Annotated in this window: 48 protein-coding genes (1 of these 48 cut by a window edge); 20 read left to right on the forward strand and 28 right to left on the reverse strand. The window is 43.9% G+C overall.

The window, feature by feature from the left end; translation table 11 throughout:
• Positions 1-777: the 3' portion of a slipin family protein gene (locus LU351_RS02840; RefSeq protein WP_232592486.1), read on the forward strand. Its footprint begins 381 nt before the window's first position; 777 of the gene's 1,158 nt are visible here — the last part of the coding sequence; its start codon lies off the left edge, out of view; the stop codon is at positions 775-777.
• Between the two features lie 217 nt (positions 778-994).
• Here the strand turns inward: LU351_RS02840 and LU351_RS02845 are convergent, their stop codons facing one another.
• A complete protein-coding gene (locus tag LU351_RS02845; protein WP_232592487.1) occupies positions 995-1,516 on the reverse strand; it encodes a GNAT family N-acetyltransferase in 522 nt (173 codons plus the stop codon).
• A 406-nt stretch (positions 1,517-1,922) separates the two neighbouring features.
• Between LU351_RS02845 and LU351_RS02850 the strand changes: the two genes are divergently transcribed.
• Positions 1,923-2,420: a GNAT family N-acetyltransferase gene (locus LU351_RS02850; protein ID WP_232592488.1), complete on the forward strand. Its 498-nt coding sequence runs from the start codon at positions 1,923-1,925 to the stop codon at positions 2,418-2,420.
• A gap of 122 nt (positions 2,421-2,542) precedes the next feature.
• Here the strand turns inward: LU351_RS02850 and LU351_RS02855 are convergent, their stop codons facing one another.
• Together LU351_RS02855 and LU351_RS02860 are read right to left on the reverse strand one after the other, a co-directional pair.
• Positions 2,543-3,208, reverse strand: a complete 666-nt coding sequence (locus tag LU351_RS02855; protein ID WP_232592489.1) for a glutathione S-transferase family protein — start codon at positions 3,206-3,208, stop codon at positions 2,543-2,545.
• Between the two features lie 100 nt (positions 3,209-3,308).
• Positions 3,309-3,923, reverse strand: coding sequence for a glutathione S-transferase family protein (locus LU351_RS02860; protein ID WP_232592490.1), 615 nt, complete (start codon positions 3,921-3,923; stop codon positions 3,309-3,311).
• A gap of 892 nt (positions 3,924-4,815) precedes the next feature.
• Between LU351_RS02860 and LU351_RS02865 the strand changes: the two genes are divergently transcribed.
• Complete coding sequence (locus LU351_RS02865; protein ID WP_232592491.1) at positions 4,816-5,271, forward strand: MarR family winged helix-turn-helix transcriptional regulator; 456 nt, start codon at positions 4,816-4,818, stop codon at positions 5,269-5,271.
• Between the two features lie 403 nt (positions 5,272-5,674).
• Positions 5,675-6,421, forward strand: coding sequence for a competence/damage-inducible protein A (locus tag LU351_RS02870; RefSeq protein WP_232592492.1), 747 nt, complete (start codon positions 5,675-5,677; stop codon positions 6,419-6,421).
• A gap of 92 nt (positions 6,422-6,513) precedes the next feature.
• On the opposite strand, the gene LU351_RS02875 is transcribed toward LU351_RS02870, so the two are convergent.
• The 5 genes from LU351_RS02875 to mobA form a co-directional block, all read right to left on the reverse strand.
• Positions 6,514-7,761: an alginate export family protein gene (locus LU351_RS02875; RefSeq protein ID WP_232592493.1), complete on the reverse strand. Its 1,248-nt coding sequence runs from the start codon at positions 7,759-7,761 to the stop codon at positions 6,514-6,516.
• Between the two features lie 134 nt (positions 7,762-7,895).
• Positions 7,896-8,759 (reverse strand): ABC transporter ATP-binding protein, encoded by an 864-nt coding sequence (locus LU351_RS02880; RefSeq protein WP_232592494.1) that lies wholly within the window; start codon positions 8,757-8,759, stop codon positions 7,896-7,898.
• A 216-nt stretch (positions 8,760-8,975) separates the two neighbouring features.
• Positions 8,976-9,992 carry an ABC transporter permease gene (locus LU351_RS02885; RefSeq protein WP_232592614.1) on the reverse strand — a complete coding sequence of 339 codons (1,017 nt, stop codon included), beginning with the start codon at positions 9,990-9,992 and terminating at the stop codon, positions 8,976-8,978.
• 261 nt (positions 9,993-10,253) lie between these two features.
• Positions 10,254-11,567, reverse strand: coding sequence for a CmpA/NrtA family ABC transporter substrate-binding protein (locus LU351_RS02890; RefSeq protein WP_232592615.1), 1,314 nt, complete (start codon positions 11,565-11,567; stop codon positions 10,254-10,256).
• 500 nt (positions 11,568-12,067) lie between these two features.
• Entirely contained in the window at positions 12,068-12,889 is an 822-nt protein-coding gene (mobA, locus tag LU351_RS02895; RefSeq protein ID WP_232592495.1) for a molybdenum cofactor guanylyltransferase, read from the reverse strand.
• 160 nt (positions 12,890-13,049) lie between these two features.
• Between mobA and pdxH the strand changes: the two genes are divergently transcribed.
• Complete coding sequence (gene pdxH, locus LU351_RS02900; RefSeq protein WP_232592496.1) at positions 13,050-13,691, forward strand: pyridoxamine 5'-phosphate oxidase; 642 nt, start codon at positions 13,050-13,052, stop codon at positions 13,689-13,691.
• A gap of 36 nt (positions 13,692-13,727) precedes the next feature.
• Here the strand turns inward: pdxH and LU351_RS02905 are convergent, their stop codons facing one another.
• The 5 genes from LU351_RS02905 to LU351_RS02925 form a co-directional block, all read right to left on the reverse strand.
• A complete protein-coding gene (locus LU351_RS02905) occupies positions 13,728-13,925 on the reverse strand; it encodes a hypothetical protein (protein ID WP_232592497.1) in 198 nt (65 codons plus the stop codon).
• A gap of 319 nt (positions 13,926-14,244) precedes the next feature.
• Positions 14,245-17,100: a valine--tRNA ligase gene (locus LU351_RS02910; RefSeq protein WP_232592498.1), complete on the reverse strand. Its 2,856-nt coding sequence runs from the start codon at positions 17,098-17,100 to the stop codon at positions 14,245-14,247.
• A gap of 230 nt (positions 17,101-17,330) precedes the next feature.
• Complete coding sequence (locus LU351_RS02915) at positions 17,331-18,047, reverse strand: hypothetical protein (protein WP_232592499.1); 717 nt, start codon at positions 18,045-18,047, stop codon at positions 17,331-17,333.
• Between the two features lie 589 nt (positions 18,048-18,636).
• Complete coding sequence (locus tag LU351_RS02920; protein ID WP_232592500.1) at positions 18,637-19,089, reverse strand: DNA polymerase III subunit chi; 453 nt, start codon at positions 19,087-19,089, stop codon at positions 18,637-18,639.
• 9 nt (positions 19,090-19,098) lie between these two features.
• Positions 19,099-20,586, reverse strand: coding sequence for a leucyl aminopeptidase (locus tag LU351_RS02925; protein WP_232592501.1), 1,488 nt, complete (start codon positions 20,584-20,586; stop codon positions 19,099-19,101).
• Between the two features lie 290 nt (positions 20,587-20,876).
• Here LU351_RS02925 and lptF point away from each other — a divergent pair, with 290 nt between their 5' ends.
• Both lptF and lptG read left to right on the forward strand, forming a co-directional pair.
• The gene (gene lptF, locus LU351_RS02930) at positions 20,877-22,097 is read left to right on the forward strand and encodes an LPS export ABC transporter permease LptF (RefSeq protein WP_232592502.1); all 1,221 of its coding nucleotides are present in this window, start codon (positions 20,877-20,879) and stop codon (positions 22,095-22,097) included.
• Entirely contained in the window at positions 22,090-23,151 is a 1,062-nt protein-coding gene (lptG, locus tag LU351_RS02935) for an LPS export ABC transporter permease LptG (RefSeq protein WP_232592503.1), read from the forward strand. Before lptF ends, lptG begins: the two co-directional genes overlap by 8 nt.
• A 46-nt stretch (positions 23,152-23,197) precedes the next feature.
• Here lptG and LU351_RS02940 read toward each other — a convergent pair whose 3' ends face one another.
• Together LU351_RS02940 and LU351_RS02945 are read right to left on the reverse strand one after the other, a co-directional pair.
• Positions 23,198-23,815, reverse strand: a complete 618-nt coding sequence (locus tag LU351_RS02940) for an RDD family protein (protein ID WP_232592504.1) — start codon at positions 23,813-23,815, stop codon at positions 23,198-23,200.
• Between the two features lie 101 nt (positions 23,816-23,916).
• Positions 23,917-24,450 carry a hypothetical protein gene (locus LU351_RS02945; RefSeq protein WP_232592505.1) on the reverse strand — a complete coding sequence of 178 codons (534 nt, stop codon included), beginning with the start codon at positions 24,448-24,450 and terminating at the stop codon, positions 23,917-23,919.
• An 814-nt stretch (positions 24,451-25,264) separates the two neighbouring features.
• Here LU351_RS02945 and LU351_RS02950 point away from each other — a divergent pair.
• Positions 25,265-26,311: a hypothetical protein gene (locus tag LU351_RS02950; protein ID WP_232592506.1), complete on the forward strand. Its 1,047-nt coding sequence runs from the start codon at positions 25,265-25,267 to the stop codon at positions 26,309-26,311.
• A gap of 60 nt (positions 26,312-26,371) precedes the next feature.
• On the opposite strand, the gene LU351_RS02955 is transcribed toward LU351_RS02950, so the two are convergent.
• The gene (locus LU351_RS02955; protein WP_232592507.1) at positions 26,372-26,695 is read right to left on the reverse strand and encodes an SUI1 family translation initiation factor; all 324 of its coding nucleotides are present in this window, start codon (positions 26,693-26,695) and stop codon (positions 26,372-26,374) included.
• Between the two features lie 374 nt (positions 26,696-27,069).
• Here LU351_RS02955 and LU351_RS02960 point away from each other — a divergent pair, with 374 nt between their 5' ends.
• Positions 27,070-27,888, forward strand: coding sequence for an ion transporter (locus LU351_RS02960; RefSeq protein ID WP_232592508.1), 819 nt, complete (start codon positions 27,070-27,072; stop codon positions 27,886-27,888).
• 34 nt (positions 27,889-27,922) lie between these two features.
• Here the strand turns inward: LU351_RS02960 and LU351_RS02965 are convergent, their stop codons facing one another.
• Positions 27,923-28,915, reverse strand: coding sequence for a UDP-2,3-diacylglucosamine diphosphatase (locus LU351_RS02965; RefSeq protein WP_232592509.1), 993 nt, complete (start codon positions 28,913-28,915; stop codon positions 27,923-27,925).
• 329 nt (positions 28,916-29,244) lie between these two features.
• On the opposite strand from LU351_RS02965, the gene LU351_RS02970 reads away from it, so the two are divergent.
• The 7 genes from LU351_RS02970 (at position 29,245) to LU351_RS03000 (ending at position 40,261) form a co-directional block, all read left to right on the forward strand.
• Complete coding sequence (locus LU351_RS02970; RefSeq protein ID WP_232592510.1) at positions 29,245-29,517, forward strand: SlyX family protein; 273 nt, start codon at positions 29,245-29,247, stop codon at positions 29,515-29,517.
• A 195-nt stretch (positions 29,518-29,712) separates the two neighbouring features.
• Complete coding sequence (locus tag LU351_RS02975; protein ID WP_232592511.1) at positions 29,713-32,715, forward strand: sensor domain-containing protein; 3,003 nt, start codon at positions 29,713-29,715, stop codon at positions 32,713-32,715.
• Positions 32,716-32,929: 214 nt separating this feature from the next.
• Entirely contained in the window at positions 32,930-33,829 is a 900-nt protein-coding gene (locus LU351_RS02980) for an ABC transporter substrate-binding protein (RefSeq protein ID WP_232592512.1), read from the forward strand.
• 21 nt (positions 33,830-33,850) lie between these two features.
• The gene (locus LU351_RS02985; RefSeq protein WP_232592513.1) at positions 33,851-34,825 is read left to right on the forward strand and encodes a FecCD family ABC transporter permease; all 975 of its coding nucleotides are present in this window, start codon (positions 33,851-33,853) and stop codon (positions 34,823-34,825) included.
• Between the two features lie 10 nt (positions 34,826-34,835).
• On the forward strand, positions 34,836-35,882 hold the full coding sequence (locus LU351_RS02990; protein WP_232592514.1) for a FecCD family ABC transporter permease: 1,047 nt from the start codon (positions 34,836-34,838) through the stop codon (positions 35,880-35,882).
• Positions 35,882-36,691 carry an ABC transporter ATP-binding protein gene (locus tag LU351_RS02995; RefSeq protein WP_232592515.1) on the forward strand — a complete coding sequence of 270 codons (810 nt, stop codon included), beginning with the start codon at positions 35,882-35,884 and terminating at the stop codon, positions 36,689-36,691. The genes LU351_RS02990 and LU351_RS02995 overlap by 1 nt, the downstream gene beginning before the upstream one ends.
• Positions 36,692-36,985: 294 nt before the next feature.
• On the forward strand, positions 36,986-40,261 hold the full coding sequence (locus LU351_RS03000) for a PKD domain-containing protein (protein ID WP_232592516.1): 3,276 nt from the start codon (positions 36,986-36,988) through the stop codon (positions 40,259-40,261).
• A gap of 54 nt (positions 40,262-40,315) precedes the next feature.
• On the opposite strand, the gene LU351_RS03005 is transcribed toward LU351_RS03000, so the two are convergent.
• The 8 genes from LU351_RS03005 to rutA all read right to left on the reverse strand — a co-directional run bounded on the left by LU351_RS03005 (position 40,316) and on the right by rutA (position 47,862).
• Positions 40,316-41,881 (reverse strand): NCS1 family nucleobase:cation symporter-1, encoded by a 1,566-nt coding sequence (locus LU351_RS03005; protein WP_232592517.1) that lies wholly within the window; start codon positions 41,879-41,881, stop codon positions 40,316-40,318.
• A gap of 107 nt (positions 41,882-41,988) precedes the next feature.
• Positions 41,989-43,479, reverse strand: a complete 1,491-nt coding sequence (locus LU351_RS03010) for a CoA-acylating methylmalonate-semialdehyde dehydrogenase (RefSeq protein ID WP_232592518.1) — start codon at positions 43,477-43,479, stop codon at positions 41,989-41,991.
• Between the two features lie 76 nt (positions 43,480-43,555).
• Positions 43,556-44,113 (reverse strand): flavin reductase, encoded by a 558-nt coding sequence (locus LU351_RS03015; protein ID WP_232592519.1) that lies wholly within the window; start codon positions 44,111-44,113, stop codon positions 43,556-43,558.
• A 32-nt stretch (positions 44,114-44,145) separates the two neighbouring features.
• Positions 44,146-44,736, reverse strand: a complete 591-nt coding sequence (locus LU351_RS03020) for a malonic semialdehyde reductase (RefSeq protein WP_232592520.1) — start codon at positions 44,734-44,736, stop codon at positions 44,146-44,148.
• Positions 44,737-44,769: 33 nt separating this feature from the next.
• Positions 44,770-45,549 (reverse strand): pyrimidine utilization protein D, encoded by a 780-nt coding sequence (gene rutD, locus LU351_RS03025; protein WP_232592521.1) that lies wholly within the window; start codon positions 45,547-45,549, stop codon positions 44,770-44,772.
• Positions 45,550-45,612: 63 nt separating this feature from the next.
• Positions 45,613-45,996 carry a pyrimidine utilization protein C gene (gene rutC / locus LU351_RS03030; RefSeq protein ID WP_232592522.1) on the reverse strand — a complete coding sequence of 128 codons (384 nt, stop codon included), beginning with the start codon at positions 45,994-45,996 and terminating at the stop codon, positions 45,613-45,615.
• Between the two features lie 28 nt (positions 45,997-46,024).
• Positions 46,025-46,774 (reverse strand): pyrimidine utilization protein B, encoded by a 750-nt coding sequence (gene rutB, locus LU351_RS03035; RefSeq protein WP_232592523.1) that lies wholly within the window; start codon positions 46,772-46,774, stop codon positions 46,025-46,027.
• Positions 46,774-47,862: a pyrimidine utilization protein A gene (rutA, locus tag LU351_RS03040; protein ID WP_232592524.1), complete on the reverse strand. Its 1,089-nt coding sequence runs from the start codon at positions 47,860-47,862 to the stop codon at positions 46,774-46,776. The genes rutB and rutA overlap by 1 nt, the downstream gene beginning before the upstream one ends.
• A 296-nt stretch (positions 47,863-48,158) precedes the next feature.
• On the opposite strand from rutA, the gene rutR reads away from it, so the two are divergent.
• The gene (rutR, locus tag LU351_RS03045) at positions 48,159-48,839 is read left to right on the forward strand and encodes an HTH-type transcriptional regulator RutR (protein ID WP_232592525.1); all 681 of its coding nucleotides are present in this window, start codon (positions 48,159-48,161) and stop codon (positions 48,837-48,839) included.
• A 105-nt stretch (positions 48,840-48,944) separates the two neighbouring features.
• Here rutR and LU351_RS03050 read toward each other — a convergent pair whose 3' ends face one another.
• The 3 genes from LU351_RS03050 to LU351_RS03060 all read right to left on the reverse strand — a co-directional run bounded on the left by LU351_RS03050 (position 48,945) and on the right by LU351_RS03060 (position 52,229).
• Positions 48,945-49,595, reverse strand: a complete 651-nt coding sequence (locus tag LU351_RS03050) for a hypothetical protein (protein WP_232592526.1) — start codon at positions 49,593-49,595, stop codon at positions 48,945-48,947.
• 1 nt (position 49,596) lies between these two features.
• Positions 49,597-50,274 (reverse strand): AHH domain-containing protein, encoded by a 678-nt coding sequence (locus LU351_RS03055; protein ID WP_232592527.1) that lies wholly within the window; start codon positions 50,272-50,274, stop codon positions 49,597-49,599.
• A 446-nt stretch (positions 50,275-50,720) separates the two neighbouring features.
• Positions 50,721-52,229, reverse strand: coding sequence for a M48 family metalloprotease (locus LU351_RS03060; RefSeq protein WP_232592528.1), 1,509 nt, complete (start codon positions 52,227-52,229; stop codon positions 50,721-50,723).
• Between the two features lie 328 nt (positions 52,230-52,557).
• Here LU351_RS03060 and LU351_RS03065 point away from each other — a divergent pair, with 328 nt between their 5' ends.
• From LU351_RS03065 to LU351_RS03075, 3 genes are all read left to right on the forward strand, one after another.
• On the forward strand, positions 52,558-52,791 hold the full coding sequence (locus LU351_RS03065; RefSeq protein WP_232592529.1) for a sulfurtransferase TusA family protein: 234 nt from the start codon (positions 52,558-52,560) through the stop codon (positions 52,789-52,791).
• Positions 52,792-52,863: 72 nt separating this feature from the next.
• Positions 52,864-53,943 carry an AI-2E family transporter gene (locus LU351_RS03070; RefSeq protein WP_232592530.1) on the forward strand — a complete coding sequence of 360 codons (1,080 nt, stop codon included), beginning with the start codon at positions 52,864-52,866 and terminating at the stop codon, positions 53,941-53,943.
• 97 nt (positions 53,944-54,040) lie between these two features.
• A complete protein-coding gene (locus tag LU351_RS03075) occupies positions 54,041-57,043 on the forward strand; it encodes an insulinase family protein (protein ID WP_232592531.1) in 3,003 nt (1,000 codons plus the stop codon).
• The last annotated feature ends 628 nt before the right edge of the window (positions 57,044-57,671 follow it).

The following is a 57,671-nucleotide window of genomic DNA, read 5'->3' on the forward strand; positions in this document are numbered from 1 at the left end:
CTGGTTGCACTCTTAGGTCGAGGCGTAAAAATCGGTGCAAGTCGACAAGTTGTCAATGCCATTAACTATGCAGAAGTACCAGATGAACATGTAGGTCTTCTTCAAGTGAACAGTAAGTTAGAAAGTGTACTGAAGACCGGTGCTTACGCTTTCTGGAAATACAATCGTTCAATCGTCGTTAAGCTGCTTGACTTGCGCGTACAGACCATCGATGTTAGCGGTCAGGAAATTTTGACTAAAGATCGTGTGAGCTTGCGTATTAACCTGTCCGCTAGTTACAACATTGTCGATCCGGAAGCCGTCGCACTAAAATTGAAAGACTATGCGAACTTTATTTATCTGGAGCTTCAGTTGCGATTGCGAGAAGCTGTGAGCACAAAAACGCTTGATGAATTACTTGAAGATAAAGATGCTCTGAATGCAGTTATCGCAAATGGCGCAAGTGAGAAGCTTTCCGAGTTTGGTATTCAATTGCGAAGAGTGGGTGTGAAAGACATTATTCTACCCGGCGATATGAAAGTGATCTTAAATCAGGTGGTTGAAGCCCAAAAAGAAGCCGAAGCCAACGTCATTAAGCGACGAGAAGAAACTCAAGCTATGCGATCACTACATAACACTGCGAAGGTAATGGAAAACAACCCAGTGTTATTACGATTGAAGGAGCTAGAGGCACTAGAACGAATCACTGCAAAAATCGATAAGATTTCTGTTTACGGTGGCTTGGATAGCGTCCTAAATGACATGGTTAAGCTAGCGCCGTCCAAATCGGGTCAATAAAACCTCCCGTTCGAAAGAGCGGGAGTTATGTGCTCGATTCTTTATTGCTGCAACTTTCTGAAAGCCGTTTTTCGATATTTCGCTGAATATTTCTTCCTTTGGCAGTTAACGCCCGCTTTGTGTTGGTTTGGGTCGCAGCGTAACGGAGGAGCCAGCCGCTTCGCGGCGAGAGTGCGGTTTCCCCCACTAATGTGGAGGTGGCTTCGGGATCGTCAATTTAATCTTCGGTATTCACCAACGCCGTTAATATATGATCTTCCCAGCGCCCATTGATATGTAAGTAACCTTGAGCGCGTCCTTCTATGGTAAATCCTAAGCGTTCTAATAAGGCAGCGGATCGATGATTTTTGGGCATATAATTGGCCATGATTCGATGTAACCCTAATTCACCAAAGGCGGATTGAATAACGTTCTGACAGAGCGTGTACATGATACCTTGCCCTTCATAGTCTTGATCAATGCCATAACCCATATAAGCGGCTCTAAATGGGCCATACACCATTTGTGATAGAGTGCAGTGGCCAACAATGTGTGGCAGCGATTCATCAATGGCAATGTAGTAGCATGATTTCATCTGTTGTTGTTCCGATAAGCAGCGATGTATTCGTTGCTGCCATTGTGCATTAGAGTGAAATCCATGCTCGCGTATGGGTTCCCATCGTCGAAAGTGATCATGATTGCGGCGATAATATTGCGCGAGCTGCTGCCAGTCGGAAGAGGTAATGATTCTATAGTTCATGTAAAGGTAATGTCGTATCGGGCGGTCAGATTTATTTGTGTAGAAGGGGGAGGTGTCATATGGAAGTCCAAAATGTCATCTCTTTTAACGCCCTGGTCATTATGTCATTCACGCAAGGTCGCTTTGGGTGAGAAATAATTTGCCACATACTTAATTGTCCATACCTATCTTATTTGTCCATACCCAGTTAATACAGTCTATGCCCTGATTACTATCCGCTGTGGCAGTAAGCAGTACGACAGGGAGAGAGAAAGCTCTATGACTATTATAGAGCGTGTCCTAATTTCGCACGAATAAAACCCGCATTTTTAAAAATCATTATCCTATAATTCGGCATTGCAAAGTTTACGTTTTATGAATAAGCCCTTGAGAATGGGAAATTAAAGTGGATATGTAGGAGTAAGTAGTGACAGATTTACGTATTCGTCAAGCAATTCGGGAAGATGCGTCGACGATTTTGAATTTTATTACTGAACTAGCACGGTACGAAAAAGCCGAAGCCAAAGTAAAGGCCTCTGTTTCGGATATTGAAGAGACCCTATTCGCAGAAGAGTCTCGGGTGGATGCATTGATTTGTGAAGAGAAAGGCGAACCCATTGGCTTTGCTGTGTATTTTTACAATTACTCTACGTGGCTTGGGAAGCTTGGGCTCTACTTGGAAGATTTGTATGTATCACCAGAGCACAGAGGAAAGCAGGCTGGAAAACTTTTATTAGAGTGTCTTGCAAAAATAGCTGTGGATGCCGGATGTGAGCGGTTCGAATGGAGTGTGTTGGATTGGAATACACCCGCTATTGAATTTTATGAATCATTGGGCGCTCAATCTAAAAGCGAATGGATTGGTTATCAGTTATCCGGGGAGGCTTTAAAAGCGATGGCGGATAGGGCTGAAGGCTTAAAGTAGACGACCAAAGGTTGATTAGATAAACAATGATCAAAACTTTTGGATTAAAGGGGTAACTTTTCACCTGCCAGTTTCCTCGTTAGGCGCTGACAGGTGCAGTTTTTGTGAATTAGAATAGATGATTATTTGACAAGCATAGTCTGAGCCCCTTTGACGAACGCTTCTTTATCTTCCATTTGCGAAGGGGGAATGGTAATGCCTTTCGCTGCGGCAGGGCGTTCAGCAATGGCGTTAATCCAGCGTTGTAAATGAGGTAAGTCATCGATCTCGACACCAGACCATTGGTGAGTTCGCGCCCAGCACCAATTGGCCATATCGGCAATGCTGTATTCACCGACCAAGTATTCGTTATCTTTCAGTTGGGTATCCAAAACCGTCAGTAATCGTTTGGCTTCCTTTTGGTAGCGTTCAATAGCTTCAGGAATTTTGGTGGGAAAATATCGATAAAAAACATTAGCCTGTCCCATCATCGGACCGACTCCCCCCATTTGGAACATTAGCCATTGTAGAACTTGTGATCTTGCTTGTGTTGTAGTGGGTAAAAACTGCCCTGTTTTTTCTGATAAATAAATAAGGATGGCCCCGGATTCAAATACAGCGAAATTGTCTCTTTCTTGATCCACAATGGCTGGAATTCGCCCATTAGGGCAAATCTTGAGAAATTCAGGCTGTTTCTGTTCGCCCTTCATTAAGTCGATGGTGTGCGGTTCATAGGGCAGTGCCATTTCTTCGAGGGCTACACTGATTTTATGCCCATTCGGAGTGGCAGCGGAATACAGTTCAATCATTGATGACTCCAATACGTACATCAGGTTGGTTTGGTACTGCTAATGTCATTGGTAAGTCTATTGAAGCATGGCATTTTTACGTTTTTATGCTTATTGGCTTTTACACACTCACTGAAGGGCGTTGTTTCATGTTTTTATACCAACGTAGTAAGTGTGGAAAAGACTCGTCCTTATCAATACGAATATTAATTACTTTGGCAAAGTCGATTGCACAGAAAAGATTAATATCGGCGATGCTAAAATAATTATCGACTAAATATGGATTGCTGGCTAAATGATCATTCAGTTCGATGAGGTACTGTTTAGCATTGTCACCACACACTTCCCCCCAACTGGGTACAGGTGTCATTCGGTCTTTAAAATAACCGGTGGTATGTTGAAAACACATACCGACAGGCATCATCATATGGAATTCGACTCGGCGTGCCCACATTTCAACTTGGGCTTTCTCCAAAGGTGTTCGACCAAAAAGGGGAGGCTCAGGCTGGATTTCTTCAAAGTAACGGCAAATGGCGACTGTTTCACCAATGAAGGTTCCATCATCCAACTCTAGAAAAGGAATTTTAGTGGTTGGGTTTTTCTTACGCATTTCTGGAGTCAAATTTTCTCCAGCAGCAAGATCGAGCTGTACATAAGTCATATCAATCTGCTTTTCAGCCAGAAAGATTCTAACCCGGCGTGGATTAGGTGCTTGCCGAGATTCGTAAATCTTCATGGTATTCCTCGTTGTTGTCGTTATTGATTCAGCATCATGAGTCAAAGTATAGGGGGTATCCAGTTACTGTTTAAACGCTTCCGTTTTTACTAAGTTGAAATTCATGGGATGAACTTCGACTGAGTATTAAATGATCATATTTTTAGATGCTGCTATTACTTCATTTTTAACGTCATGTTGTTTTCCGCGCCAATGCCTGTTTTTTCATAAGGACAATTTATGAAAAAACAGGTTTTTACTGCTGAACTATCTAGATAAAATGGTTTCATATGATTGTTTTGTTATAAAATAGAGAGCTAAATGACGCAGAGGTTTCTCGGATACGAAATGGTCGTTGTTGTCAGTTGATGATTTATAAAAACTGTAAAATTTATTTATACATAAGCAATGTCAGTGATATGCCTGTGCATATAATATGGCTTTTTTGTTTGTTTTTTAGTCTTTTGGGTGTGATGAAAGAATGAATGAGTTAAGTTATGTAAATTTTTCTGATTAAAGTTTTTTTTAATAATTTTGTCATAATATGTTGCTTCTTTACGTACTGCGTGGGTGAGTTTCTCGTTGACCCGCCGCTATTTTTCATTTTTTTTGGTTTTTTTATGTACATTAATTAAGATGTGTATTATTTTTGTTGATACTGAGATTAATGGTTGCAGTTTGCGCCATTTTGCGTAAATAATTTCACAGAATAAAAAAAACGTTCCTGTTTTCGCTTCAAGTAGCGTGAAATCTTACTTGTTGTGTGTTAGCCGGTGACGTTTGATAATTAATGATAACGAGAAATGGATTTTGCTCTTGATACTTCATCGACTTGATACTTTTCGAAGAATTGGAAGAGCATGTTAAATACATGAGAGAAAAATAAAATCATGGAAATTGGGGTGTACTGTTCATGTCTATAGAAAATGCAACTGCTGAATTAACGTTAAATCAATATTTGCCACATATTATGGCGAATATTTCCAAAAGAATTAGTGACAATTGTTCGCATATTTACAGTCGGGATACAAATATTTCTGTTCCTGAATGGCGAGTCATGTCACGGGTCGCTGAGAATCCTGGCATTAATTCGAAGAATATCGGTGAAATTACACTTATGGATAAGTCCAAAGTGTCACGAGCCGTGAAATCTTTGGAGGAGAAGCATTTGCTTATCCGGGAAAAATCGTGTGATGATAACCGCGTGAGCAACTTGTGTTTGACCGAACGTGGCTTACATATGTATCAAGAAATTGCGCCTAAGGCACTGTCTTGGGAAAATAATTTATTGACTGCATTGAGTGATTCTGAATATCAAGATTTATTGAGAATCTTAGATAAGCTAGATGAGCGTTTGCGGGTAATGTAATCGATTTTCTTCGATTTTATTACTGACTATTTATCATATAGGTTACTGCGCTGATAAGTAGTAGACTCAGTGTCTTTGGGTCTGTCGCATTATGGGGGGGGCTTCCCCCCCATAATTTATTTTCCTCTTTTCGTTTGCTCATCTCATATTTATTGTTACTCACAGTGTTTGAATTCACAGAAGACATCATTAGTGAGCCCTTTGTTTTTATCTGTTTTATTCCTGCTTTTAATCCCCATATTTTTTGATCGTGTTTGCTCTTTTCTTGGGTTACCGTTATGGAATTCTGCGCCTTAAGGGTATGTTGATAAGAATCGAGATGAGGATGCTACACTTGGGTGGGGCATTGAGCTTGTGAGAGTAAAAGCAGATTAGGCTAAAAAAGCCATAAAAGAGGTGCTAAATGAATATTGGCTTAGTGATTGTCGGAGATGAAATTTTAAGCGGTCGACGAGTTGATAAGCATTTACCAACATTGATTGAGCTTCTGAAGAGTCGCGGCCTAACCCTAAGCTGGATGCGAGTGGTGTCTGATGACCCGGCCTTATTGGTAAAAACTTATCAAGATACTTTTGCTTCTGGTGATATCGTGTTCAGTACGGGAGGGATTGGTGGAACGCCTGATGATATGACCCGTCAGGCGGCAGGCAAGGCGTTAGGTATAGAGCTTCAGTACCATCCTGAAGGGTTGGAAATACTAGAGGTTTTTGCGAAAGAAAGAAACCGTACCTTAGAAGGGCATCATTATCGTATGGTTGAATTCCCTGTGGGCTCTCAGCTTATCCCTAACCCTATTAACCGTATTCCGGGTTTTTTTCTACGTAATCATTTCTTTATGCCTGGTTTTCCTGAAATGGCGGCACCGATGATGGAATGGGTGTTGGATAATCACTGCAGTCATTTAGTGGACAATCAATATGTCGAACAGGCATTGATGGTATTTGACACCTATGAAAGTAAGGTGACGCCTATCATGGAGGCGGTGTTGACGGCTCACCCCTCTTTAAAATTGTTCAGTTTACCGATTATGAGTGAAGATAATCCACGTATTGAATTAGGGGTTAAAGGGCATTTAACAGAAGTAAAATTAGCAATGGTTTTGCTTAAGGAAAAACTGCAGGCAATTGATGCCCGTTGGGAGCGATTGTAAGGTAAATTCAACGCCACCTTTAGAGCCTCTAACCTTTAGAGGTGATAGAGGGAGATAGGTGGCGTCAAAAATTTCTTGTGTTTTATTGTGGATTAAAAGGACATTCCTACCCATGCCCAAAGCCTATCGGTATCAACGCCAAAATCATCGGCACTGTATGACGCATATTTAAATCCTACATCGTAATGTTTACCGAATTTCATAACGTATTGAAGGTTCCATTCTGTACCATAATCTGACATACCCGCTGAATCTTCATCTGCTTCAAACGTATGGTAAATTACATTCAATTTACCAGGGCCTAATTTACTGCCAATATTGACATGTGTATCGACTAGGCCGGTTCCTGGTGTGTTGAGAAATAAATCTGCCCAACCATTAAATTTGTGCAAGGTGGCCAGAGGTGTTGAAAATCCATAGGCGCCATCATCCGATCCTAATAGCTCGTAACCAAGCTTGGCAGTAATGCCATAAACGGATACACCCCCTTCAAGAAATAAATAATCAGCTTCAAAGTCAGTGTCGGTTTCTTGTGTTGCGTATTCTGCGGCATAGAGAAAGCTGACGTTATCGGCTTTTACTTTTCCGTTTAGGCTTACACCAACGGTGTCAAGTTCGGAATTGTTGTCTTCATTCTCAAGCAGATAAGCATACCCTTTGATTGTGCCAATAGGGGTTTTAAAGGAGCCATTAAGAATGTGATCTTCAGAGTCAATATCCGCAGCTTCCGCAAAAATGCGGTTGCGTTTATCGAGATAGCCGTAGGTTAATTTAATGCTGTCATTTGGGCTGTAAACTGCGGTAAGCCCATCAAAGGTTTGCCAGTCTTGACGCCATCCTACATGCCCAACAAAGCGGTGATTATCCAATGCAATAATTTGGCGTCCCATTTTAGCGGTTAAACCATTATTGCTGTATTTGATGAAAGCTTGATTGACTTCTGTCACTTCAGGGTCAGCAATGACCGAATATTCCCCCACGTTATACCCGGCAGGGCCAACGCTGTAATCGCCCAATCCGAAGACTTGTCGTACATCTTCAAATTCTATCGTTGCTGAAAAGCCATTCATGTTGGCAGAGTTATAACCAAGCATGGTGCGTAAAGTAAGTGCATCTGCGTCTTCTAGAGGATTATCTTGTTCGGCAGATTCATATCGAAGATTGAGTTTTCCGTAAGCTTCGCCATCGGCCAGGAGTTTATGAAAGTTGTCTTCTGCATTGGTGGTGTTAGCACAGAAAATCAGACTGGCACCAATGACTGAGCACAATGTTGCCGCGCATTGGGAATTGACGCGTTGAAAAGTCGTACGTTGACAAGTGGCACGTTGAAAAACAGCCATGGTGGTCTCCTCGATTATGGTAAAACTGTAATTGCTGAGTCAGTGTGAGTTATTCTTGCTCAATTCAGTTGCTTGTGTTGTTGCTAATATCGGTTGCTAATATTGGTTGGTACTTTTTTAGCGCTTGCTCGAGGTTATGCCGCTTTATTATTATTGTTGTTGGTATCGTTATTTTTTTTTACGTCTGTTTTTATTTTAGAGGCAGGTTTTGTATCCTTTTTTGCGTGCTTTTCATGTAAAAATCGCAACACTTCGGCTCGATAATGATTGTAGGTGCTGTCGTCAGCGAGTACCAATCGATCTCGTGGGCGTTCTAGTTCAACTGTTAAAATTTCGCCAATGGTGGCGGCGGGGCCATTGGTCATCATCACAATTTTATCGGAAAGCAATACCGCTTCGTCCACATCGTGAGTGATCATGATAACGGTGTTATTTAATTCTGCTTGAATTTCCATTAGAGAATCTTGCATGTGGGCACGCGTTAAGGCATCCAGTGCACCGAAGGGCTCATCCATTAACAAGACTTTGGGTTCCATAGCCAGTGCGCGAGCAATACCGATGCGCTGTTTCATGCCACCAGAAATTTCATCTGGGCGTTTATTCATGGCATGTCCCATATGAACAAGTTCTAGGTTGTGTACAGTCCATTCATGACGCTCTTTTTTGCTTTTTTTCTTGAATACTTGATCTACTGCCAGACGGACATTGTCATAACAAGTCAACCATGGGAAGAGAGAATGGTTTTGAAAAACCACGGCCCTGTCTGGCCCTGGTTTGGTGACTTGCTTGCCTTGTAAAATAACACCACCTTGTGTGGCGTCGTATAAGCCCGCAACAATATTTAAAACGGTGGATTTGCCACATCCAGAATGTCCGATAAGAGAAATAAATTCTCCTTTTTGTATCTTTAAATTGACATTATCGAGTGCCTTAAAAGGGCCCGCTGGTGTTGGAAACTCAATAGAAACGCCAGAGATGTCTAAATACGTTTGAGACATGAATTCTTCCTCTTTCGCTGTTTGGCGAAACATCTAGTGGCCAAGTGTGTCTGAATATATTTTTTGGCCGTTATGGTGAATGCTTTTATAAACTTAGTTTAGTGAAAACTGTATTGGCGGCATTGCAAACTTTTCATGAGTTCGATGTTTAATTAAATAACGTTTTCATAGTGCTTATTGAGTTTTGTTTTTGAAACTGGTGCGTTAGTGATGTCATTAGCGTATGTCTTGAGTTTTGTCGTGTGAAACACTTTTTTGGAGCGTTAGCATGATTCGGTCTAGTAAGAAGCCAATACAGCCAATCACAAAGACGGCCACTAATATGCGCCCCAGAGAGTTAGAGCTGCCATTTTGGAACTCATCCCAAACAAATTTTCCAAGGCCGGGATTTTGTGCCAGCATCTCTGCTGCAATCAATACCATCCAGCCGACACCTAATGATAAGCGCAACCCCGTAAAAATCATCGGAAGAGAGGCGGGTAAAACAACTTTAAAAATTTTATTGATCCAATTCAGTTGCAATACGCGACAGACGTTAATGAAGTCTCGATCAATGCTGGACACCCCTACGGTTGTATTGATTAAGGTCGGCCATAGTGAACACAGTGTGACGGTTAATGCTGAGGTAATAAAAGATTTTGGTACTAATGGATCATCGGTTGTATAAACAGCACTAACGACCATGGTGACGATGGGGAGCCAGGCTAAAGGTGAGACGGGCCTGAAGATTTGTATTAAAGGGTTCAGGCCTGTATAAATAGTCGTATTTAAACCGCATATAATACCAATCGGAATGGCAATAGCGGTTGCGATAAAGAAGCCAAAAAATACTGTGTATAGGCTTGTGAATATTTGGTCAAAAAATGTTGGTGCGCCAGTATAGGCGCGAATTTTTTTCGGCTCTTTGCCTTTAGCAATGCGTTTTTCATTTCGATATTTTTGACGTTGATAAAAAGCGGCTTCTTTTTCTCGTGACGCTCTGTGTTCTTCAACAAGTGATTCAAATTGCGCCCAAGTTTGTGTGGGGCCGGGTAAATTCCCAAGGCTTGTGACAATACTTTTGGCCGCCACACTCCACAATAAAAGAAAAATAGCAAATGCAGCGATCGGTACGCCAATCACTTTGAACAATTCAGTGATTTGTGCTTTGGGATTTCTTCCGGCCATGAGATTGACCAGTGGAATAAGCCAATTCATGCCGGTGAGTTCCAAAAAACGAATACTGCTGTTAATCATGGTGATGCCCTTTGGTGGATGTTACCACGCATTGTTACGGATAAATCAAAATTATTGTGGGTAAAATGTTGATTGTTTCTTGAGTGAATATGGTGAATAGAAAGGCTCCTAAATCTAGGCGAACTAAATCCAGGCGAACTAAATCCAGGCGAACTAAATCCAGGCGAACTAAATCCAGGCGAACTAAATCCAGACTGTCGTGCCTTTTCAAGGCGGCGGGTATCATCTATGACGCCCGCTGCCTTGAGGATATTAATTCTAGATAACCGTATCGCCTTTTAGTCCAATATTGAATTTTTTCAGATAGTCATTTGGCTTGCGACCATCGTAGGTGATGCCATCGATAAAGTGCGTTTGTGGTGCTCTAAACCCATCGCTGTCGAAAGGAAAATCAGATTTTTTTAATTTTCCTTCTTTGATGAGTAATTCCGCCGCCTGTAGATAAATCTCTGGTTTGTAGACTTTCTTGGCAATATCCATATACCAGTTGTCTGATTTTGGTTCCGCAATTTGTCCCCAACGACGCATTTGTGTTAAGTACCAAATGGCATCGGAGTAGTAAGGGTAGGTCGCAAAGTAGCGGAAGAAAACATTGAAATCTGGCACATCGCGCTTGTCGCCTTTTTCGTATTCAAATGTACCCGTCATGGAGTTGGCAATCACATTGTAATCGGCGCCAACGTAATTGGGTTTTGAAAGAATTTTTACGGCGTCTGGACGGTTTTTGTTGTTGTCTTGATCTAACCAATGTGCTGCACGAATTAATGCTTTAACCACGGCTAGGTGGGTATTGGGATTTTCTTTGGCCCATTTGTTTGATACCCCAAACACTTTCTCGGGGTTGTCTTTCCAAATTTCGTAGTCGGTAACAACAGGTACACCAATTTTCTTGAAAACCGCTTGTTGGTTCCAAGGTTCTCCTACGCAGTAACCATAAATCGTACCGGCTTCAAGGGTGGCTGGCATTTGTGGTGGAGGGGTGACGGAAAGTAATGCATCGGCATCAATGGTACCGCTGGTGTCGTCTTTATGTGGGGCATAATAGCCGGGGTGGATACCGCCTGCCGCTAGCCAGTAGCGTAGTTCATAGTTGTGTGTGGATACCGGGAAAACCATACCCATATTAAACGGTTTTCCATCTGCTTTGTATTTTTCGACAACAGGCTTTAAGTAATCCGCTTTAATGGGGTGAACGGGTTTTCCATCTTTGTGTGGCACATGTTTTTTCATCTCTTTCCAGATATCGTTAGAGACGGTGATGGCATTACCGTTTAAGTCCATGCTGAATGCGGTTACTACATGGGCTTGGGTGCCAAAGCCAATGGTGGCTCCTAATGGTTGGCCTGCCAACATATGTGCGCCATCTAACTGCCCGTCGATGACTCGATCCAGTAAGACTTTCCAATTCGCTTGTGCTTCTAATGTGACGTACAGGCCTTCATCTTCGAAATACCCATTTTCATAAGCAATGGCTAATGGGGCCATATCGGTGAGTTTAATAAAGCCAAATTTTAGGTCTTCTTTTTCTAACTCTAATTCTTCTGTTTCTGCAAAAGCGAGGCCTGCTTGCATCAAGGTTGCACACAATAAGGTGCCACACAGTTTGCGGGATAAAGAGGTAAATGACGCAGACAAAAGAGTGCGTGCGTTATGTGTTGGCGCGTGTTCCATTTTGAGCTCCTCTACGGCAATGACAAATGAGCGAATGGCGTTAACCGATTTAGTCGTGATTTGTTGAATTGTTGAGCTTTTTGGTGCTGGCTAATGCATCGCAAAAGCCTTGCCAATTTGAAAAAAACGTTTTTTTCTGGAAAAAAATTAATAAAAACAGAGGGTTAAAGTCTTGAAGGGGGCTTTGCTGTGAATTTGCACGTTTTTCGTTGATGCACTTAAATGGCGTTATATTTTTTGTGGTGTACTTATTTGGTGTTTTTGTTTTAACTTTTTGTGTTCTTTTTCGATTTTGATTAATCTTTTTTTGCACCAATATGATACATTTTTGTTTGTTATTTTTTGTTTATTTATGGTGCATTATTTATTTTAAGGAAAATATAAGAGCAGTAATGATCTGCTCATTGGCGCTGAGCGTTAAATCGTATTTGCGCTGCTTCTAAGTCAGCGGGTGTATTGATATTGAAAAAAGGGTCTTCAGTGTGGTGATCAAAATTAGCTACTGAATAGGACTGTTGTGCTAGCCATTGCTTAAGACTGAACCTTGGATTCTTCGGTGTTATGTGTGATGCAGATGAGTTGCTCGATGTGAGTGATGCAGTTGGTATGGGTGAGGTGGGCGACTGAAGAAAAGAGGTCAGTGCGGGCAAAAGGTTGGTATGGAAAAGTCCGCAAAGAGGGTGAATTTTGTTGGCGTAAGACGATATTGCCATTTTAATCTGGTGAGGTTTTGGTGCTTCTTTTAATGAATCCAGAAGGTGTTTCAGATAATCACTGGGTAGGAAGGGGGTGTCGCAAGGGGCAGTAAGCAGCCAACCTCCCTGGCAGGAAGGAAACATCGAGCTATTTTCCCTTTCACCATCATCCTCTTTGCTGCCGGAGCATTGTGGCTCAACGGTGACTTTATTATTGGCCCATTGCAAGGCGGCCAATAGTCCGCCTAGTGGTCCAATGGAGTTTGCATCTTGAATGATCGGTAGGCCTAATGCTTCAAACTGTAGGGTGTCTGCGGCAGAGGCGTGGGAAGTATTGATGGCAATGTTTTTTGGCGAAGAGAGGGTTAAGCGTTGAATCACTCGCAGAATGAGAGCCGTATTATCAATCGTCACAAAGGGCTTCAGTGGTTGATTATTGCTTTCCTCTTTTAACCTTGTTCCACGCCCTCCGGCAATAACACAGGCAAGAACTGGAAGGGATGTCGTTTTAGTAGATACTGATGTCATGATGTATGGATGTTGTTTAAGTAATAATTAGGTTAAAGGTGGCCCTCAACCATCAAGTAGGTGCTTAGTTGGTGTCTGAGATTAACCTACTGTGCTGATGAGAATATACTGCCGAATCGTCGATCTTAACTGACCCGTATGAGAATAGTGTTGATAAGTGATGAGTAAAGATATTCAAGATTTAAGAAGAGAGTACACCTTGAGTCAACTGACGCGAGAAAGCTTATTGGATAACCCGGTAGAACAATTTCAGTTGTGGCTAAAGCAGGCGATAGAGTTTGGTTTGAAGGACCCTACCGCCATGACGGTGGCGACGGTGGATGAACAAGGCCAGCCCTCTCAGCGGATCGTGCTACTTAAACACGTTGATGATAATGGGTTTGTTTTTTACACGAACTACAGTAGCCGAAAAGCGGAGGAGTTGGGGAAAAACCCGAAGATCAGTTTGCACTTCCCTTGGCATGCGATGGAGCGTCAAGTCAAAGTGTGTGGTGTGGCAGAGAAGGTATCCGCTAAAGAGTCATTGGCGTATTTCAGTTCTCGCCCTAAGGAAAGCCAATTGGCGGCATGGGCCTCTGCGCAGAGCCGTCCAATTAGCTCTCGTACCGCACTGATGCAACAATTTGCGCGTATGAAAGAAAAATTTGCAAAAGGGCAGATACCTTTACCCGATTTTTGGGGAGGCTATCGTGTGCAGTTTCATGAGATTGAGTTTTGGCAAGGAGGCAGTGCTCGATTGCATGATCGTTTTGTTTATCAACGTCGGGGTGAGGAGTGGAGCATTGAGCGGCTAATGCCGTGAGAGTAACTTTAATAAAGACGATTAAATGTTAAACATTTAATCGTCTTGTGATGTATCTCCGTGCTCTTCCAAGAAATTACGAATGAAGCGCCGTATTTCTCTGGCTGCACTGGTGTCTAAATCTTCGCAGCGTTGGACAAACGCATCGCGTTCGACGTCATTAATGCGAATAATTAATTGACTGTTTTTTTTATTTTTCTTCTCCGACTTATCGTCTTTCGACTTTGGGGGCACGGGCTTACCTCAGTTGTGTCACGATCAGACAGCCACGCTACACCATTGTTCGCTAAATGTATATACGATAATAATATAACGCAGAGAGAAAGATAGTTGTATTTGTAACGGTTGGCAAAAAGGTAAATAGGTCGTCTTTGCGGGCTTCAAGGTATCGTTAGGTGGCCCATTGCCTTGGCAGTTTTACCACCAAGGCAATGGGTTTTAGCCTTCTTGGTCGTCCATAAGGGGGCAGCCTTAAAGACGGATAGACCTTAAAGACGATTAGTCTCAGTAGAGGTCCGACGATTAGTCTCAGTAGAGGTCCGTTTCTGAAACCTTATCGTAATGCAGCGATTTTACTTTTTTGATTGGCTAGGGTCTTCAGAGAGTATTGGTAATCTGCCAGCTTTTCTTTCTCTTTATTGACGACTTCTACGGGCGCCTTATCGACAAATTTAGGGTTGTTTAATTTTCCTTCTAAGCGCTTAATTTCTTTCTCTAATTTGTCAGACTCTTTTTGCAGGCGTGCCAGTTCTGCGTCGACATCAATTAGCCCGGCCATGGGTATCAGAACTTCCATTTCGCCGACCAATGCTTTGGCGGAAAGTGGTTCTTCACTGTCTTCTTGCCACTGTAATGTTTCTAGGTTGGCGAGTTTGATAAGAAAGGCGCGATTTTCTTCGATGCGACGTGTGGCAGTGTCGTCAGCGTTTTTCATTAGCGCAGGCAGTTTTTTGCCCGGCGGTATTTTCATTTCACCACGGAGATTTCGAACGGCGGTGATGACTTCCTTCAACCACTCCATATCGGCAATGGCGTTATCATCAATTTTGCTGGAATCCGCTTGTGGGTATTCGGTGTACATGATGGTATCACCAGAAGTACCCGCTAATGTTTTCACTTTCTGCCACAGCTCTTCGGTAATGAAGGGCATTAATGGATGTGCAAGACGAAGTGCGGTTTCCAAAACTCGTACTAAGGTTCGGCGAGTGCCGCGTTTTTGTTCAGCTGTGTAGTCGTCTCCGGTGAGCACGGGTTTGGACAGCTCTAAATACCATGCACAGAATTCATCCCAGAAAAATTGTTGAATGGCTTGAGATGCCAAGTCAAAACGGTAAGTGTTAAAGGCTTGCTCGACGTCGGTTTCAGCGTGTTGCAAGCGTCCAATAATCCAGCGGTCTGCCAAAGATAGCTCGTAGTGGTTGGAGCCGTCTTGGCCACAATCTTCGTTTTCACAGTTACTTAACACGAAGTTGGCGGCATTCCAGATTTTGTTACAGAAGTTTCGGAACCCTTCAATTCGCCCTACGTCGAAATTAATGTCTCGGCCTGTGGAGGCGAGTGAGTAGAAGGTATAACGAAGCGCATCCGTACCGTACCCGCTGATGCCATCGGGGAATTCCTTGCGCGTTTGTTTTTCAATTTTTTCACGTAAATGCGGCACCATCATGCCCGAGGTGCGTTTTTTGACGAGGGTTTCTAAATCGATGCCGTCAATCAAATCAATGGGGTCTAATACATTCCCTTTTGATTTGGACATTTTCTGGCCTTGGCTGTCACGAACTAAACCATGGACATAAACGGTATGGAAAGGCACGTCCTTTTGGAAGTGCAGGGTGAGCATGATCATCCGGGCAACCCAGAAGAAAATAATGTCGAAACCGGTCACCAATACGGAGCTGGGGTGGAAGGTTTTGAGCATTTCAGTTTGTTCTGGCCAGCCTAGAGTGCCAAAGGTCCATAAGCCTGATGAGAACCAAGTATCGAGAACGTCGTTGTCTTGACGCAAGGTAATGTCATCAGCTAACCCGTGCTTTTCACGAATCTCTTCTTCAGTACGGCCAACATAAACCTTACCGTCGTTGTCGTACCAAGCCGGAATACGATGTCCCCACCATAGCTGGCGAGAGATACACCAATCTTGAATATCACGCATCCAAGCAAAGTACATGTTTTCGTATTGTTTGGGGACGAACTCGATATCCCCGCCTTCCACTGCGGCAATGGCTTTGTCGGCTAAGGGTTGGGTTTTTACATACCATTGATCGGTAAGGTAAGGCTCGATCACTACGCCAGAGCGATCTCCGTAAGGCACTTTTAACTTGTGTGGCTCGATTTTTTCCAGTAATTCTAGCGCTTCAAAATCGGCAACGATTTGTTTGCGCGCAGCAAAGCGCTCTAAGCCTCGATACGCTTCTGGGACGTTGTCGTTTAAGTGAGCCGTGTCATCCAAAATGTTAATCATTGGTAGGTTGTGGCGCTGGCCCATTTCATAATCGTTGAAATCGTGGGCAGGGGTGATTTTTACACAGCCAGTGCCAAATTCTTTGTCGACGTAGTCATCGGCAATAATCGGAATCTCACGCCCAACGATAGGCAGAGTAATGGTTTTGCCAATTAAATCCTGATAGCGTTCATCTTCTGGGTGAACGGCAACGGCGGTATCACCGAGCATGGTTTCCGGTCGAGTGGTGGCAACCACTAAATGGCCAGAGCCATCGGTCAGTGGGTAGCGGAAATGCCACAAGTGACCATCGCTTTCTTTGTTTAAGACTTCGAGATCGGAGACGGCGGTTTTTAATTTCGGGTCCCAGTTCACGAGACGTTTACCGCGATAAATTAAGCCGTCTTCATACAAGCGAATAAATACTTCCTGTACCGCTTTGTAAAAGCCATCGTCCATGGTGAAACGCTCACGGCTCCAATCAGGGGAGGCACCCAGTCGCCGTAATTGTTTGGTGATGTGGCCGCCAGAATGTTCTTTCCATTCCCAAATACGCTCAATAAACTTTTCGCGCCCAAGGGCATGACGATCTGTGCCTTCTTCGGCCAGTAAACGCTCTACCACCATTTGGGTGGCAATACCCGCGTGGTCAGTACCCACTTGCCATAAGGTGTTTTTACCACGCATGCGCTGGTAACGAATAAGGGCATCCATAATGGATTCTTGAAAACCATGCCCCATGTGCAAGTACCCGGTGACGTTGGGTGGTGGAATCATAATGCTATAAGGGTCACCCGAACCTTGAGGCGCAAAATAACCTTGGGATTCCCAGTGCTGATATAACGGCTGCTCAATATTACCGGGCTGGTAAGTCTTGTCTTGCGAGCTATTGTCTTGGGTACTGCTGCCTTGAGTGCTGCTGTCGGTATGAGCGTTATTTTCGGTGTTCGGCGTTTGCGTATTTGACATTGCGATTATTGAGGTCTCTTGATTGGCAATACGGATTGATCTTTTATTGCTGGTTTCCGTATGAATTTTAATCTGTGTAAAGGATTTCTCTACTTTAAACTTCCTAGTATACCTCGCGTGGTCGAGACAGCCTAGATTATGGGGGTGGGAACAAGAGGTAATTTATTCTTGAGGGGGATGATGCTTTCCTTGAGCCCCTTCTTTTTTATTAAATGCTTTCTGGACATGTTCTATTTAGGTGGTTTCTCTTTACCTCTCTTGTCTTTAGTCGAGAAAGTATTCAAAAGTTCTTGTCGCAATTGTTCTTTTAGGCTTGGCAGTAAACGCTCAACCAGTGAGTCCACTGTTGCTTGTAAGGCTGTATTAGAGAGGGCCATGCCCTGATCAGTGAAGCTTTTTTCTTTTACAACTTCCTCTAAAGCGGTTGTTGTTAAAGAAGGGGAGGCGGTTTGTGTTGTCGCTCGGCAGTGAGCGGGTAAATAAGGGTTTTTTTCACGCAGACTCTGCTTTTGTTGAAGAGCAGATCTTGATGTTCCGTTTGTTGTTATTAAGTGGTTTGTCGAAGTTTTGTTTGTTGTAACGTCGTGTGCCGAAGCTTTGAGGGATTGGGTGCTCATTATGGAGCGATCAGCTACCCCCGTTGCCCGTGATGCACAAGTACGTAGTTTGGATGTGGGGCTCAGGGGTTTATCGTGAGTACTAAAAGACGTATTAGTTTGGTAACGACGCAACCGTTCTAGTTGTGATGAAAGTGTATCGGACAGCAGTCGTAGTTCTTCTAGAGTTTGTTGTGAAGCGGTGAAGGTGGTAGGCGTATTGGAATGAGTTAGGTCAGCTTTATCCTGCAAAATAGGAATGTGTGCGTCATCGAGTAACCCAGAAATGGATTCCAGCTCGATCAGTAAATGCTTATCTCCAAAGGAGTCTTCTGGTGTATAACTGGCCATAGTGACTTAGCTCCCACCTCAATAGAATTATGTTGCCTTTCCTATTTCACATGCTCATGGTCTTTGAGTATGCAATTTGTCTTGGGCCAGAAAGGCATTCTCTAAAAGGCATTAACTGAAAACAGTATTTAAAAAGCAGCTTTAAACAATAGAGTGAAAAAGCAGTACCGAATAAATGTTGTGCAAGGTCATTACATAAAGGCATTGGTTAGGTGTGCCGTGGTTCCTTTGCAAAACGTGCAATGATATAGCGTCTTCGGGATGGCTGATGTGGATTAGACCACGGCATCGCACAATTTTGTGATCGAAATATTTACAGTTTTGCCTTAAATGGGTAGAAAAACAATGACCGACAGGTCAATAAATGCGTAAATTTTTGTTTCTTGGCATTAAATGTAGGTAATTAGAAGAGCTGAAAACAATAGGCGCCGTTCCTAAATAACATCACTGCCAAATAGCCAGAAATACTAAATAGCCACCACTACTGTAAGGCATGATTTCTTGCCTGTTCACTCTGGCAAAATCGATGGGCTTTATTTAGGAGTTCCATGTTGGTTAGGAGCTCATTTTAGTTAGGAACTCATGTTAGTTAGGAACCCATGTTAATTTTGTGTGTGTGTAATGGGTAACCCCGATGTCGGTAAAATCCATAGCGCTGTCGGCTGTGAGTCAGTGAACTTTCGGCTTGAGTCACAATCTCGATAACCCGTTGAAAACGGCTGAAGTACTTTTCCATATCGGCATCCGCCACGTTGATTAAGACGTCATGATGTTGATGGCTTGGTTCTTCATTGGCGATGGTGATGGGGGCTGGGGGAGTTTGATGGTTAATTTGGCTTTCAGCGACAGTACTGTGTGGCAGAAAGCTCTCAGGGCGATCATGCCATAAATGATGGCTTAGCTTTTCATTGATCTCTGTGTTGGGGCTGATGATCGTAATGCGATGCCCGGCGATTAGGGCTTTTTCGCTGAGCCTGACCGCGAGACGCCAGCGCGCCTCGTCTGACTCGGTAGAGAGAATGTAAAAATCGATACGAGTCACTGTATGTGATTACTCCGCGTTACTGAGTAAATACTCACACAGTAGTGGAACTGGACGTCCGGTGGCACCTTTTTTCGCACCGCTGTGCCAAGCGGTGCCTGCAACATCTAAGTGTGCCCACGTCATGGATTGAGTAAATCGTGCGAGGAAGCAAGCGGCGGTCACGCTGCCACCAAAGGGGCCACCGATATTGGCCATGTCAGCAAAGTTGCTGTCGAGCTGGGCTTGGAATTCTTCACCCATTGGCATTCTCCAAGCCTTATCGCCACATTGCTGGCTCAGTTCAAATAGCGTATTGCCTAAGTCGTCATCATTACTGTAGAGGCCAGACAGGTGTTTGCCTAATGCCACCATACAAGCACCGGTTAAGGTGGCCACATCAATCACGCTGGCTGGTTTGAATTTCTCGGCGTAAGAAAGTGCATCGCACAAGACCAAGCGCCCCTCTGCGTCGGTATTGAGAATTTCAATGGTTTGGCCAGACATGGACGTTACTACATCGCCGGGCTTGGTCGCACGTCCGCTCGGCATGTTTTCCGATGCGGCAATAATCGCCACCACATTGATGGCGGGCTCTAATTCGACAATGGCGGACATCGCACCAAAAACACTGGCGGCACCACACATGTCGAATTTCATTTCATCCATATTGGCGCCTGGCTTTAAGCTGATGCCTCCGGTATCGAAGGTAATGCCTTTGCCCACTAAAGCGTGAGGGGGTTTGGATTTAGCCGCGCCCTTGTATTCCATCACGATCAAATGCGCTTCCTGTTCGCTGCCTGCAGAGACAGAAAGCAGTGCCCCCATCCCTAATGTGCGCATTTCTTTTTCTTTTAGAATCGTGACCGAAAGCTTGGGGTTGCCTCGAGCCATGGAGCGCGCCTGTTTTGCAAGGTAGGCGGGTGTACAAATATTACCGGGTAAATTCCCTAACTCACGAGTGACGTTCATTCCATTGCCGATAGATTGACCACGCTCTAAGAAAGGCTGCACTTTTTTTGCCACTGCGGCGGTAGGCACGTTGAATAAGAGGGACTTGAGGGCCGGTTTATCCGCTTTCTTGGATTTGGTGGTGTCGTAACGATAACTGGCAGCGGCTATGGCTTGTGCAAGGTGTTGAGCACACCAGTGTTGATCGCGATGGTTAATGATGAGGTCGTCTAAATACAGTGCAACGGATTTAATGGTGGGGGTATTGATATTATTGGCGATGGTTGAAAACAGTTTTTTCGCATCCTCTGGTGATAAACCTTCAGTTTTTCCTGCACCGACAATAATGATTTTAGGGGTTGCGATTCCGTTGAGTGAAAACAGTGTTGTGGTTTTGCCCACTTTGCCGACGATATCTCCGGATTTTAGTAAGGCACTGAGTGCGCCATCACTCAATTCATCCACCAGTTGTGCAGAAGGGGAGAGGGTTTTGTCTTCAAAGACAGTGATAACAGTACAATCGGCTTTTTGTTTTGCGAGGTTGAGTGCTTTGGCTTGAAATTTCATAGACGATTCCAATCAAATTGGGAGTATAGGTTTTTGTTCGCTCAATATGCAGATAAGGCAAGCGAAGACAATAACCGTAAATTACGGAATAATAACGACACAATTTCGTCATAGTGTACGACATGCCTAGGCGGGGTCAAACGTCCGAAGACAACAACAACTGAGTTGGGTGTTAAACAAACAGTTTTTGGAAAACTCCCCTAAGAGTTGTTGAAAAAATGTGTCATGTTCGCTTATTGGTGGGAGTGTATACGATGAAAATTAAGCTCATTAAGGATTAAACAACCGTTGTGATTTTATTTCGTTATCTTTTTCGAGAAGTTATCTACAGCATGCTGGCCGTTGCGTTGGTGTTGGTCGTGATCATCATGAGTGGGCGGTTTGTGAAATACCTTGCTGAAGCGGCATCAGGTCGAATTTCAGCAGATGTGTTGCTTTCTGTTATGGCTTTCCGAATTCCGTCTTTTCTTGAGCTCATTGTGCCTTTGGCTTTTTTTATTGCGATTTTATTGGCTTATGGTCGTATGTACATGGACAGTGAAATGACCGTGTTAAGAGCGTGTGGTTTCAGCCAAAAACGTTTATTGGGTTACACCCTGATGCCGGCGCTGTTGGTGGCAACGTTAGTGGCAACATTGAGTTTGTGGGTGAGCCCAATGGGGGTGGATCGATCCAATACTATTTTGGAAGAGCAACGTAAGCGCAGTGAATTCGAAACATTGAGCGAAGCACAATTTCAACCGCTCAAGCGTGGTAAAAATATCATCTATGCCCAATCGTTTAATGAAGATCGGACGGTGATGAACTCGGTTTTTTTAGCGGAAATGCAAGAAAACAGCGACCAAAAAACAGAAGAGAAAAATAATACAGGGGCCGAAAAACAGTTGATGGTGGTGCGAGCACAGCATGCAGAGCAGCGTATTGTCGAAGAGTATGGCCGCAAATATTTTCAAGTGACCGACGGTGTGCGTTACAGCGGTAGGCCAGGCCAACAAAATTATACGGTCACCGAATTTGGTCAGTATTGGCAAGTCGTGGAAGAACCAAGAGTGTCCATCAAAGATAAGGTGGATCGAATGTCGACCAAAGCGTTATTGGCATCAGACGATATTAAAGCGCAAGCAGCTCTCCAATGGCGTTTAACCTTACCTGCTTTGGTGATGGTGGTGGCGATTCTGGCGGTGCCTTTGAGTTCCACTAATCCTCGTCAGGGCCGTTATGCCAAGATGATTCCTGCCATTGTTCTGTATTTGGTGTATCTCGTTAGCCTTAACGGTGGGAGAGGGTCGATCGAAGATGGCAAGTTACCGATTTACGGATTGTGGTTGATTCATGGTGTGTTTCTTTCGATTGGTCTCTTCATGATGGGAGCGGGCAGTTTGCGTCAGCGCTTAGTGGCGAAAGGTCGACAAGTTAGTAAAGGGCGTCGTGCTAATCCTGACGGTCCTACTTCTGATGGCCTTACTCACCTTGATAGCCCTGCGAACGAGAAAGGAGAGGCCAATGCGTAAACTTAGCCGGTATGTTGCAAAATCGGTCAGTGGTGCCATCGCAGTGGTGATGTTGGTGATCGTTGGGCTCGATGTGATCGCGGCATTGGTGGATGAATTAACTCAAATGTCCGATGACTACGGTTTTTTGCAAATCCTTTTCTATGTAGGGTTGACGCTCCCCAGCCGGATTTACGAATTTATCCCTTTTTCAGCGTTAATTGGGTGCCTAATCGGTTTAGGGCTACTGGCGGCGTCCAGTGAACTTGTCGTGATGCGCGCAGCCGGTGTTTCTGTTCGTCGTATTACTTGGCTAGTACTGAAGCCGGTTTTGGCCTTTATTGGGTTGGGTATTGTCTTGGGGGAATTTGTCACTCCAATAACGGACCAAGTTGCGGAAAGTTCTCGGTCTGTGGCCTTGGGGAAACATCGTGTATTGGAGGCAAATCGCGGTTTATGGAATCGTGAGGGCAATGAGTTTATGCACTTTAATGCGGTGCAGCCCAATGGAAAATTATTTGGTGTGACACGTTACCAGTATGACGATCAACAACGGCTTTTAGTGGCCAGTTCTGCAGTGTCCGCAATTTATCAGGGGGATCACTGGATCGAAGAGAACGTTGTGGAAACCCTTTTCAAAGAAGACAAAACCGAGACTGCAACATGGCCGAACCGCCGATGGGATAACGATCTCACACCTCAGGTGCTCAATGTATTGGTTTTGCCTCCAGAGTCTTTGTCTATTTCCAACTTATATCAGTATGCCACTTATCGAGAGCAGCAGGGGTTGGATAGTGAATCCCACTGGCTTGTATTTTGGAAAAAAATTATGCAACCGTTGGCCACTGCCAGTTTGGTCTTGGTGGCGATTTCGTTCATCTTCGGGCCATTGCGCCAAGTCACCATGGGCTTTCGAATTTTTTCGGGGGTAATGGTAGGGGTTATTTTTCGAACGACCCAAGACATGCTTGGCCCGGCAAGTTTGGTATATGGCTTTGAACCCCTTATTGCAGTATTGGCGCCGATTGTGATCTGCGCAATGATCGGGTTATACCTTTTACAGAAAAGCCGTTAGCCCTTCATATAGTTAGCCCTTTATATAAAACTGGTTAACCCTTCGGCTATTTTTTCGATTTAGGTAACACCATTGATTTAGGTAATACAATCACTTGTGTGCGGCTGGCAATATCATGCAATGAACGGCCAGAAGGGTTCGTTAAACTCCACCAATAACCAATACCCAGTAGGCATAACGAAAAGGGTGCGATTAGGCAGCGGGCTAAGCACTGGACGACAGAGGGTGCTTTTAGAGGGGCTGTTTGAGTTGTTGATTGAGAAACATGGTTAATTAACTGTAATCGCCAAGCCCTCATGCCTAGGGTTTGCCCCCCTCTTATCCAAAAAAAAGAATAAAACGCGCTAACAACCACAACCCACCCAATAAAACCGGGCAAGCCTAGATCAGCCTTTTCCCCTGGTTGCAGTTCGTAGTGAAAAACCTGTGTTTTAACCCACAGTGCAAAAGCACCATAGCCAATACTCACCGCCCCTAATACCAACCAATCGTAAACCAGCGCGGCTAGTCGTCTCCATAGCTCAGCCGGTTTTAGTACCGTGTTATGAATGTAGTTATGAATGTTGTTATGTATGTCCTTGATATGTATGTCGTTGTTATGAGGGTTATTGCTGTTTTGACTGGTCTTGTCAGTGGTGGTGTGTGAAGAGTGCTTGCGTGCCATGGCCCCGCCTTTCAGTCCCGTAACAATTGGGGCGCAATGGTAACGTAGATTCTACAAGAAGCGGTATTTTCTTATGAAAGATCGTTGATACGCGGAGCAAACTAAAATTCGTACGAGACGGACAGTTTCAAAGAATCGTCACTGAGCCGCATACGGTAATCCACTTGGTGAATGTCTTGCTGATTGTGCGAATTGGCGAGGTCCGATGTGTTGGATTGGCTTTTACGGCGATTCTTCCAGTAGGTATACAGTGAGTCTTGTAGGAAGCGAGAGAGCACTTTGCTGCCTTTTTTCAACTTAATGTCGTAGTGGGCTTGGTAAAGCCATTGGTGATTCATCAAACGTTGCATGGTATTGATGCTGCCGTCAGAGAAATTGGCGACCGCCATTTCTAAATCTTCGTTGTCCATCGCATAAGTGCTGAAGTGACGCTCGTTTGAATCGTTGTATTGAGTTTCTTTGTGAAAAAAGGCATTGGGGTGCAAATAATCAGGGATGTAACTGAATTCAAGGTTGTCATTGTCGGCAGAGCAAGGATGGCAGAGAAGCCCAATAATGAGGACGGCTGTTCCCACAACGGGTACGATTGCTCGGTATGTCTTTATAATGCTGGTAGTGCGGGTATACGTTGGCATTTGAGACCTCATTATCCTTAGTTGGAGACGCCTTGAATAACGTCACTTGCTCATGAATGAGACAAGCTGGAGTTTTCCTACATAACGAAAAATGTTTTGGCCAGTTACGGAAATTGCCGCCATTTAGAACTTTCAACACCTAGAAGTTTCAGCACCTGTATGCAGCGCTTGATGAAGTGGCGCGAATTTTTTCTATATGGCTTTGTTATCCGTAATTGGTGTCATAGCCCATGTAGTGATGTTGCGTGAGTAATCCGTATTTGTGAAGCCCAGTTTTAGATCAATTTCATCTGTGAAATTAAATCATATGACTATTTGGTCGCGTTTTGATAGTTTCAGCTTCAAGAAGCATTAAAAGGTGACATTATTGAGGAAAAATGGCAGAAGGCTTCACGTGGTTGGCTAAAAAAGCACGATATTGCCACTCATTTTTCATAGTTTTTCTTGGGATAATCAACGCTCAAATAGTGCTATTTGATAATAGCCAATACCAAACGGTTATAACGCTCTTGAGTTGTAGGCTCACTTGGGATTCTGATCGACGATTGACCATATTTATACTAAAACTTTGTAACAATGTTTGAATTTAGAATGAGACTCGATGCCGCTTACATGCTTTTCATTGGCGCTAGTGGACGCATGTTGACCGATTTGGTTGTGTCCGGCGTTCTTTTTACGCTAAGGTGTCGCGTTCATTGAGAGTTGTATTTACAACTATCGCATTTCCCGGGTTCTTATTTTTCAGAACGAAGAACTAGGGCTGTCTTAAATCACTTTTCTTGTTGCTTACTTGCTCGAACGGTTCAATCATATTATGGATACATTTCGCTACACCCAGCACTTTCTTGTTCTCTGGCTTACCCTGTTCTCTTTTTCTGTATTTGCTCAGAGTGAACTGACGCGCTTACGATCCGATTTATCGTCAGTGGATAGCGCCATAGAAGCCTCTGAAAGTAAGTTACAGCAACATAACAATTCTGTTTCACGGATGACCACAGAAGAAGATCAAATTGTCACCGAATATGAAACGGTGTCAGCAGACCTTCAACGAGTGTTAAAAGAAGCGGAAGATCCCAATAATGAAAAAGCCCATCGTGAGGCCATGATTATATCGGTGCGTTTTAATCGTATTGATGGAAAGTATGAGCGCTTTTTCGAGCGTAAACAGAAAGTACTCGAAAAAATCGATACTCTAGAGTTGGATATTGCTAAGTTGCAGGGACGAAAATCTGAGTTGCTGGCCCGTATTGCGGCGGCGAAACAACGTGCTGAAGTCGCCTCATCTCAACAAGCGAATGTACCGGCTGCTAATGAGGCAGAATCACCGTCTCCATCCAGTGGGGCTCCAAGCTCTGCAACAGTATCATCACAAGACGCTAAAGCCACTACTGCCACTACTGCTTCCGCAAGCCAACCGCTGGAAGGTACAGAGCAAGCTAACACGACTTCAGCAAAGAAAACCTCGGAAGTGACAAAAAATACCAACGACACTGTGGTTGCAGCGGTTGATTCCACGGAGGCAGATTGGCCAACGGTAGGTGAAAAACAAGCATCAGCGGTTCAATTTGCTCAACGTGAACTGGCACGTTTAACAGGCAAAGAACCGGGTAAATCGCGGCTTGGAAGAGTGAAAGTACGTTCCAGCAGACTAGGTAAACATGCTTTGACTTACTTGGGGGATAATATTTATACGGGAGTTTTTGAGTTAGCCAATGGGGAATACACTTTCTCTGTTTTCTCAAAGAAGTTTACTTTCAGTCTCCCCGAAGAGGCTGAGCAAGGTCAGTATCGTCTTATCTATGATGTGGATTCAATTTCGAATCCAAAGGTATATTTATTTCCGGTAAGCTGGGTTAAATAGTCGGGATTACTGCATAGTACTGGTGTCGTTATAAGTCACCAGCACTGTGCAAAGCAGGCGCTACCCACCTGCGATTTTGACGGAGAAGTGCATTTTTTCCAATTCAACTTTTAATTTTTCACGTTGGTCGGTCTGTATTTCTATGACATCGTCTTTCACAGACCCACCTACGCCGCAAGCTTGTTTTAGTTTTTTCGCAATGGCTTTTAAGTCTTGTCCTTCAATCCCTGTAATCAGGCTGACTCCTTTTCCTTTTCTTCCTTTCGTTTCGCGATGAATACGCACAATGCCGTCTCCGCTGGAAGTGGTTGTTTTAGGGGGGCTGTCATTGGGTTTAATACGCCCAGTTTCAGTGGAGTAGACCAAGCGGGATTCTCGAGTCATAGGAATACCTGTATTGCAGTACTTAAATGAATATCATGTAAACGTACTATAGGTATAAGTGCCCTATGTATAAATACCTTATGTATAAATAGTTTACATATGAACATACTTGAAAGCATACACATGCTTGAGGAAAGAAAGAATAACAAAAAACTTTACTAAGAGAGTGAGCTATACAGGCTTAAATGCACGGGTTGAACTTTTCTGAATGAGAGTCTCCATAGAGATTGTTATTCGATACATTGTCATTTGGTAGATTGTCATTCGATACATTGTCATTCGATACATTGTCATTCGATACTACAGGGCCTGGAAGAAGAGTGTTTCAGCCATATTTTTAGTGTTACAGGTTTAGATTTTTAAGGGGGCTACTTGTGTCACAAGGTTTGCGTGAGCGATTGTTCACCATTATTTTTGGCACCGATACATCATCAGGTAAGCGATTTGACCTTGTTCTTATTGCTGTTATTTTAGCCAGTGTTTGTGCGGTGATAATGGACTCTGTTGAGCCTTTTGCAACCGACTATAAACGGTATTTATTGTGGGCAGAGTGGGCGTTTACAATTTTTTTTACACTGGAATACGGACTTCGTGTGTACTGCGCACCTAACCGGTGGCGATATGTGCGTAGTTTTTATGGTGTTGTGGATGTACTGGCGATTTTGCCCACCTATCTTGGGTTGTTTCTAGGTAACATTAATTATTTATTGATCATTCGTTTATTGCGGGTATTGCGAATATTTCGTGTACTCAAATTAGTACAATATCTTCAAGAAGCGAATACGCTTATTCGTGCCATGGTGGCATCCCGCCGCAAAATCTTAGTGTTTTTTGCCACCGTATCCGTAATTGCCACCGTATTTGGTTCACTGATGTTTGTTGTTGAGGGGCCGGAAAATGGGTTCACCAGTATTCCGAAAAGTATTTATTGGACGATTGTGACCATTACGACTGTCGGCTATGGAGATATCACACCTCAGTCACCGGCGGGCCAAGTCATTGCCGCATTGGCGATGTTAACGGGGTATTCGATCATTGCCGTACCCACCGGGATTTTAACCGCTGAGTTGAGTCAAGAAATGCAACGTGAACGTCATTCACGCTCTTGTCCGAATTGTTCACGCTCGGATCATGATCGAGATGCGATTTATTGTAAGCATTGTGGCTGTGACTTAGATAAAAAGGTCGTCTAGTGAAATTCGCTCGATGTTTCAGTTCGGTGGACGTTTAGAGAGAAGGTTCTAGTGTCTGTGCGTTTTTCTCTGGCGCTTTGTTTCTTTCAGAGGCTTTCTCGCGGCTGGCTTTCGGTGGATGGCGGTCAGGCAGCCATTCAATCAGTTCAATATGTCCGTTGCTGTGTTCTAAAAGCGCAGTACAGGACTCTACCCAGTCTCCTGTATTGTAATAGTCAACATTGTTGACATGTTTGATTGCGGCGTGATGAATATGGCCACAGACGATACCATCATAACCTTGTTTTGCCGCCATATGGGAGGCGGCTTTTTCATAGTCAATAATATAGGTTTGAGCACGCTTGATGTGACTTTTCAAAAAACCGGCAAACGACCAGTACCCATATCCGTACTTTGCACGCCACCGATTAAACTGTCGGTTTAAAAACATCAATAAATCGTAACCCCAGTCACCCACCCACTTTAAAAATCGGTGGGCTCGTGTAACGCCATCGAATTGATCTCCATGAATAACCAATAAGCGTCGTTGGTCTGCGGTAATATGGGTGGTTCTGTTGAGCAAGTGGATATTGTCAAAACGATTATTGGCATATTTACGCAAGAATTCATCATGATTTCCCGTCACGTAATACACCGGCGTTCCCCGCTTGGAAATCTTCAGCAGCCGGCGAATAATTCGAGTATAGGATTTACGCCAGTGAATCTTCTTACTCATTCGCCAGCCATCAATAAAATCACCGACGATGTACAACATGTCACAACGGTGACTTTTCAAAAAATCGTTCAGAGCATCAGCTTTACAGTCTTTAGTGCCTAGATGCACATCTGAAATCCATATTGCGCGATATTTGAGTGGCTTGCCCCCATCGCCTTCCTGTTTTTTAGTTGAAGGGGTGGGGGTGGCATCTACAGATTCGCTCATCAAACGCGGTTGGTTGTGTTCTGATGAATGGTCGTCAGGGTGCGTTGGAGTGCGTAAACACTTGGATGTTTTGGCAGAAGCGGCATGATTGGCTGATGTATTCATATCGCAAAAGGATGCTGATCCTTGATGACATTTGCGTGACTTTTTTTTAACCAAATTATGAAAGTTATGAGGATTTTAGAGGCGCTTAAGGCCGCACATTGACAGGTATAGTCTTGTTTTTGAGTCTACTCCAGATTGTGTTCTAATCTTGCGGGTGGATTTTAAAAGAGCCATTAAAAAGCAGAGTATTACTAAATAGTACTACTAAATAGTACTACTAAAGAGCACTACTAAAGAGTACCGCTAAAAGATTGAGTACTCAGTTTTGAAGAAGTTATCTCATTAGGAGAAAACCTCATGAAAAAATTTTTCATAAAGGAGCAACGGTTATGAAAACAAGTGGGTTGGATGTTGAGCGCGACGAGCCTGCATTGGATAGTACGATGACTAAGGAGCTGCAAGAACATGTTTACGATTTGCAAGCGCGTGTGAGTTTTCAAGAAGATACAATTGCGCAATTGGATGAGGTTATTCACCGTCAAGATCAAGATATCAAACGCCTTTCTGAGCAATTGGCTTTTGTGGTATCAAAATGGAAAGATCTTGAGTATTGGATGCAGCAAAAAGTCCCTGTGACAGATGAGAAGCCGCCGCATTATTGATTTACCTCCCAAATTAAGAGAATGGCTAATAAGGCGCTGTGAAAAGCCTAGCGTTTCTTCACGTACAGGTCGCGTATATTCACCTACTCTAATGAGGTAAGCATCTGAAGTATCGAGATATGAGATGGTATTTTGTACTTTCAGCCAGTTAATGGCCAGGTGTGTGGTAATGATAGGTGTATTGCGGGGAATGATATGACGAAAGTACAGCCACGGGCTGTTCCACCTTCAACTGAACATCATCACATGTTGATGTCAGCACTGGGAACGCTGGGTGCAATCGTATGGACCTTTGATCTTGATCGTCATGTGATGTCTTACTCGCAAGAGCTCGGAATTCGTGCTGGCATTGATGGAGGGGAGAGTGAAAGTACGCTAACGGAGCTGGATGTTTTTGAGTGCCTAGATGATGAGCATGTCGAGGCGTTTTTGATCGCTGCCGAAGAAGCTTATCGTTCGCAAACCCCTTTAGATTTCCAGACGCACATTCGTTTGTATGGGGCATTAATGCCTTACCGGATGCTGGGAAGCCCAGAAACTCAGGCGTCAGCCCGTTTAATCTCTGGGCTGATGCTATCGGGTATAGACAGTTCTGGGGTATTGAGTTGTGTGCTGAATCATACCGAGACACCTGTGTACGTTAAGGACCTCAACGGTTTTTATTTGTACGTAAACCCTGCTTTCGCTGCAATTTTTGATCGAACCCCTGAAGAGTTATATGGGTTTGATGATCAGCATATTAATTTAGTGGGCGCTCATCGGCAGTTATCTCAAATTTATAAAGAGCAAGAACATAAGGCACTATCGCTTGGGACCTTGGTGGCCAGTGAAGAGGTGGTGGTTGGTGTGACGTATTTATGCAATCGCTTCCCTGTAAGTAATAGTCAAGGTAGAGTTTTTGCGGTGGGTGGTATTTTTATTAATATCACTCGACAAAAAGCCCATGAGCATACCGCTGAAATACAGCATCAACAATTGCAAACAGTGATTGATCATTTACCGTCATTGGTCATGTACCTAGATTCAAATTTAAATGTGGTCAGTATTAATCGTAGCTTTGCTGAATACTCCAATGCACATGTCACAAATACGCAAGAAAGAAAGCAACCTTTGTTAGAATATTTTCCAGGGTATGGACAACCGTCATTGACTCAGTCTATTGAGCAAGCTTTCAATAGCGGCAAGAGTAGCATGAGTCAATTAATTGAGCATGTGGTTACGGGTAATGTTCGTTGGTATCGGTTGGATGTCATACCTACAGGCTCTTCTTCTATTAGTGCTTTAACATCAACGTCTTCTACAGAAACATCTCCCGTGGAAGGGTTATCCATAGAGTCATCGATTAAAAAAATAGAGTCATCGACTACAAAAATAGAAGTATCGGCTGACAAAATAGAAGCAAGAGGTGTTTTACTGATTGCAACGGATGTCACTGAGTCATCACAACAGCAATTGGTTTTGAAAGCCAGTGAAAAAAAATATCGAAATTTTGTCAGAAACAGCCAAGAAGGAATTTGTCAGCTATTGGTGACAAAAGCGTTGCCATTGAATTTATCTGTTGCTGAACGCACAGAGCTGATGATTGAAAACATGTTTATTGCTGAGTGTAATGCCACTTTTTCCACGTTTTTTGGCTTTGATCAACCTGAGGAATGTGAAGGTCAGTCGCTGGTCAGTTTACTTGGTCGTGCCAGTATAAGCCGGTGGGCACAGATGTTTATTAATAATAATTATAAAATTGGGTCGTTTGAATTGGAATACATTGATGTTTTGGGAAAACTCCGGTGGTTGAATGTCAGTGCCTATGGTGAGTTGGAGCGTGATTTATTGGTTTCTGTGTGGGTGACTTGTGCTGATGTCACTGATCGGCATCTGTATTTTGAACAATTAGAACGACATGCTAATTATGATAGTTTAACAGGGTTGCCTAATCGAAATAAATTACAAAAGTCTATAGAGCGAGTTTTAAAGAAAGTTAATGAGCGTCAAATATTGGGTTTGATGATCATTAATATTGATCGATTTAAGGAATTAAATTCATCTTTGGGGCATCAAGTCGGTGATGGCGTATTAAAAAAAGTGGCGCAACGGATTTACAATATCTGTCGTGAATACAATGGAATGGCGGCAAAATTGGGCGGAGATGAGTTTGCAGTTTACCTTGTGGAAAAATCTGAAACGATTATTTTGGGGGCCGCACAAGCGATATTGGCGTCGCTTTCTCAATCTTTTGAACTGGGTGTATTTAACTCGGGTGTGGGTGCCAGCATAGGTGTCTCTTATGCGCCTGTTCATGCGAAAGATTTTTCTTCATTAATGCGAGCAGCTGATTCTGCTTTATACCATGCCAAAGAGCAGGGTCACTCTATTTTACCTTACAACGCCTCGTTTAATTCCATGACACCTAAGCGGATTGCATTGCTATCAGATTTACACCGAGGTATATGGGAAAATCAGTTAAGGTTAGTATATCAACCGAAAGTGGACATTCAGTCTCAGACGTTGGTTGGGTTTGAAGCCTTATTACGTTGGCAACACCCTGCATTGGGCAATGTTAAGCCAGACGAATTTATCCCTTTGGCAGAATCTTCCAACTTTATTCGACCTTTAACATCCTGGGTATTGGATGCCGCGTTTACACAGTTGCGACGTTGGCGAGATAAAGGCTTTAATGTCACTTTGGCTGTGAATTTGTCTGTGAGAAATTTGCATGACCAAGGTTTGGTCGAAAGTATTATACAGTCTATGGCAAATTATGAGTTGCCACCGAGTTGCCTAGAATTAGAGCTGACTGAAACTGTGATCATGTCAGACCCTAAGCTAGTACAAGAGGTCTTGAATGGTTTGCATGACCACGGTATTAAAATGTCGATTGATGATTTTGGTACGGGATACTCTTCATTAGTCTATTTAAAGCGATTGCCAGTAAGTACTTTGAAGGTAGATTATTCCTTCGTGGTGAATATGCTCTCGGATGAACAGGATGAAATCATTGTACGTTCTACTATTAATCTTGCTCACAATTTGGGCCTAAAAGTTATTGCAGAAGGTGTGGAGAATTTAGAGACGCTTAAGCGTTTAGGGGAGTTAAATTGTGATCAGGCACAAGGCTTTTACATCGGTCACCCTTTGGAAGAGTCGGCCATTGAAGGATGGCTGAATGAAAATCAACAATGGAGATTGAAAGAAGATCATTGACTGTAATCATCTCCTTGCTCTTCTTAGAGCTGGTAGATTAGTATCCTATCTCTTCATTTTTTGGGCGCTGACGCAGGAAGGTAGATGTTGCAAAACCGGTGTGAAGTTATTTGCAGGCGTTCCATTTTGACTTTTAATTTCACTGGAAGAGCTGGCCTTGAAATTTTCTCTTTATCTTAGTCGCGTAATAGGGTTCATTTTTCATACTGTGCTTTTGGCAGTATCACTAGGTTTTGTTTCTCCTCTTTGGGCTGAAAATAGATTAGTACAGACTCAATATGGCCAGATAGACGTCCCAGAGGGTATCAAGCGTGTGGTCACTTTGCATGAAGGCGCACTGGATGCAGCGGTGGCCTTGGGTATCGAGCCTCTTGGTGCTATTGCGACCAGAGGGGGGAAGGGGGTGGCAACGTATTTGGCAGACTCAGTTCCCGAGATTACTATTGTGGGAACAGCCAGAGAAATCAATATTGAAGCTATTCTTGCATTAAGACCTGATTTAATTCTGGCTTCTCCAACCATGCAAAAACGGCAATACAATTTACTTTCTAAATTAGCACCAACGATTGTTCCTGCCGTTAAACTCTTATCTAAAGACGCTTGGAAAAATAATTCTAGAGTGTATGCTCAAGCGTTGGGGAAATCAGTTGAGCTTGAAAAAATATTGATTAATCTTGATCAGCGTATTACTTCGACAAAAAACCAATTGGGACAAGAAGGCCTTACCGCTACGTTAGTTCGCTGGACGCCACAAGGGCCATTGTTGATGTCTCCCGATATCAATTCTGCACAAATCTTGGCGCAGGTAGGCTTTCAGCTCAAAGGAAAAGAGGCCATTAAGGCTGGTCGTCCTCACAGTGACCCGTTGAGTCAAGAAAACCTGAACTTAATTAATGCGCAATGGTTATTTTTATCCAGCGTTAACCAAGATGGTAACAAGGCATTACAAACGGCCAAGTTATCACCCGCCTTTACACGATTAGAAGCCGTCAAAAACAATCGTGTCATAGTGGTCGATGGACAGCTTTGGACCAGTTCGTCAGGCCCGCTGTCTGCTAAAGCGATCTTAGATGATTTACAACAGCAAGTGCTATCAACACAAAAGCCCAACTAGATCTATTGGGTGAGCGTAAACATGAGATTATTGTTAAGCCTCTGCTTATTGCTGGTGATGTTATTTGCCAGCATGCTCATTGGTTCGGGTAATGTTCCCTTCGTTGACGCGCTAGCGGCTCTTGGAAATCAAGGGTCTGAGACCGCACGCTTTGTCGTTTGGGAGTTGCGGTTTAGTCGAACACTGATGGCCCTGGTCGTTGGCGTATGCCTAGCCGTTGCCGGTGCGTTAATGCAAACCTTAACCAAAAACCCTTTGGCTGAGCCTGGGTTGATGGGGGTCAGTGCGGGCAGTGCCTTCGCCATTGGTTTGGCCATTTTGTTCGGCGCTGGGGCGGCAGACCTTTCCGTGTGGCCTGCGCAAATCGGTGCGCTGGTGGGTTGCCTTCTCGTGATTTGGATTAGCCAGACCCAAAATTTGGCGAATGACCCGGTGCGATTGGTGTTGACCGGGGCGACCTTATCCGCTCTTTTGCTTTCTTCAACGGCCATTATTTTGATGCTGGATGATCGAGTTGCCGATGAAATTCGCTTCTGGATCATGGGCAGTGTTGCTGGGCGCAATGTTAATACGTTATATCATGTGATGCCGTCTTTGGTGATTGCCGGTCTTATTGTTGCGGTATTTATCAGGCCGCTTGCCTCGATTGGCTTGGGGGAAACGGTGGCGGTGGGCCTGGGGCACAACCCAAATAAGATCCGAATGGTGATTATTATTGCGGTGGCTTTATTGGTTGGCGCTGCAACCGCAGTGGCTGGCCCTCTTATTTTTGTTGGGTTGGTTGTTCCTTTTACCGCCCGCGCGATTGCAGGAACGGATATCCGTCGATACCTCTGGCAATGTTTATTGCTGGGCCCCTGTTTATTAGTGTTTGCCGATATTATTTGTCGCGTTATTGTTCCCCCTTCAGAGTTACCCGTGGGTGTTTTGACTACGTTGATTGGTGCGCCAGTCTTACTTTTTCTTGTGCACACTAAACGTATTCCCCGGTTATAGGTAAGCGGCTGTGAATGTTTTATCAGAGATAAAAAAGAGTGAGAACAAGACGGTTTCTCGTCAGTCTCGTTTCCGAACGTCTGTATTTCAAAATATGCCAGTCATCGGGTTAATGCTGCTGTTGTTATTGGTAGCTTGTTCGGCATTGATGTTGGGTACCGTCTCGCTCAGTTTGGAACAGCTGCAAAGCATCTTATTGGGTGAAGGAGACCCTTTACTGCAGTTTATGGTGGTGGAAATTCGCCTGCCTCGTGTATTGTCGGCCATAGTGACTGGCGCCGGGTTTGCCTTGGCGGGTTTGCTAATGCAGATTTTGGCGAGAAATCGTTTAGCAACGCCCAGTATTATTGGTATCGACAGTGCCTCAACGACTTTTGTGGTTATCGGCTTAACGGCCGGTTGGGCCATTGCCCCTCATTGGCTGGCGCTATTGGGTGCGTTTGTGACTGCGTCACTGATTTTGGTAGTGGCTCGTGGCACTGGTACGCAAGGTCACCGCTTTATTATTACTGGGCTCGGTATTGGTGCCATCGCCAGTGCCATGACTCAGTTGGTTTTAAGCCGAACCAATATCGATTTTGTTAATCAAGCCTTTGCCTGGACAGTAGGCAGTCTTAATACGCCTTCAGTAGAAGCGTTAAAGATTGCCAGCGTGGGCATCTTAATCAGTTTTATTATCACTTTATTCTTTAGGCGAACATTGCAGATCATGCAGTTTTCCGATGCCAGAGCCATTGTTCTCGGCTGCTCCATCGATAAAATGCGCCTGTTTTGTTTGGTGTTGTCTGTGGTGACCACGGCACTGGCGGTGTCGGTTGTTGGGCCTGTTGGGTTTATTTCTTTATTGGGGCCAGAAGTAGCGAGGCGCTTATTGGGACAACACAAAATTCCCTTATTGGCGACCTGCCTGGTTGGTTCCATTTTCATGATACTGGCAGATTTAATTGGAAGAACGGCTTTTGCCCCCTTGGAATTACCCGTTGGTATGGTCACGGCGATTGTGGGTAGCCCCTATTTACTCTGGTTGTTAACTCGACAGCCTAAAGGAAGCATTTAATGGCCTCTGTACATTCTGATTTACCATTGCACTTAATGGAGGCGAGCGAGCTTTCTTTAGGACACGATGACACACTGATTATTGAGCGGCTTTCCGTTCGTTTACAACCTGGATCGATTAGTGCCATTGTTGGGCCAAATGGCTGTGGAAAATCCACTTTATTGAAAGGATTATCACGGATTTTAACCCCAAAAGCGGGGCAGGTTTTGTTGGATGGTAAAGATGTAAAACAACTCCCTTCACGAGAAGTCGCCAAACACATTGGTCTAATGCCGCAGGATAACCAAGCGCCAGATGGCATTACCGTCCGAGAGTTGGTGGAGTTTGGTCGTCATCCGCATCAGGGTTTATTTCGACAATGGACGAAGGAAGACGAAAGTATTGTCAACATGGCCATTGCCTCAGCCGATTTAACGGATATTCAAGATCGTAAACTGGAAACGCTTTCGGGCGGCCAGCGACAGCGTGCTTGGATTGCTATGACCGTTGCACAAGATACATCAATTTTATTATTGGATGAGCCGACTTCTGCGTTAGATCTTGGCCACGAATTAGAGGTTTTGGAGCTTATTAAACGTCTAAATGAGCAAGGAAAAACCATCGTGATGGTGATACACGATATTAATATGGCTTGTCGCTTTGCCGATCACCTTATTGCCATGGTGGGAGGGAAAATTGTGGCAGAAGGGGCGCCGGAAAAGGTCATCGATAAGTCATTGATACGAGATTTATACAAAGTCGATTGTGATATTGTTTCTCAGCCCGGTTACTCGTACCCCATGATCATACCGAAAACACTGTGTGAATAACCTTATTCAAAGTATTGTTTATTTCAGATAGCTTAAATTCCTTTTGAATGCATTCGTATTCATCACTCTTTTTTCTAAAATTTAGATAATCTCATAAAGTTGCCTTTTTTATTGGGGCAACTTTGGCGCCCAGTAGTACAAGTCAGCAGTACAAACATTAATGCAAACATTAGTACAATATTATAATAATTATTGGGCATTTCAATATTCTGGTTTTATTGGTTGCTGAGTTAATCTTAACGCCTAGCCTTTAAAATCAAGTTCAATGACACGTCCTGTGTCGGTGAGTTTATCATGTCTATTCGTTATCAGCGTATTGCATCGTGCTTAATGTGTGCAGGGGTGTATTTCACTCCTATCGCTCAAGCTGAAATTGCAGCGACGCATATATACCACAATCATATGCCAAATTTCTGGCCCTATTATGATGTAATGACCTATGCCGCAACGCCAATCGGTGCATCGATTCGTTATACCTATGATGGCCAGGTCGTTGAGTTGAAAAAAAATCCTGGCCCCGATTATTCTTTTTACATTCCGGGTAGCGGACAACCGATGCCGCACGATGATTTAATTAGTTATTATTCCCACCATGCAAAAAGAGGGGCTTACTTAAATTGGCCGATGGAAACGGTTAATCAAAATCGCCGTAATCACCCATTGAGTCAAACGCACGTAACCATGTCTGGCTCGGTGATTAATAACGTACAAAGCTTTGCTGAACTTGGCAATTTATCCGGCTATAACTTGGGGTGGGGGAGCGCATGGCGTAATACTCAAAACTCGGTTAAAACCGCCAATGGGTTTAACGCGTTGGATACAATTAATTTTTCCGGTCATCACTCGATGGGGCCGTTGGTGGGGCGAGATTACTTATTAAAAGATATTGTTTATCAGCGTGCCACATTAGCACAGCCGTATTTTATTGGCTCTCAATTTAAAAAATCCAAAGGCTTTTTCCCAACGGAATTGGGTTTTTCAGAAAGAATTATTCCTACTTTAAGCAAGCTGGACATCGAGTGGTCGGTACTGGGTAATGTTCATTATTCACGTACATTGCAAGATTACCCGTACTTAAATGACCCGGGTGTGGATACATTAATTTCCCCGCCGAATCGCGCTGACCTTCAAAATGAAAGCTCAGTCGGTCGGTGGAAATCCATTCAGATGTTTAATGAACAACAAGTGACTCACAATAAATTTCCTTTTGCCTCCATACCTCACTGGGTGCAATACGTGGATCCAGAAACAGCGCAAGTTTATAAAGTGGCGGGTATTCCTGTGGAGCAGGCCAGCTCGTGGGAAGAAGGTTATCAAGGTTCGGTTTCAGCGGGGTTTTTAAAAGAATTTGAAGGTGATGCGAGGTCCTTAGGTCGTCAGCAATACTTTGTGATTGCCCACGATGGCGATAACTCTTCTGGTCGTGCCGGTGATGGGGGTACGTGGGCCAATTCGGGCCGGGTGACTTATGCGGAATCCGGTGTGACGGGCATGGGGGTTGAAGAGTACCTGAGGGTAAATCCGATACCCGCTAATGATGTCGTTCATGTGCAAGATGGATCGTGGATTGATACACGAGACTCTTCTGCTGATCCGACTTGGTATCACTGGCATTTGCCCATGGGAGTGTGGGATGCGCAATTATCGGCATTTAATACTGCCAATGGCACAAACTTTCCTCAATTGTTTGCCGAAAATGGCAGCAAGCGATCCCATATGCCGTCACTGGAAATGGGGTATCACTATTTAGAAAGAAATTTTGCTTTACTGCAAGCGGCAGAAAACTACGCCAAAACGGCTGAGCAAATTTGGTTAGATTCGCACCCCAATTATTGGTCGCCCTCATCTACCTTAGACCGAGAAGTGACTTATAGCGGTAATCAGCTTAACCCATGGATGATGAGTTACCCTGTAAAAGGGGATGAAAATAACGATTATGCCGGTGGTGCTAATCCTGCAGAATTGGCGTGGTATTTTTTAATTGCATCCATTGATTCTGGATTTGGTTACTACGATGAAAATGTTGACGATAACGTTAAACCGACGATTTCGTTTAATCAATCGTTGTATTTTTCGAAACCGTACGTTGCTGACCATCGCGCTGATGATCGAACTGGGCCCTCTATATGGTGGCCGCAACGCTACCCTTACAATCCGGGAAGTGTGAATAATTCCAAGGCAGAAGGGTGGGCAACCATGTACATGAACACCACCTTTGCGATTTACACTTATGCCTTTGATGTGAGTGGTCTATCATCGATTTCGGTAAAAGTACGCGAACATAAAAATAAAAGCGCCAGCGCCACCGATAAAACCTACCAACTGTATCATCCTGAGCGACATGCGAATGACCCGAATGTGAACCCCAATAATGTGGGTGAGTGGGCGAGTTATCCGTTGCAGCGTCGTGATTTATCTTCGGTTATTAACGGTGTGCCGTGGCAACCTTCTGGCCAGGCGACATTTAATGTTGTGCCCGCTGAAGACATTGGCGATTTGTATTATGCCTATTTCAATCAATACCAAGATACGTTGCTGGATTATTATATTGAGGCGCGGGATTCTCGTGGCAATATCACTCGTAGTGATATTCAGCAAGTTTATGTGGGTACAGGGCGTTATCGTCGAAATAGCGATGGGAAATTGGTAGAAGACATCAATGGGCCAATCACTGGAGAGCATCCATTTTTTACCGACGATGTTTCATTTAACCTGCCGCCACAAGCTGTTATTCAACCCGGAAATTTGATTGTTCAAAAAGGAGATACCGTGGTGTTGGATGGCCGAGCCTCCAACGATGATGATGGTGAAATTGTGGCATACCAATGGAGTACGGGGGAGAGTACGGAGGTGATTGAGTTTATCGCTGATCAAACTCAAATCATTGAACTGACTGTCACGGATAACGAAGGTGCTTCAAATAGCACATCGGTGACCATCACCCTAGAAGGGGATGATATACCAACGGATTATGATCAAAATTTCCCAAGTCTTTATTTTCGCGGTACGCCAAATAATTGGGGCACAAGCGAGATGGTCTTGGTGGCTGATCATACTTGGCAAATAGAAATAGAGTTAGATGGCCGTAATAATCAACGATATAAAGTCGACTTGTACGGGGACTGGCGAGACAATTACGGCGATAACAATGGTGATGGTGTTCTTGATGGCGGTGGCGGTGATATCTATACCAGTGTGACAGGGGTGTATCGGTTAACCGTGAATGATGAAACCTTGTCTTATCAATTGGAGCAGGTCTCTGATGGGCCCGATGACGAATTACGGAAAAATTTCTCGCAGCTTTATTTTCGAGGAACGCCGAATGGTTGGGGCGTGACAGAAATGTCATTGATTGATCACCATCGTTGGGCAGTCTTAGTCGATTTTTCTGGCCAATCGGATCAGCGCTTTAAAGTGGATGTGAATGGTGATTGGTCGGAGAATTATGGTGATAATCAAAATGATGGGCGTCTTGATGGTAATGGAGCGGACATCTATACCAGTGTACGGGGGCGGTATTGGGTGGAGGTGAACGACCAAACCATGAGTTATAGCATAAGAGCGGAATAGGTATTTTTTCCAAGGATGGGATGGTTGTCGGTGAGTTAGGTTAGAGTTTTACCTCTAACCTTTTTCGGCCTCAAAGAGGTGTTGGTTTGATGCCATGCTTGTGTTTTGTGAAAATTTTGTCATTAAAAGGTAAAGCGCTCCAGCAATAAATAAACCGGTAAACCAGGCGTATTGATAGAGAATGTCAAAAATAATCGGTACGTTTTTTATAAAGCCTGCCGTATGAAAAAAGCCGGGTAAATTAGGCAGTACACCCGCAATAAAGGCAATAATACCATTCCAGTTCCAGCCGTTATTGGCGCCATATTGCCCGTCGTGGCGAAAAAGTGCATCAATTTCCAAATCGCATTTTTTAACGATAAAATAATCGGCCATTAAAATGCCGGCAATGGGCCCCAGTAAAGCAGAATAGCCAATTAACCAAGTAAAGATAAACCCACCAGACGATTCCAATAATTTCCAAGGAAACATTGCCAGCCCAATGCCTGCGGTAATGTACCCACCCATTTTAAAGCTGATTTTGCTTGGGTTGAGGTTAGAGAAACCATACGCCGGTGCCACAACATTCGCGGCTAAATTGGTGGTTAAGGTTGAAAGTGCTAGGGCAAACAACGCAATTACCACACTAATACCGCCCATTTTGCTGGTAAGTACAACCGGGTCCCAAATCGCTTCGCCGTAAATGGTTACGGTGGCTGAGGTAACGGCCACACCGATAAAAGCAAACAGAGCCATGGGCAAAGGTAAGCCGACGGCTTGGCCAAGAATTTGATCTTTTTGTGATTTTGCAAAACGTGTAAAGTCGGGAATATTTAAGGCGACGGTCGCCCAAAATCCTACCATCGCGGTAAGGCTTGAGAAGAATACGGATAAAAACTTCCCTTCTTTAGGAGCACCTTCCCCGAATTGCGATGGTGCCGATAACATTTCACCAAATCCACCCGCTTTTTGGTAGGCCCAAAATAATAAAGCTAACCCCATAAGAATAAGAAACGGAGCGCAATAGCTTTCGAGCCAGCGAATAGATTGTGTCCCTGATCGAATAAAGAAAATATGAATTAACCAAAAGGCGAAAAAGCAAAGTGTTTGCGCGATATCAATGCCGAGAAAAGGCAGGGTTGTACCATGAAAAGTATTGCCGGTAAGCGCATTGAGAATGACATAAATCGCGGAACCTCCTACCCACGTTTGTATGCCAAACCATCCACAGGCAACCAAACCTCTTGCAACCGCCGGAATTCGAGCGCCTTTTGTACCAAAAGCGGAACGTAATAAAACAGGAAAGGGTAAGCCGTGTTTTGCGCCTGCGTGCCCAATCATCACCATCGGAACTAAGACAATCATATTTCCTAGAAGAACGGTAGCAATGGCTTGCCACCAATTCATCCCTTCGGAAACCAGTCCCGCTGCAATCATATAGGTGGGAACACAAACGACCATCGCAACCCAGAGCGAAGCATAATGAAACCAATTCCAATTACGCTGTTCTAGTGTTGTCGGCGCTAAATCTTCGTTCCATAAGTCGGTATCGTAGTTACTACTGTAGTTACTACTGTAGTTACTATTGTGGTTACTACTGTCGCTATGACTACCGGAGCTAGGGTTGCGATTTTGGTGCATGGTTTGCTTTCCTGTTTCATTACGGGGGCGCATCAGGAAAAAGTTTTTGAATAGGTGCTTATAAAACGGCACCTATCAACTTATTTTTGCCAGACGCGTTTTACCCTTTAACTGGGGAATGCAAAACTCGCACCTTCTCTGACGCCACTGGAGGGCCAGCGTTGGGTGATGGTTTTTCGCTTAGTATAGAAGCGAACACCGTCTGGGCCATAAGCATGCAAATCACCGAAAAGGGATCGTTTCCATCCACCGAAACTGTGATAAGCAACAGGAACCGGAAGCGGTACATTAATTCCTACCATGCCCACTTGAATATGATCGGAAAAATACCGAGCGGCTTCCCCGTCGCGAGTGAAAATACAAGTACCATTGCCATACTCATGCCCATCAATCAGTTGCATGGCAGTATTCATGGAATCAACTCGAATGACTTGCAATACCGGCCCAAATATTTCGGCTTGATAGCTTTCCATGGAGGGCATTACTTTATCGATTAAGGTTGCACCGACAAAAAAACCATTTTCATAACCCTTCACTTGAATATTACGACCATCCACAACGATGTCTGCCCCTTGTTGTTCGGCACTGGTAATATAGGCTTTAACTTTGGTTTTGTGTTCGTGGGTGATCAATGGGCCAAAATCATTATCCGCATCTTGTGCTGGGCCAACTCGTAAATCTGCCATCGCTGCACTCAATTTATCCACTAATTGATTGGCGGTTTCTTCCCCTACCGCGACCACAACAGACAGTGCCATGCAGCGTTCACCGGAAGAGCCGAATGCCGCCCCCAGTAGTTGATTTACTGCGTTATCAATATCCGCATCGGGCATCACAATTGCGTGGTTTTTGGCCCCACCCAGGGCTTGGCAGCGTTTGCCATGGGCATTGGCCGTGGCATAAATACTTTCTGCAATGGGGGTTGAGCCAACAAAGCTAACGGCCTTAATGCGGGGTTCCGTTAGAAGCACATCGACGGCTTCTTTATCGCCATTAACCACATTAAATACGCCGTCTGGTAGACCCGCTTCTTTTAATAATTCCGCTAAATAGATGGCGCAACTGGGGTCGCGTTCAGACGGTTTTAAAACAAACGTGTTACCGCAGACAATGGCCAAAGGAAACATCCACAGTGGCACCATCGCAGGAAAATTAAAGGGAGTAATACCCGCAACAACACCCAGTGGCTGAAACTCACTCCAGGAGTCAATATTGGGGCCAACGTTTTTACTGTGTTCACCTTTTAATAATTGAGGTGCTGCACAGGCGAATTCTACGTTTTCGATACCTCGTTGTAATTCACCTGCGGCATCATGGCTGATTTTTCCGTGTTCTTGCCCAATTAGCTCAATAATTTTGTCAGCGTTTTTTTCTAATAAATATTTAAACTGAAACATCACCCGAGCACGTTTACTGGCAGGGGTATTTCGCCATTCGGAAAAGGCCGACTCTGCAGCATCAATGGCCTCTATGACGGTCTCTTTTGATGCTAGAAGGACGGATTTTTCTGTCTGTCCGGTAGCAGGATTATAAACAGGTTGAGAGCGCCCATCGGGGGCGACGGATTCACCGTTAATGTAATGGCCAATAGTCGTCATAGTATAACCTTGCTGATAGAGGTGAAAAATTCACACAAAAAATGCTAATGTTCTAATAAAGATAAAATTGCGTTGATTAAAGCTCGTGATAATTTCGTTGGTAGTAGAGCAACGAGCCTGAATCGGAATTTTTTTGAATCGCTAAGACTTCACAAAAAATTACATCGTGAGTCGCGACGCTTTTTATGTCGCTAATTCGGCAGTCAAAAGCGATTGCCGCTCCTTTTAATATGGGTGCGCCTGTTTTTAGGGTTTCCCATTCGCCCTCCATAAATCGTTCTTCCATGGGGGTTTTACCACCAAATAAATTAGAAAGAGCTGTTTGTTTGGCACTTAACGTGTTAATGGCAATCGGTGTGTTTTTCGAAATGGTACTTTCCAAATTGCCGTTGCTCAAAGCGTCGTTACTCAAAAAATACGGGTAGGCAGATGCGCTGCGATTTAAACAGACCAATAAGGTTGCCGGCGAGTCACTGACGCTACACACAGCAGTGGCAGTAAAGCCAGCTTTACGATTGGAATCACCCGTTGTAATGATGTTCACCGCAGCCGCCAGCCCTGCCATTCCCTCCCGAAAGGCTTCGGGAGAAAGGCATTCGTACTTTTCGATATTCACTTCACTGGATAGGGGCATGGAATTTCTCACTGTTAATAGCCGTCAGTGCATTAAACGATTTGGCAAGCTTGTTCGAAGCTCAAACGCGGTAAGCGCTTATGCACTTTTTCACCATCGCCATAACCGATATTAAGTAAAAAATTGACTTTCCATGTGCTGTTTTCAAAAAAGGTTTGGTTGAGTAATTCGGGGTTGAATCCAGACATGGCGCCGGTATCTAGCCCTAATGCACGGGCGGCGCTAATCAGATAAGCGCCCTGTAGTGAGCTGTTACGCATAGCGGTTTCATAGGCCGCGTCTGGGCTTGAAGTGAACCAGCTACGCGCATCCGCATAGGGGAATAGGGTAGGTAACTCTTCGTAAAATTCTTCATCGTACGCCACAATAATGGTGCAAGGCGCACTCATGGTTTGTTCCACATTACCGCTTGATAAACAAGGTTTGAGCTTTTCTCTGCCTTCGTCAGAGGCAATAAACACAAAGCGGGCTGGACAACAATTGGCTGAGGTCGACCCCACTTTGACGAGGTCATACAGTTGGTGTAATACCTCTTCAGGAATGGATTTCTCTTGCCAGCTCGTGTGAGTGTGAGCATCGGTAAACAGTTGTGCCAATGCAGCATCATTAAGTGGTGTCGTCATCGTTGATTTTCCAAAATAAAGTTACGGCAAATTTTATAAGTTATGATTGAGATGAGTTATCAGTATTTGATTAAATTTCTTCGGCTCTGTCACCGTGCAGGCATGGCCGCCGTAATCCATTAGGGTGAAAGTGGATTGAGGTAAATGTTCGGCTAAAATTTCAGAACGTTGCCAAGGCACCAATGTGTCATCTTTATTGGCGATAATTAAACTGTTGACATGAATAGAGTGCAGTTCGGATTCAATATCAAATTCACTTAAAGCATTAATGCGGGCCAACAAGTTGGACTTGTCGGGAAAGTTGGAAAGCCAGTGTTGCTCTTCTTCTTTCAACAATTCAACATTGCTGGCAATCCAGTCTGGTGGGTACAACAATAATGCCTGCATGTGTAGATAATCTTCTTTTGAACAATTATCTAATATGGCTTTTCGTATCGAGAAACATCGTTCCGTATGTGGATTAATTTGACTCCAAGCGTTTACCAGTACGATGCTGTCCAGTAACTCTGGATTTGTTTGGGCGATGTGTAGCGCAACCAACCCGCCAAGAGCGTGCCCAATTATATGGCAACATTGAATCGTTAATGATTCAAGTAACTCTTTAAGTTCGTTGGCCATATCTTGAATAGAGTATTGGTCTGATAGCGTCGCAGGGCTTCGTCCTGTACCGAGTTGGTCATAGACCAATACTCGATACTGGTCGATAAAGGCGGGTAATTGGGGTTTCCAGTAATTGGCTGATCCGCCTAGCCCTGAAATAAATACCAGAGTTGGGGCGCTGCTTTCTGTTAGTCCATGTAATTCATAGTGCATCAGTGTTTACCGCAATGTTTAGCGCTTTTTTAACTCAATGAAAATGTGTAGGCCCTTAACAACTTAGCCTATATGGGCAATGGAGGCGATTTCGATTAACGCTTCGGGTTTAACAAGCCCACATTGAATACAATAACGCGCGGGTTTTTCTCCGGGAAAATATTCTGCATACACTTTATTAACCGCAGCGTAGTTGGCCCAGTCGGTAATGAGTATGGTATTAAACGTAACGTCATCCATAGTACCGCCGGCTTCTTCAATAACCCCTTTAATGGTTTCTAACACATGCCGTGTTTGAGCTTCTGCATCGCCAATATGTACAACATTGTTGTCTTTATCAAAGGGTAAGGTGCCCGAAACGTACAAAATGTTGTCTGCCATAGAACCTGGCACAAAGGGTGCGATAGGGGTGCCCGTTCCGGCTGGGATGATGGATTTTTTACTCATAGGATTCACCTTCAATAAATGATTAAAATCAGTCAGTGCCTGTTACGGTGTTGCAGAAATCGTTGACGTTAGATACCCAACCAAAAAAGGTTTCCACATTAAAGAGCGAAGCTTCTTGAATTTCTTTGGGGCCCGCTTGGTGTGTGGCATCTGCAAGCATGACGCCAAAATATTCGAGAAAAAAACCATCCCTTAAGGTGGACTCCACACACACATTGGTGGCAATGCCGGTAAAAATTAATGTGCGAATGCCTCGGCTGCGTAGCATGCTGTCCAGATTGGTATTGTAAAATCCGCTGTAGCGAGTTTTAGGAATAACAATATCGCCTTCTTGTGGTGTTAGCTCATCCACAAGTTCGTAATCCCACGTGCCTTTTGCCAATAAAGTGCCCATAAGCTCGGGTTGTTTACGCATGGTTTTTAGGGCGTTGGATTTATACCAATTAGGAGAGCCGGGGCCGCCGGCTTCTTGATATTGTGGGTCCCATCCGTTTTGAAAAAAGACGACGGGCATGTCCGCACTTCGAGCCGCGCCAATGACTTTGGCAATATTGTCAATGACCGGGCCTGTATGAGAAACGTCAAACCCCGCTTTATCTAAATAACCCTTTTTGCTGGCATAGGCATTTTGCATGTCTACCACAATAACGGCGGTTTCTTTCGGATTAAACGCTAACGGCTCGGGCTTTGCGGGCAATACCTTTGTGTTAGAACCTTCATTTGTCCCTGCAATTTGAAACTCGGCCAGTGAATTTGTGCTTTGTGAAGAGCCTGTCATTATGCGGCTCCAGCAGTAACAGAAACATGTTGTCTTGATTTCATGAGCGGTTGAATTTTGGTGCCAAAATCATCCATCCCTTTAATAAAATCATCAAACGTTAAAAGAACACCTTCGCAGCCAGGCACGGTGTCAATTTCATCGAGCATGGCGGCAACAGAAGCGTAAGAGCCAACCAGTGTGCCCATATTTAAATTCACGGCAGAGGTTGGGTCGGTCATATCTCTTACATTGGTATCTTTGCCAGATTTTTTATCGACTGAACCCTGTGTGGTCATCCAATCAATGGCAGATTGATCTTTACCTTCTTTATAACTTTCCCATTTGGCCATGGCTTTTTCATCGGTTTCGTCGGCAATCACCATGATGAGAACGGTTGAGCCAACATTGCGCCCGGCGTCATCTGCGGCTTCTTGCAAGCGTGCAGCCGTTGGGGCGAAAGCGGTGGGGGTATTTAAACCTTTGCCAAAACAGAAGTTGTAGTCAGCGTGTTTGGCAGAAAACGCCATGCCTGCTGCGCTTTGGCCTGCACAAATAATCGGGATTTTTTTCTCTGGTTTGGGCAGCATACGGCAATCGTCCATTTGGAAGTGCTCACCTTTAAAATCACTTTGCCCGGTTTCCCATAATTCCTTACAAACCTTGATGTATTCATCAAGATATTCATAACGGTTGCCAAAAAATTGATCCCCTGGCCACATGCCCATTTGTGAGTATTCAGGGCGTTGCCAACCGGTAACCAAGTTAACGCCAAATCGGCCATGTGAAATAGAATCGATGGTGGCTGCCATGCGCGCCATAATGGCGGGGGGTAAGACTAAAGTGGCGGCAGTGGCATAGAGTTTAATTTTGGAGGTGACGGCGGCTAAACCGGCCATCAACGAAAAGGATTCTAAATTGTAGTCCCAAAATTCAGTTTCACCGCCAAAGCCTCTTAATTTAATCATAGAGAGGGCGAAGTCTAGACCATACTGTTCCGCTTTTAGCACAATTTCTTTATTTAAATCGAAGGTCGGTTTGTACTGTGGTGATGTTTTCGATATCAGCCAGCCGTTGTTACCAATGGGGATAAATACTCCGATGTCCATGATTGCCTCTCTTATTTACTGTGCTATTGCGAAAAACTCGTGAAATGAAACGCCAATAAATATTGGTTTGTGTGTATTTACGCAAAGCATGAAATAAGCCAAAAGTAAAAAATGCTTTGTAATCAATGATTTGTGAATTTTTATCACTTGTAATTAGACCATTTGGTCCAATTTGGATCTTTTGGTTTGTTCACTCCTGGTGCAGTATTGTTTTAATACGGTGCGAAGTGACAATGAGTGTGAATGGATTATCATAGTGGTGGTGAAAGTCATTTGTTAAATAAAGAAAAGTGGTAATGAAAAACAAAAAAATATCGTCTAGTGAAAAAAGTGCTAAACGGGTTTTGAGCCCAAGCTCACAAAAAAGGCGTGAAAAAGCACAAGAAAATAAAAAGGCCGCCATTATGAAGGCAGCATTAGATCTATTCTCCCGAAATGGAGTGAATGGCACCAGTATTGAACAGATTGCCGAAAAAGCGGATGTTTCGAAAAGTAATGTATTGTATTACTTTAAAAATAAAGAACAGCTTTATATTGAAGTGATTACTCGATTACTTGAAATTTGGCTAAAGCCTTTGCAAAGCTTTTCAATAGAGCAAGACCCCATAGAGGCGCTTGCTCATTACATTAAAGTGAAGTTAGAGCTGTCGAGGGACTACCCTGCTGAGTCGAAATTATTTTGTATGGAAGTAGTTCAAGGTGCACCATTGCTCATTCAGGAGCTGGAATCACCCTTAACGACGTTAATAGAAAATAAGGTAGCCGTGATAAAAGAGTGGGTAGAGCAAGGAAAGTTGGCAGAAGTGGATCCTTACCACTTAATTTTCAGTATTTGGGCAATTACCCAACACTACGCGGATTTTAATGTTCAAATTCAAGCGGTCACAGGAAAAAATTTGAATAATAGGGCTTTTTTTAACAGTACCTTAATCAATATTCAAAATATTATTTTGGAAGGAGTGAGGCCGAGAGTTTGAGCTGAGGGTCTTCTTTGGCCCAGTTAACCTCTGTATGGGGATAATATTTGCTCAACACTTAACCTCTACTGAGAGTATTGGACGGGGACCTCTAGGCCCCTCCTCCTAATCGATTCTTCTAGGGCGGCGTCCATCCGGCATAAACTCTTCATCATCGGGTAATTCATCTTTTTGACGATTTGCGTAATTACCAAATACAGAGCCATTTTCCTCAAATATTAATCCGGTAAAGCCATGTGCGGCAATCGCACAAAAGAAGTTGCCAAGAACATCATGTTCGGTTTCTCGATTATCAATGCAATACATCATCGTATAATTGTCTTCTTTAATTTTAAACAGCGATGTATCAGGCAAATTATCCAAAATAAATGCCGGTTCTTTTAACCCGAAACGCATCTCACCATCGTCAATTTCATACTTTGATTTTTCGTGGTCAATACCATTGTCAGTTTTGGAAAGAACGTTATAGCAGTACCACTGCTCATCATCGACAGTAAAAGGAAGTAGTTCACCTGATTCTTCAAGAATGTCTACCAATTTCATAGCAACATCTTTTCGGAATGCAAACGTACTCATACCTATCCAAGCAATATCGGGGATTGGTTCCTCAAAATTATTAAAGTAAGCTTTAAAATGCAGAGGTATTATCCCTGCTTTAGAATTACATTTGAATTCCCATTCGTCTGAATCATAAACTGAATCTTCAGGGAATATGAATCTGAATTTAGAATCAGGTTTAACAGCATATATTTTCATGTCAATATTCCAGTGTTCCGTTTTGTAATTTTTTCGCTATCAACTTTAAGGCTACTCGGCATTCAAGCGGTGATGTCGTGCCTGACAAAATATTGGTAACATTTAGATAATATTCTTTTGTATGGATTTTCGCATGACTTGGGGCATTCGGCATATCTTCATGAGGAAGAAATCGAGAGTCTCGCGGTAGATATACGCCGTTATCAGGGTCATCTATTCTAATTTTAAATTTGGCTAGTATTCTTCTAGCGGCTTTCGCTTCGGGGTGTCTACCACTCACTATTGCGTGAGCTGCTACATTTAAAGGTTTTGGTATTCCGGTAGCTTCCATATGCTTCGATAGACGTTTGGGTTTATGTCTATCGCTCAAAAGCTGTTGCTTTGACATGCCCTTTGCTTCAGCGTGATATTTTGAAAGCGCGGACAAGGCTTGTATAGTCCCTTTCATCATCAGTTTTGTGTACAACTTTGAAGCCAGTGCTGTAATTTCAGCAGTGGTTAAATTCTTGGCTTTCTTTTCAAAGATAGGTTTCGAGTTTTTATCAAGATGCTCTTTAGTCATCTTTTTCATCTCGTAGTAGCCTATCTGTTTTTCGGTTTCTCTGATAACCTCTATGAGACCGCACACAAGTTCATGAGGCTGAACCTCATAGACATCCACATTTGACTCTTGCACCATTTGTAGTCCTATTTCAAATAGTTTTTGGTAGCGGTGATTCTATCAATGGTGAATACACGATGATAAGACGTTGTATTTATTTTTGGCGCGCGCATCATTAGGTATGTTAACTTTTTGCATTTTGTGGCTAATATTTCCTCACCGCTCTAATCACATTTTTGCCCTTCTGCGATTGCGGATTGAATATGTTCCTAGCGGTTTTTTTGGCGTCAGCCAACGTAGAGAAAGCGTTTTCAGTGCCTTAAGCAATATCCAAAATATCATACTGGAAGAAGTGAAGTCGAAATTATGAAGTTTATTTGGCTTTCTAGTGTGCGCCACAAAATTGTGGCGCAATGTTAGAGCTTGTAAATAATGTTGATCGAGCCCAGTTTTTTAATGCTTAAAATGGCAATCAATATACTGAGATTGTTGTGGAAAAGGTAGAAAATAATGAAAGCAAAAAATTACCGCATATCCACTTCTTTAATCATTCGAGCAACATCCAGCAATCGTTGCTGAATCAGAGCTTTCGTATACTGATCATCCCCAGTGATTTTCAAGGCGTTTTCCAATTGCCTGCGGGCCTTATCAAAAATACCGTTCAAAATGAAATATTCTGCACGAGCTTGATGTAAGCCCAAAATGTCTCCAGCAAGGCCATGTACTTCGGCCAATAAATACCAAGTATATTCATCTTTAGGGCGTCGTTGGCTGTGTTGTTTTAAGGTGATTTCAGCTTGAGCGTAGCGGCCGGCATCCATCAGAATTTCTGCCAGTGCGATATTGAGTGAGTGGCTTTGGGGGGAATACTGCAATTGTTTTTGCAGTCGGTTTTGGGCTTGATCGAATTTCTTTTCTTTCGCATCAAGCTTGGCCGCCGCAATATGAAAGGCGATATGGTCAGGCTTTTCTTTTAGTAATAAATTAATGTTGCGTCTGGCGTCATCGTATCGGCCGCTTTCGGTCAACGATAGGGCTAGTCCGTATCGGCTGCCTAACATTGAGGGGGTGTCCCCCTCTAATTCATTGGCGAAACGTTTCGCTGCAATGCTGTAGTTGGTCTCGTGCGCAAGGCGTGCTCTTACTTGCATCAAATAAAATTCTTCATTGCTATTGTATTGTCGCTTGGGGTAACGCTGGGCGCGGTTGCGAGCATCTGCCACTCGGGATTCGGTAACCGGGTGAGTCAGTAAAAATTCAGGGGGGCGGCTTCTGTAGCGAGTTTCTCTGAGCATACGCTCGAACATTTGTGCACCGGCATCGGGATTACGACCCGCATTGACCATGGTTAACATGCCAATTCGGTCGGCCTCTTGCTCGTTTTGGCGACTGAACCTCAGTTGTGAATCTAAGGCAGCGGCTTGGGTAGCGGTGAGTGCTGCCATACCGGCATCGCCCCCAGCGGTGGCGGCCAGTACCAGGCTCGCTAAAATGCCCGCCATGGTGGGAATGCTGGAGTTGCTTTGTTTCTCGCGGCTGCGCGCATAATGCCGTTGGCTTAAATGAGCTAATTCGTGTGCCAATACTGAGGCAAACTGGTCTTCATCGCCTGCATACAAAAACAAGCCTGTATGAACACCGATCACGCCACCGGGAACGGCGAAGGCGTTGATAGTGGGGTTGGGAACCACCAATAAGTCCAATCGATGATCTTTGAGTTCGCTGTATTGAACTAAGTCCGCCAGTAAGTTTTCAATGTATTCGTGTAAGAGAGGGTCGGAAGAGGTTCTCACTTGGCTGCGATACATTCGTAACCACATTTGCCCAAGCCTGTATTCTTGGGCGGGTGAGACTAAGCCTGAGCTGGCATCGCCTAAGTCGGGTAAGAGGATATTATTCTTAGTATTGGCGTAGCTCTGTGTAGAATAAACAGAGAATAAAACAGCTAAAAACGCTATGTAGAGGATACTTGGCAGTGTTTGCCAAAGAGTTTTGTTTGGGCATCGTTGAGGGAAAGTGGGGCGATTGAGCACTTCATAAATTCCAATTGTTTTTTACCACTGTATACGTTAACGACGATTGTTCAAAGCATGGTTCCAATCATAGTGTGAAACCGGTAGTTTATAGCCACTTTGTGGTATCGCCGCTTTTGTATTCATGGTGATTGGATTGGGACTTGTCAGAATGGTTCCTGGCGGTTGTCCGTTAGCCCCCTTTTTCTGTCATCTTCATGATTGGGCGGAGTGTTGTAGCAATGAAGCTGTAGTAATGAAACTGTAGTAATGAAGCCAAGGGTGAGGTTAAAAGCCAGTGGCTATGTTGTTTGTGTTTGAGAATGTTTACCCTATTGTAAGGAAGTTCATGACAAAAGTTGCTCAAATTGTGGATGCTTGTGGTTTACAGTGTCCGATGCCGCTGCTGAAAATGAAGCAGGCCCTTCATAATATTTCGGTAGGGGAGGTGGTAGAGTTGTTGGCGACGGATGCTGGTTCGCAAAAAGACGTTGCGGCGTTTGCGAAGCTCAGTGGCCATGACCTCTTGGTATCATCTGAAGAAGAGGGCGTCTATCGCTACCGGTTGCGTCGAACACATTAGCCATGTTGAGCCGTCTATTCTATTAAACGATCTACTCATCACGCTATTTAAACCTAAGGATTTCCCACATTTATGCTCACGATTTTAGGCAATTGGGTTCACCGCTATTTTTCGGATGAAGAAGCGGTTCTGCTGGCCATTTTATTAGTATCGAGCTTGCTTATTGTACTCACAATGGGGGCAGTATTGGCTCCTATGATTGCCAGCTGCATTATTGCCTTTTTAATGCAAGGGCTGGTTCAACATTTAAAAGCCTTGAAAATTCCTCATGTGGTGGCCGTTAGCATCGCATTTTTGGTTTTGGTGGGCTTTTTGGTATTGGCGTTTTTGGTGATTTTACCGGGGTTGTGGTATCAGCTGAAAAATCTGTTCGCCGAATTTCCGCGTATGATGGGAGAGTGGCAGCAATTGCTGTTGGTGCTTCCTGAAAGATACCCATCGTTGATCAGTGAGGCACAAGTAAAAGATCTACACGATTTAATGCGGCATGAGCTGGGTGAGCTGGGCCAGGGTATTGTGACCTTTTCAATTGCCAATGTTCCGGTGTTAATGGCCGTATTAGTGTACCTCGTTTTGGTACCCATTCTGGTGTTTTTCTTTCTTAAAGACAGCCAAACCATTTTAACTTGGTGTGCGTCATTTCTCCCTCGTAAACGGCCTGTGATGTCCAAAATTTGGGCCGAGATGAATTTGCAAATTGCCAACTATGTCCGTGGAAAAGTCATCGAAATCATTATTGTTGCGGTGGCAAGTTACATTACATTTGCTCTTATGGGAGTAAATTACGCATTATTATTGGCCTTGGCGGTGGGATTATCCGTCGTGATTCCCTATATTGGCGCAGCGGTCGTTACCATTCCTGTGGCGATGATTGGTTTCTTTCAATGGGGTTGGGGGAATGAGTTATTTTGGCTGATGTTTGCTTACGGTGTCATACAGGCGTTAGACGGAAATATTCTCGTGCCGTTGTTATTTTCTGAAGCCGTTAACTTGCATCCAGTGGCAATCATTCTTTCTGTATTAGTGTTTGGGGGCTTGTGGGGCTTTTGGGGGGTGTTTTTTGCTATTCCTTTAGCCACTTTTACTAAAGCCATTTTTAATGCGTGGCCCCTAGCCGATGAAGCGGCGCAATTGTCTAGCCAAGAGCCGTAATCGAAAGTCATAAATTTAAAAATTAAGGTGGTAATTGGTAATGCATGGTATTAGGTGGTGTCAGTACGTTATGCAATGTTTTATTCAGTGTAACGTTGTGCGGTATACATTCACTCAGCCCTCATTAACATATCGAACGTATTCGTATCGAACGCGCTTCCCCTCCATCCGCTTATCATTAAAAAGCTTAGCGACAGCGAATCTGTTCATCTTACTGATCTTACCTATTGCGGATGTTTTCGCACAGGCTAGTTTGGATGGCTATAGCGAAGGTGAGCCTCGTAATGTGGTTGTTAGCCCTAATGATGATCGCCTGTATCGCTATCTCACCTTAAAGAATGGCATGAAAGTACTTTTGATTTCCGACCCTTCATCCGATAAAGCGGCGGCCTCTTTGGATGTGTTTGTGGGGAGTGGAGATGACCCCAAGGGGCGTGAGGGTTTGGCGCACTTCTTGGAGCACATGCTATTTTTAGGCACAAAAAAGTACCCTAAACCAGAAGCGTATCAAGAATACATTAAGCAGCATGGCGGCACTCATAACGCTTATACCAGTCTTGAGCACACCAATTATATTTTCGAAGTCGATTCTGCTTATTTAGAACCCACTTTGGATCGATTCTCTCAATTTTTTATCGCACCATTATTTAATCAGGAGTATGTGGACAGAGAGCGAAAAGCGGTTCATTCCGAGTACAGTGCAAAATTAAAAGACGAATATCGCCGTGCTTACGATGTATTTCGGCAGGTATTTAACCCGTCTCACCCCAGTGCAAAATTCAGTGTTGGTAATTTAACCACCTTGGCGGATCGCCCAGATTCAACCGTAAGAGAAGATCTGCTTACGTTTTATGATCACTTTTATTCTGCCGATCAAATGGCGCTGGTCGTGATTGGAAAAGAATCACTTGATGCTTTACAGGCAATGGTTGAGCCTCGTTTTAATCAGGTGCGTCAAGCGAATGTGTTACTAGAGCGTATGTCTCAGCCGCTCTTCTCCCCAGGTGATTTGCCGTTGTCGGTTTATGTTCAACCCGAAAAAGAACAGCGCACACTCACCTTGGCTTTTCCTGTAGAAAACCCTCAGCCTCATTTTAAAGCGAAGCCGTTAAATTACATTGGTAATGTACTCGGTCATGAAGGGCCGGGAAGCATTATTGATGTCTTAAAAACACAGGGGTGGGCAGATTCTTTATCGGCTGGTGGTGGTGCTCAAGATCGTGATAATGGCTTGTTTCAAATTACCATTCGTTTAACGCAAGAAGGTTATGCCCATACCGACGAGATTGTCGGGTTAGTGTTTGCGGGCATCGAGCAACTGCGAAAAAAAGGGTTACAGCGTTGGCGTTTTAATGAACAGAAAGAAATTGCACACATCGAATTCGATTATCAAGAAAAAGGCAATACATTTTGGACGGCCAGTAATTTAGCCAGTCGTCTTCATGAATTTCCTGTTGAAGAAATTAATCGTGGTCCTTACTTGTATGACACCTACGATGAAGGGTTGCTGGTTAAATATTTATCGAAGATGACGCCGAAAAACTTATGGCTCACGATTACCGCGCCCGAAGTGAAGACCGACAAAATAACGGAGTTGTACACTACACCTTATTCTGTGAAACGTTTGGTGAAGAGCCAATGGAGTGTAAAGCCGGAGTTAAAATCGCGTTTGGCTTTGTACGAGCCGAACCCGTTTATTCCCGGTAATTTAGCATTGGTGCCTGACCCCGAGCCTCAGCCTGTTCCCTCTCTGATTGTGGATAAACCTCATCAGCATGTGTGGCATCGGCTTGGTACCGACTTTGGTGCACCCAAAGGCAGTATCTCGATTCGTGTGGATACACCGACTTCGGGTACGTCTGCCTTGAATGCTGTAAAAACGGCATTGATGGCTGATTTGGTGGTGGATAAATTGCAAGCGTACAGTTATCCCGCCCAGTTGGCGGGTCTTCGTTACGCTCTCAATAGTCAGCAGCGTGGTTTTGATGTGCATCTTTCCGGCTTTACCGAAAAGCAGGGAAAATTATTAGACATGGTATTAAAGGCGCTTACGACGGCGAAATTTGAGCAAACATCGTTTGATCGTGTTAAAGAGCGTTTGCGTCAGCGCTGGAAAAATGCCGTTAAGCAAGCGCCTTATAAACAACTGTATTATGCGATTCCTTCCACCTTGACCAACGTCAGTTGGCCGAATGCGCAAAAATTAGCCGCACTGGAAACCGTTACTTTGGCATCGTTAAATCAATTTGCCAGCGGTGTGTTTAAAGGGAGTGTTTCTCATATTCTCGTGAATGGCAATTTCAGTAGTGAGCAAGCGTATCAATTAGCTGAAAAAATCGAAACAATCACACCTAAATTAACCGTTGCTAACCTTAGGCCTGTAGCTGATGCCTCGGGTGAGGAGACGGTAGAGATAACACCTGCTGTACCGGAAGGTTCGGTAAATATTCCGCCCGTAAATGTTATTGAATTACCACAGGGCAATATTTGGCAATCCGTTGCGGTCGATCATCCCGACAAGGCGCTTGTTTGGTATGTGCAGGGGGCGGACGACTCTTTGGAAGAGCAGGCTAGGGTGATGTTGTTGGAGCAAATGCTGTCGTCCCGTTTTTTCCATGAATTGAGAACCGAACAACAATTGGGTTACATCGTCTATACCAATTCGATGATGTTAAAAAATGTCCCGGCCATCACCTTTGTTGTGCAGTCGCCTTCGGCCACTGTCGAGCAGGTGCAGAAATCCATGATGGCATTTGCGAATAAAGTGGTTGTCAGTAAGGGTAAGGAGTTCGAGCAGCACAAGAAGTCTTTGGTTGGCGAATTATTGGAATCACCGAAAAATCTTCGCGAGCAGAGCTCAAAGTATTGGGCAGATATTTTAGCGGGCAGGGTATCGTTTGATCGACGTGAGCAATTGGCTAGGATGGTTGAAGGTATTTCAGCGGAAGCTTTTGCGGCCTATGTTAACCGAGTGTTGTTACAGCAACCTCGCTCACTGTGGCTTTCGGCAGGGGCCACCGGCGAAGAGGCTCCGAAAGCGTTGTGGTTGAATGATGTTCAAAGTTTTAAATTGGGTCGTAAAGGTTACCGCTATCCATAGTGAAAAATGTGTAGAGTGAAGTGTGCAGAGTAAAGGGGTGGCCTCGCCACAAGACTCGTTTTGTCATAAATCGTCATTATGATTCCGTATGATTCAATTCTTCGTTACAAGGTCTTATTAAAAGGCTTTGGTCAAAAGGTTTGAGGCACAAGGATGAGCCCTGAACAGGGCGTGCCAAAGCCAATTTCCCTGTCAATGTGAATAAAAAGCCACCATGTCGAGTTTTGTAGTTAGTTTGTGATTTTTTGTAGTAAAATTACATAAAATGACATTTTGGCGCACAATACTTCGTTTGGGTTGTTTTTTGTTCGGCATTGAACGCTTTTTCGCCCGGCTTTGCCGTCTTTTTTGGTCATTTCTGTTATTGATCATGTAGAAAACTTCCATTTTTTGTGTAAAAATACTACACAATTTAGTGATATCGTCCTTTTTATGTCGTAATCCGGTGCATATAGAGAGCAAACGATGCACTTAAGTAAACACATTGTTGTGCTTCTCTGTTTAAAAAAAGCAATAGCAGTGCGTTGATAAAAATGTCGTTGGGTCTAGAAAGAGGTCATCATAAGGATTTGGTTTATTCAGTGTTCGCTAACCGCAATAAATACTGAGTTTAGGAATACCCATATCA

The sequence above is a fragment of the Marinibactrum halimedae genome (genome assembly GCF_021234875.1).
In the GTDB taxonomy this organism is placed as follows: domain Bacteria; phylum Pseudomonadota; class Gammaproteobacteria; order Pseudomonadales; family Cellvibrionaceae; genus Marinibactrum; species Marinibactrum halimedae.

Coding starts and splice junctions, on each gene's coding strand:
- LU351_RS02845 (WP_232592487.1), bottom strand. CDS start 1,516: ATGAACTATAGAATCATTACCTCTTCCGACTGGCAGCAGCTCGCGCAA.
- LU351_RS02875 (WP_232592493.1), bottom strand. CDS start 7,761: ATGGCTGTTTTTCAACGTGCCACTTGTCAACGTACGACTTTTCAACGC.
- LU351_RS02890 (WP_232592615.1), bottom strand. CDS start 11,567: ATGCAAGCAGGCCTCGCTTTTGCAGAAACAGAAGAATTAGAGTTAGAA.
- LU351_RS03000 (WP_232592516.1), top strand. CDS start 36,986: ATGTCTATTCGTTATCAGCGTATTGCATCGTGCTTAATGTGTGCAGGG.
- mobA (WP_232592495.1), bottom strand. CDS start 12,889: ATGACATCAGTATCTACTAAAACGACATCCCTTCCAGTTCTTGCCTGT.
- LU351_RS03010 (WP_232592518.1), bottom strand. CDS start 43,479: ATGACGACTATTGGCCATTACATTAACGGTGAATCCGTCGCCCCCGAT.
- LU351_RS02915 (WP_232592499.1), bottom strand. CDS start 18,047: ATGGCCAGTTATACACCAGAAGACTCCTTTGGAGATAAGCATTTACTG.
- LU351_RS03055 (WP_232592527.1), bottom strand. CDS start 50,274: ATGGTGCAAGAGTCAAATGTGGATGTCTATGAGGTTCAGCCTCATGAA.
- LU351_RS02940 (WP_232592504.1), bottom strand. CDS start 23,815: ATGGCACGCAAGCACTCTTCACACACCACCACTGACAAGACCAGTCAA.
- LU351_RS02855 (WP_232592489.1), bottom strand. CDS start 3,208: ATGATTGAACTGTATTCCGCTGCCACTCCGAATGGGCATAAAATCAGT.
- LU351_RS02965 (WP_232592509.1), bottom strand. CDS start 28,915: ATGAATACATCAGCCAATCATGCCGCTTCTGCCAAAACATCCAAGTGT.
- LU351_RS02955 (WP_232592507.1), bottom strand. CDS start 26,695: ATGACTCGAGAATCCCGCTTGGTCTACTCCACTGAAACTGGGCGTATT.
- LU351_RS03015 (WP_232592519.1), bottom strand. CDS start 44,113: ATGCCCCTATCCAGTGAAGTGAATATCGAAAAGTACGAATGCCTTTCT.
- LU351_RS03005 (WP_232592517.1), bottom strand. CDS start 41,881: ATGCACCAAAATCGCAACCCTAGCTCCGGTAGTCATAGCGACAGTAGT.
- LU351_RS02925 (WP_232592501.1), bottom strand. CDS start 20,586: ATGAAATTTCAAGCCAAAGCACTCAACCTCGCAAAACAAAAAGCCGAT.
- LU351_RS02910 (WP_232592498.1), bottom strand. CDS start 17,100: ATGTCAAATACGCAAACGCCGAACACCGAAAATAACGCTCATACCGAC.
- LU351_RS03020 (WP_232592520.1), bottom strand. CDS start 44,736: ATGACGACACCACTTAATGATGCTGCATTGGCACAACTGTTTACCGAT.
- LU351_RS02870 (WP_232592492.1), top strand. CDS start 5,675: ATGAATATTGGCTTAGTGATTGTCGGAGATGAAATTTTAAGCGGTCGA.
- LU351_RS02995 (WP_232592515.1), top strand. CDS start 35,882: ATGGCCTCTGTACATTCTGATTTACCATTGCACTTAATGGAGGCGAGC.
- lptG (WP_232592503.1), top strand. CDS start 22,090: ATGCGTAAACTTAGCCGGTATGTTGCAAAATCGGTCAGTGGTGCCATC.
- LU351_RS03065 (WP_232592529.1), top strand. CDS start 52,558: ATGACAAAAGTTGCTCAAATTGTGGATGCTTGTGGTTTACAGTGTCCG.
- LU351_RS02865 (WP_232592491.1), top strand. CDS start 4,816: ATGTCTATAGAAAATGCAACTGCTGAATTAACGTTAAATCAATATTTG.
- LU351_RS02970 (WP_232592510.1), top strand. CDS start 29,245: ATGAAAACAAGTGGGTTGGATGTTGAGCGCGACGAGCCTGCATTGGAT.
- LU351_RS02945 (WP_232592505.1), bottom strand. CDS start 24,450: ATGCCAACGTATACCCGCACTACCAGCATTATAAAGACATACCGAGCA.
- LU351_RS02860 (WP_232592490.1), bottom strand. CDS start 3,923: ATGAAGATTTACGAATCTCGGCAAGCACCTAATCCACGCCGGGTTAGA.
- LU351_RS03070 (WP_232592530.1), top strand. CDS start 52,864: ATGCTCACGATTTTAGGCAATTGGGTTCACCGCTATTTTTCGGATGAA.
- LU351_RS02985 (WP_232592513.1), top strand. CDS start 33,851: ATGAGATTATTGTTAAGCCTCTGCTTATTGCTGGTGATGTTATTTGCC.
- pdxH (WP_232592496.1), top strand. CDS start 13,050: ATGAGTAAAGATATTCAAGATTTAAGAAGAGAGTACACCTTGAGTCAA.
- rutR (WP_232592525.1), top strand. CDS start 48,159: ATGAAAAACAAAAAAATATCGTCTAGTGAAAAAAGTGCTAAACGGGTT.
- LU351_RS02975 (WP_232592511.1), top strand. CDS start 29,713: ATGACGAAAGTACAGCCACGGGCTGTTCCACCTTCAACTGAACATCAT.
- LU351_RS02880 (WP_232592494.1), bottom strand. CDS start 8,759: ATGTCTCAAACGTATTTAGACATCTCTGGCGTTTCTATTGAGTTTCCA.
- LU351_RS03050 (WP_232592526.1), bottom strand. CDS start 49,595: ATGAAAATATATGCTGTTAAACCTGATTCTAAATTCAGATTCATATTC.
- rutC (WP_232592522.1), bottom strand. CDS start 45,996: ATGAGTAAAAAATCCATCATCCCAGCCGGAACGGGCACCCCTATCGCA.
- rutA (WP_232592524.1), bottom strand. CDS start 47,862: ATGGACATCGGAGTATTTATCCCCATTGGTAACAACGGCTGGCTGATA.
- rutB (WP_232592523.1), bottom strand. CDS start 46,774: ATGACAGGCTCTTCACAAAGCACAAATTCACTGGCCGAGTTTCAAATT.
- LU351_RS02950 (WP_232592506.1), top strand. CDS start 25,265: ATGGATACATTTCGCTACACCCAGCACTTTCTTGTTCTCTGGCTTACC.
- rutD (WP_232592521.1), bottom strand. CDS start 45,549: ATGCACTATGAATTACATGGACTAACAGAAAGCAGCGCCCCAACTCTG.